Origin of the sequence: Collinsella sp. AM36-4AA (assembly GCF_003467795.1) — a bacterium.
Classification (GTDB): domain Bacteria; phylum Actinomycetota; class Coriobacteriia; order Coriobacteriales; family Coriobacteriaceae; genus Collinsella.
This window is the reverse complement of sequence record NZ_QSHS01000003.1, coordinates 1-57,671: the sequence shown is the minus strand read 5'-3', so window position 1 is coordinate 57,671 and position 57,671 is coordinate 1. Positions and strand designations below refer to the sequence as shown.

48 protein-coding genes, 6 tRNA genes and 1 pseudogene (1 of these 55 running past the window's edge) are annotated in these 57,671 nt (G+C 61.3%); 5 read left to right on the top strand and 50 right to left on the bottom strand.

The window, feature by feature from the left end:
* The 6 genes from DW850_RS02085 to serS form a co-directional block, all read right to left on the bottom strand.
* Positions 1-2,125 carry the 5' portion of a lipopolysaccharide assembly protein LapB gene (locus tag DW850_RS02085; RefSeq protein WP_117786107.1) on the bottom strand. 317 nt of this gene lie to the left of the window's left edge, so 2,125 of the gene's 2,442 nt are visible here — the first part of the coding sequence; the start codon lies at positions 2,123-2,125; its stop codon lies beyond the left edge, outside the window.
* 352 nt (positions 2,126-2,477) lie between these two features.
* A tRNA-Arg gene (locus DW850_RS02080) sits at positions 2,478-2,554 on the bottom strand.
* A gap of 159 nt (positions 2,555-2,713) precedes the next feature.
* Positions 2,714-2,790: transfer RNA gene (locus DW850_RS02075), tRNA-Arg, on the bottom strand.
* Between the two features lie 354 nt (positions 2,791-3,144).
* Positions 3,145-3,221: transfer RNA gene (locus tag DW850_RS02070), tRNA-Arg, on the bottom strand.
* Positions 3,222-3,298: 77 nt separating this feature from the next.
* Positions 3,299-3,676 (bottom strand): hypothetical protein, encoded by a 378-nt coding sequence (locus DW850_RS02065; RefSeq protein WP_117583806.1) that lies wholly within the window; start codon positions 3,674-3,676, stop codon positions 3,299-3,301.
* Between the two features lie 171 nt (positions 3,677-3,847).
* Positions 3,848-5,131: a serine--tRNA ligase gene (gene serS / locus DW850_RS02060; RefSeq protein WP_117637377.1), complete on the bottom strand. Its 1,284-nt coding sequence runs from the start codon at positions 5,129-5,131 to the stop codon at positions 3,848-3,850.
* Positions 5,132-5,242: 111 nt separating this feature from the next.
* Here serS and DW850_RS10255 point away from each other — a divergent pair, with 111 nt between their 5' ends.
* Positions 5,243-5,416 carry a DUF6724 family protein gene (locus DW850_RS10255; protein WP_006235069.1) on the top strand — a complete coding sequence of 58 codons (174 nt, stop codon included), beginning with the start codon at positions 5,243-5,245 and terminating at the stop codon, positions 5,414-5,416.
* Positions 5,417-5,573: 157 nt separating this feature from the next.
* On the opposite strand, the gene proC is transcribed toward DW850_RS10255, so the two are convergent.
* The 26 genes from proC to DW850_RS01930 form a co-directional block, all read right to left on the bottom strand.
* Positions 5,574-6,344 carry a pyrroline-5-carboxylate reductase gene (gene proC / locus DW850_RS02055; RefSeq protein ID WP_117583807.1) on the bottom strand — a complete coding sequence of 257 codons (771 nt, stop codon included), beginning with the start codon at positions 6,342-6,344 and terminating at the stop codon, positions 5,574-5,576.
* Between the two features lie 73 nt (positions 6,345-6,417).
* Complete coding sequence (gene rlmH, locus DW850_RS02050) at positions 6,418-6,888, bottom strand: 23S rRNA (pseudouridine(1915)-N(3))-methyltransferase RlmH (protein WP_117563694.1); 471 nt, start codon at positions 6,886-6,888, stop codon at positions 6,418-6,420.
* A 6-nt stretch (positions 6,889-6,894) separates the two neighbouring features.
* Positions 6,895-7,833, bottom strand: coding sequence for an SPFH domain-containing protein (locus DW850_RS02045; RefSeq protein WP_055250521.1), 939 nt, complete (start codon positions 7,831-7,833; stop codon positions 6,895-6,897).
* 288 nt (positions 7,834-8,121) lie between these two features.
* A tRNA-Leu gene (locus tag DW850_RS02040) sits at positions 8,122-8,208 on the bottom strand.
* Between the two features lie 43 nt (positions 8,209-8,251).
* Positions 8,252-9,169: a TatD family hydrolase gene (locus DW850_RS02035; RefSeq protein WP_117583809.1), complete on the bottom strand. Its 918-nt coding sequence runs from the start codon at positions 9,167-9,169 to the stop codon at positions 8,252-8,254.
* Entirely contained in the window at positions 9,159-10,019 is an 861-nt protein-coding gene (gene rsmA, locus DW850_RS02030) for a 16S rRNA (adenine(1518)-N(6)/adenine(1519)-N(6))-dimethyltransferase RsmA (protein ID WP_117583810.1), read from the bottom strand. Before rsmA ends, DW850_RS02035 begins: the two co-directional genes overlap by 11 nt.
* A gap of 107 nt (positions 10,020-10,126) precedes the next feature.
* The gene (gene metG / locus DW850_RS02025; protein ID WP_117583811.1) at positions 10,127-11,728 is read right to left on the bottom strand and encodes a methionine--tRNA ligase; all 1,602 of its coding nucleotides are present in this window, start codon (positions 11,726-11,728) and stop codon (positions 10,127-10,129) included.
* A gap of 69 nt (positions 11,729-11,797) precedes the next feature.
* Complete coding sequence (rsmI, locus tag DW850_RS02020; RefSeq protein ID WP_117786106.1) at positions 11,798-12,676, bottom strand: 16S rRNA (cytidine(1402)-2'-O)-methyltransferase; 879 nt, start codon at positions 12,674-12,676, stop codon at positions 11,798-11,800.
* Positions 12,677-12,682: 6 nt separating this feature from the next.
* Positions 12,683-13,744 carry a glycoside hydrolase family 5 protein gene (locus tag DW850_RS02015; protein ID WP_055309641.1) on the bottom strand — a complete coding sequence of 354 codons (1,062 nt, stop codon included), beginning with the start codon at positions 13,742-13,744 and terminating at the stop codon, positions 12,683-12,685.
* A 483-nt stretch (positions 13,745-14,227) separates the two neighbouring features.
* Positions 14,228-14,300: transfer RNA gene (locus DW850_RS02010), tRNA-Phe, on the bottom strand.
* Between the two features lie 123 nt (positions 14,301-14,423).
* Positions 14,424-14,708 carry a ribbon-helix-helix domain-containing protein gene (locus DW850_RS02005; RefSeq protein ID WP_035137167.1) on the bottom strand — a complete coding sequence of 95 codons (285 nt, stop codon included), beginning with the start codon at positions 14,706-14,708 and terminating at the stop codon, positions 14,424-14,426.
* The gene (locus DW850_RS10345) at positions 14,683-14,973 is read right to left on the bottom strand and encodes a hypothetical protein (RefSeq protein WP_117583813.1); all 291 of its coding nucleotides are present in this window, start codon (positions 14,971-14,973) and stop codon (positions 14,683-14,685) included. The genes DW850_RS02005 and DW850_RS10345 overlap by 26 nt, the downstream gene beginning before the upstream one ends.
* A 58-nt stretch (positions 14,974-15,031) precedes the next feature.
* Positions 15,032-15,391 carry a DUF192 domain-containing protein gene (locus DW850_RS01995; protein WP_233540588.1) on the bottom strand — a complete coding sequence of 120 codons (360 nt, stop codon included), beginning with the start codon at positions 15,389-15,391 and terminating at the stop codon, positions 15,032-15,034.
* On the bottom strand, positions 15,388-15,864 hold the full coding sequence (locus DW850_RS01990) for a hypothetical protein (RefSeq protein WP_117583814.1): 477 nt from the start codon (positions 15,862-15,864) through the stop codon (positions 15,388-15,390). Before DW850_RS01990 ends, DW850_RS01995 begins: the two co-directional genes overlap by 4 nt.
* The gene (locus tag DW850_RS01985; RefSeq protein ID WP_117786104.1) at positions 15,864-17,924 is read right to left on the bottom strand and encodes a hypothetical protein; all 2,061 of its coding nucleotides are present in this window, start codon (positions 17,922-17,924) and stop codon (positions 15,864-15,866) included. The genes DW850_RS01990 and DW850_RS01985 overlap by 1 nt, the downstream gene beginning before the upstream one ends.
* A 64-nt stretch (positions 17,925-17,988) precedes the next feature.
* The gene (locus DW850_RS01980) at positions 17,989-18,525 is read right to left on the bottom strand and encodes a TadE/TadG family type IV pilus assembly protein (RefSeq protein WP_117786103.1); all 537 of its coding nucleotides are present in this window, start codon (positions 18,523-18,525) and stop codon (positions 17,989-17,991) included.
* Positions 18,461-18,679 (bottom strand): hypothetical protein, encoded by a 219-nt coding sequence (locus DW850_RS01975; RefSeq protein ID WP_117786102.1) that lies wholly within the window; start codon positions 18,677-18,679, stop codon positions 18,461-18,463. The genes DW850_RS01980 and DW850_RS01975 overlap by 65 nt, the downstream gene beginning before the upstream one ends.
* Before the next feature lies 1 nt (position 18,680).
* The gene (locus tag DW850_RS01970) at positions 18,681-19,244 is read right to left on the bottom strand and encodes a hypothetical protein (RefSeq protein ID WP_117786101.1); all 564 of its coding nucleotides are present in this window, start codon (positions 19,242-19,244) and stop codon (positions 18,681-18,683) included.
* Positions 19,208-19,441, bottom strand: a complete 234-nt coding sequence (locus tag DW850_RS01965; RefSeq protein WP_117583818.1) for a hypothetical protein — start codon at positions 19,439-19,441, stop codon at positions 19,208-19,210. Before DW850_RS01965 ends, DW850_RS01970 begins: the two co-directional genes overlap by 37 nt.
* A 10-nt stretch (positions 19,442-19,451) precedes the next feature.
* Entirely contained in the window at positions 19,452-20,093 is a 642-nt protein-coding gene (locus DW850_RS01960) for a type II secretion system F family protein (RefSeq protein WP_117786100.1), read from the bottom strand.
* A complete protein-coding gene (locus DW850_RS01955) occupies positions 20,090-21,016 on the bottom strand; it encodes a type II secretion system F family protein (RefSeq protein ID WP_117786099.1) in 927 nt (308 codons plus the stop codon). The genes DW850_RS01960 and DW850_RS01955 overlap by 4 nt, the downstream gene beginning before the upstream one ends.
* Positions 20,989-22,317 carry a CpaF family protein gene (locus DW850_RS01950; protein ID WP_006235095.1) on the bottom strand — a complete coding sequence of 443 codons (1,329 nt, stop codon included), beginning with the start codon at positions 22,315-22,317 and terminating at the stop codon, positions 20,989-20,991. The genes DW850_RS01955 and DW850_RS01950 overlap by 28 nt, the downstream gene beginning before the upstream one ends.
* Positions 22,314-23,963: a P-loop NTPase gene (locus tag DW850_RS01945; protein ID WP_117786098.1), complete on the bottom strand. Its 1,650-nt coding sequence runs from the start codon at positions 23,961-23,963 to the stop codon at positions 22,314-22,316. The genes DW850_RS01950 and DW850_RS01945 overlap by 4 nt, the downstream gene beginning before the upstream one ends.
* Entirely contained in the window at positions 23,963-24,622 is a 660-nt protein-coding gene (gene cpaB / locus DW850_RS01940) for a Flp pilus assembly protein CpaB (RefSeq protein WP_233540586.1), read from the bottom strand. Before cpaB ends, DW850_RS01945 begins: the two co-directional genes overlap by 1 nt.
* A 252-nt stretch (positions 24,623-24,874) precedes the next feature.
* Positions 24,875-25,828, bottom strand: coding sequence for a ribosome small subunit-dependent GTPase A (gene rsgA / locus DW850_RS01935; RefSeq protein ID WP_199575496.1), 954 nt, complete (start codon positions 25,826-25,828; stop codon positions 24,875-24,877).
* Positions 25,829-26,288: 460 nt separating this feature from the next.
* Entirely contained in the window at positions 26,289-28,970 is a 2,682-nt protein-coding gene (locus DW850_RS01930) for a cation-translocating P-type ATPase (RefSeq protein ID WP_117637392.1), read from the bottom strand.
* Between the two features lie 441 nt (positions 28,971-29,411).
* Between DW850_RS01930 and pyk the strand changes: the two genes are divergently transcribed.
* Together pyk and DW850_RS01920 are read left to right on the top strand one after the other, a co-directional pair.
* A complete protein-coding gene (gene pyk, locus DW850_RS01925; protein WP_117637393.1) occupies positions 29,412-30,872 on the top strand; it encodes a pyruvate kinase in 1,461 nt (486 codons plus the stop codon).
* A gap of 421 nt (positions 30,873-31,293) precedes the next feature.
* On the top strand, positions 31,294-32,367 hold the full coding sequence (locus tag DW850_RS01920; protein WP_124785840.1) for a hypothetical protein: 1,074 nt from the start codon (positions 31,294-31,296) through the stop codon (positions 32,365-32,367).
* Here DW850_RS01920 and DW850_RS01915 read toward each other — a convergent pair.
* The 6 genes from DW850_RS01915 to pheS form a co-directional block, all read right to left on the bottom strand.
* Positions 32,364-33,212, bottom strand: a complete 849-nt coding sequence (locus DW850_RS01915) for a hypothetical protein (protein ID WP_117716612.1) — start codon at positions 33,210-33,212, stop codon at positions 32,364-32,366. The genes DW850_RS01920 and DW850_RS01915 overlap by 4 nt on opposite strands.
* Positions 33,213-33,291: 79 nt before the next feature.
* Positions 33,292-34,062: an energy-coupling factor ABC transporter ATP-binding protein gene (locus tag DW850_RS01910; RefSeq protein WP_233540585.1), complete on the bottom strand. Its 771-nt coding sequence runs from the start codon at positions 34,060-34,062 to the stop codon at positions 33,292-33,294.
* A 44-nt stretch (positions 34,063-34,106) separates the two neighbouring features.
* Complete coding sequence (locus DW850_RS01905) at positions 34,107-34,943, bottom strand: energy-coupling factor transporter transmembrane protein EcfT (protein WP_117786095.1); 837 nt, start codon at positions 34,941-34,943, stop codon at positions 34,107-34,109.
* Entirely contained in the window at positions 34,921-36,003 is a 1,083-nt protein-coding gene (gene cbiM, locus DW850_RS01900; protein WP_117786094.1) for a cobalt transporter CbiM, read from the bottom strand. Before cbiM ends, DW850_RS01905 begins: the two co-directional genes overlap by 23 nt.
* Before the next feature lie 326 nt (positions 36,004-36,329).
* Positions 36,330-38,783 (bottom strand): phenylalanine--tRNA ligase subunit beta, encoded by a 2,454-nt coding sequence (gene pheT, locus DW850_RS01895; RefSeq protein ID WP_117786093.1) that lies wholly within the window; start codon positions 38,781-38,783, stop codon positions 36,330-36,332.
* A 163-nt stretch (positions 38,784-38,946) separates the two neighbouring features.
* Complete coding sequence (gene pheS / locus DW850_RS01890) at positions 38,947-40,023, bottom strand: phenylalanine--tRNA ligase subunit alpha (RefSeq protein ID WP_117786092.1); 1,077 nt, start codon at positions 40,021-40,023, stop codon at positions 38,947-38,949.
* A 505-nt stretch (positions 40,024-40,528) separates the two neighbouring features.
* Between pheS and DW850_RS01885 the strand changes: the two genes are divergently transcribed.
* The gene (locus tag DW850_RS01885; RefSeq protein ID WP_117786091.1) at positions 40,529-42,070 is read left to right on the top strand and encodes a carboxypeptidase M32; all 1,542 of its coding nucleotides are present in this window, start codon (positions 40,529-40,531) and stop codon (positions 42,068-42,070) included.
* A gap of 213 nt (positions 42,071-42,283) precedes the next feature.
* Here DW850_RS01885 and glmM read toward each other — a convergent pair whose 3' ends face one another.
* From glmM to DW850_RS01830, 11 genes are all read right to left on the bottom strand, one after another.
* Positions 42,284-43,615 (bottom strand): phosphoglucosamine mutase, encoded by a 1,332-nt coding sequence (gene glmM / locus DW850_RS01880; protein ID WP_117786090.1) that lies wholly within the window; start codon positions 43,613-43,615, stop codon positions 42,284-42,286.
* An 83-nt stretch (positions 43,616-43,698) separates the two neighbouring features.
* Entirely contained in the window at positions 43,699-46,011 is a 2,313-nt protein-coding gene (locus DW850_RS01875) for a DUF4012 domain-containing protein (protein WP_117786089.1), read from the bottom strand.
* Between the two features lie 143 nt (positions 46,012-46,154).
* The gene (locus tag DW850_RS01870; RefSeq protein ID WP_199575473.1) at positions 46,155-47,177 is read right to left on the bottom strand and encodes a DMT family transporter; all 1,023 of its coding nucleotides are present in this window, start codon (positions 47,175-47,177) and stop codon (positions 46,155-46,157) included.
* 125 nt (positions 47,178-47,302) lie between these two features.
* Positions 47,303-48,007, bottom strand: coding sequence for a signal peptidase I (locus DW850_RS01865; protein ID WP_117786088.1), 705 nt, complete (start codon positions 48,005-48,007; stop codon positions 47,303-47,305).
* Positions 48,007-50,244 (bottom strand): DUF2357 domain-containing protein, encoded by a 2,238-nt coding sequence (locus tag DW850_RS01860; RefSeq protein ID WP_117786087.1) that lies wholly within the window; start codon positions 50,242-50,244, stop codon positions 48,007-48,009. Before DW850_RS01860 ends, DW850_RS01865 begins: the two co-directional genes overlap by 1 nt.
* Before the next feature lie 69 nt (positions 50,245-50,313).
* Positions 50,314-52,014, bottom strand: coding sequence for a hypothetical protein (locus DW850_RS01855; RefSeq protein ID WP_117786086.1), 1,701 nt, complete (start codon positions 52,012-52,014; stop codon positions 50,314-50,316).
* Positions 52,007-52,756: a signal peptidase I gene (locus tag DW850_RS01850; protein WP_117634337.1), complete on the bottom strand. Its 750-nt coding sequence runs from the start codon at positions 52,754-52,756 to the stop codon at positions 52,007-52,009. The genes DW850_RS01855 and DW850_RS01850 overlap by 8 nt, the downstream gene beginning before the upstream one ends.
* Positions 52,757-52,816: 60 nt before the next feature.
* Positions 52,817-53,623 carry a hypothetical protein gene (locus DW850_RS01845; RefSeq protein ID WP_117634339.1) on the bottom strand — a complete coding sequence of 269 codons (807 nt, stop codon included), beginning with the start codon at positions 53,621-53,623 and terminating at the stop codon, positions 52,817-52,819.
* 2 nt (positions 53,624-53,625) lie between these two features.
* Positions 53,626-54,612: a hypothetical protein gene (locus DW850_RS01840; protein WP_117634341.1), complete on the bottom strand. Its 987-nt coding sequence runs from the start codon at positions 54,610-54,612 to the stop codon at positions 53,626-53,628.
* Positions 54,613-54,626: 14 nt separating this feature from the next.
* Positions 54,627-55,463, bottom strand: a complete 837-nt coding sequence (locus DW850_RS01835) for a hypothetical protein (RefSeq protein ID WP_117634343.1) — start codon at positions 55,461-55,463, stop codon at positions 54,627-54,629.
* Between the two features lie 11 nt (positions 55,464-55,474).
* Positions 55,475-56,359 (bottom strand): hypothetical protein, encoded by an 885-nt coding sequence (locus DW850_RS01830; RefSeq protein ID WP_117629013.1) that lies wholly within the window; start codon positions 56,357-56,359, stop codon positions 55,475-55,477.
* A gap of 231 nt (positions 56,360-56,590) precedes the next feature.
* Between DW850_RS01830 and DW850_RS01825 the strand changes: the two genes are divergently transcribed.
* Positions 56,591-56,665, top strand: a tRNA-Val gene (locus DW850_RS01825).
* Between the two features lie 381 nt (positions 56,666-57,046).
* On the opposite strand, the pseudogene DW850_RS10155 reads toward DW850_RS01825, so the two are convergent.
* Positions 57,047-57,671: pseudogene (locus DW850_RS10155) on the bottom strand (hypothetical protein); the annotation flags it as partial.

The window sequence follows — 57,671 nt, the reverse complement described above, 5'->3', positions numbered from 1 at the left end:
GATCGCAATTCCAATAGGCAAACGCCAAGCGATAGAACAGGTAGCCGATTGCAGAACGATCGCTGGCAATACGTAGGCCGTGGCGCGCCACCTCGATAATCTCGTCAAAGCGCTCCAGACGCGCAAGCACGTTGATGAGCGCAAAGTGCGACTGCATGGACGAGCGTGCCAGATCGTAAAGATGGCGCACCTCGGGCAGTGCTCGTTCAAAGTCCTCTTGCTCGGCGTAAAAGCTGCAGATCTCGTGCTGGGCAAAGTACAGCGCATCGGGCGCACGAAGGATTCGCACAGGGCGGTCTTCTTCCAACACCGGTAGCACCATGCGCACCAGCTGGTTATCGCAAAACTGCGTTTGAACCGGACCTGTCGCCAAAAGCTCGGCGACGGCGCACTTAGCCTCCAACTCCTCAACAAGACGGGAAAAGCCTTCAAAAGCACCTGTACGGTCGACTTTTGCCTGCTCGCGCAATTCAACAACACGGGCCACGTATGGGTCGTCGTCCTCTTCCATGACCTCCAGCTCGTCAGCCGTATCGGCAAGCAGCAGATCGCGCAGCGCCGGCGGCAGCATGCGATGGTCATCACGCGGACGAGCATGAACCTCCGCAGGTTCAATCGTCTCCGGAGCGGTTGACTCATATGCCTCAAGCACACGCTTGCACGGCATATCGTCCATGTCCATGCTCTCAAGATCCTTGGCGACAGGCACGCAATCGGCCAGATAGGCCGCGCGCCCAAAGAAATACGTTGCGACAACGCACTCGCCCTGCTCACTGTCGGGAGCAGCAATCTGCACATAGCAGCGCGTGATGCAGGTGCCCGCGGCAAAACACGCTGCCGCAAGCGTGAGCGCCACGCGCGCATCGTGCTCCGCGGCCCAGATCGCGCGCGTGTCCTCGTCCAGCTCGCGCCAGGCGTCATCTTGAGCGTCGTATTCACGTTGTGGCATAGCATCAACGACAGACTGCCCAAACCGAACGAGCATGATCCCCTCGGCAACGTTTGCCCGATAGGTATAGTCGAGCCGCGTGACCACGTTAAGCGCCTCGACAATACGCGCGAAGCGGGTACGCACATCCCACTCACCGCCCGGTTGGCAAGCCACCGTACCCGGTTCGCCCCACGGGTTATCGCTCGAGGCCGTATCGAGCAGTCGGGGAACATCGTTGGTCGTCTTAGCGATATGCCACGCATCAAAGAGCGCGCAGCCCTCAAGGCTCGGCGACGAGGCCGCGGGGACCAATCCAGCCCCGATGCGCTCAAGGATGCCGGAGAGGCGGTTGAGACGGCACTCGATGGCGAGCAGCGTGTCAATCTCGTCCTGCTCCAGCAGACTACGATCAAAATTGAGATAGAAAAGCTTTGAGCGATCGATGCGAGCCAGGCTCATCTCGGACTTAGCGGCGATGGTGCGCAAGCGGGGCAAGTCAATTTCACTCATAAGGGCGGCGGCATAGCGCTCGATACCGCTCGGATTCTCGGCATGGTCAACGCGGTAAAGCAGCGTCTCGATAGCATCAGGGAGCGGTGCCGTGTTAAAGCCCAAAAACACCTCGACCGGCTCGGGCAACTTTACGAGCTTGATCTTGTCGATAACATTTTGCATACCCTCGTCGAGTCCGCCGGCGTCCGCCGTGCTCGCAATGGCATTTTCGGAGTCAGCGAATATCACGTAGCGCAGGAACATCGATGCCATGAACTCGCCGTAAGGAAGGGAGCGGGTCGAATTCCATGTCTCGTGGTCGGACTGCTCGCGCATGGGGCCTTCGGGAGAGCCGACGGTTCGCGCGCACGCGCGCATCGTGCCGTTTGCTCCCCTCACCATAATCTCACCAATACCGGAGTCCGACTCGTCAAGGACCAGTTCCATGTCGGGATCGTTGGGCAGCGGAGCCTCGCTAACGGGGCGGTCCACCTTGTACACCTCACCCGAAACGCTTACGTAGCCCAAAAGCGACACATGGCTTTTGCCAACGAATTCGACGACATAACAAGATTCATGCTGATCCTCGCCAAAGAGTTTCCAGACCACGCCATACGAGCGTCCCGCTGGCTGCTCGGGCATCGCCGGAAAGCGCTTCTTGGGATCGAGAAACCTGAGCTTGTATGTCGGACGCTCTGCCACGAAATATCACCCTGATCGGTCGCTTGAGAAGGAGTGGTCGCGAATAAGTCGCGACATCTACTCGGAATCTTACACGAGTCGACAGGAAATCGTCCCTTTGGACGAAAGCACTCAAGCTGGCGTAAAAGAAAAGCCCCCGTTGCCGGGAGCTTTAATCTCAAATGGTGCGGCGTATAGGATTCCGCGCATCCGCTGCGCGGATCCGCACCGGCTTCGCCCGCCTGCCGGCGTGCTCGCCCGCGGGCTAAAAACGCTCCGCGTTTTCTTTACGCCCGCGCCTCGACCGAGGTTCGAATCAATGCGGTGTTTACGTAAAAGAAAAGCCCCCGTTGCCGGGAGCTTTAATCTCAAATGGTGCGGCGTATAGGATTCGAACCTATGACGTTCTGATTCGTAGTCAGACCCTCTATCCAGCTGAGGTAACGCCGCGACTTGTTGATTATTATGCACAGAGACTGAATAATGGTCAAGCATTTTTTCAAAAAAAGTTATCGAATTTGATTTTTAATCATTTGGAGGGCTTGGCGCGATCTTCGACGCATCGCGATATAAGAAAAGCCCCCGTCGCCGGGAGCTTTAAAGTTCAGTTGGTGCGGCGTATAGGATTCGAACCTATGACGTTCTGATTCGTAGTCAGACCCTCTATCCAGCTGAGGTAACGCCGCAACGCACGGATTATTATGCACGTGACCCCTCGATGGGTCAAGCGACAATTTGGAAAAATTTTACGAAGTGATGATTAAGACGCTCGCGCCTCGACCGAGGTTCGAATCCATGCGGTGTTGCCATAAAAGAAAAGCCCCCGTTGCCGGAGGCTTTGAATTTCAATTGGTGCGGCGTATAGGATTCCGCGCATCCGTTCCGCGGATCCGCGCCGGCTTCGCCCGCCTGCCGGCGTGCTCGCCCGCTCGCTACGGACGCTCCGCGTCCGCTTCACGCTCGCGCCTCGACCGAGGTTCGAATCCCTGTCTGGTCTCCAAAAAAGAAAAGCCCCCGTTGCCGGAGGCTTCAAGTTCAATTGGTGCGGCGTATAGGATTCGAACCTATGACGTTCTGATTCGTAGTCAGACCCTCTATCCAGCTGAGGTAACGCCGCAGCGCAAGATATATAAAACCACTTTAGCTTATTGGAGTCAAGCACAATCTCAAACTTTTTTGTGAAACGCAGTTTTGTCATGCTGCTCCGCATATACCGTCGTTCCCCGTACGATCGATTGGCTTTTCGATCACGTCAAACTTAGCATCAAGTTCCCTCAGGAGCGATCTCACCCGCTGGGCACAATCATAATCGGCAAACGAGATACTCAACATGCGAGCAACCTGGTTAGATGTCCGGACCCCATAGAAATGCTCCAGGGCCACAAGCCCCTCGTGCGCCACAAACGTCTCAACCACATGCGGCGACTCCTCGTAGCACCATTGGGTCAACGGACCCTCGCTCGTCTGTCGAACCACCAGGCCACCCATGCCAGACGGCTCACACGTCACAAGCAGGTACTCCCCGCCCTCGTCGCTCTCAAACAAAACCACCCGATCATCAAACAGCTCCATCGCGTCCCCTTTCTCTCGCTCTTATTTAGCAAAAGCATAGCAGGTAGATGGCTGTATACAGAACAGTTGTTCGTGTGTTTTCTATTGAGCTGTCCGCACAGCATGGTATGGCCGCACACAAAAAGGGCACCCCAAAAAGGAGTGCCCTAGCAAATCGCTTATGCAGCCAATCTACGCGACCGGCTCGATCTTCTCGAGGCCGCCCATGTAGGGACGCAGAACCTCGGGGATCGTGATGGTGCCGTCAGCGTTCTGGTAGTTCTCCAGAATGGCTGCCATGGTACGGCCAGCCGGCAGACCGGAACCGTTGAGGGTGTGCAGATAGCGCGAACCCTTGAAGTTCTCGGGGTCGCGATACTTGATGTTGGCGCGACGGGCCTGGAAGTCACCGCAGTTGGAGCAGGAGCTGATCTCCTTGTAGGCGTTGTAGCTCGGCAGCCAGACCTCGACGTCGTAGGTCTGACGGGCAGAGAAGCCCAGGTCGCCGGTGCACAGGCTAATCACGCGATACGGAAGACCCAGCTGCTGCAGCAGGAACTCGGCCTCGGCGGTCATGCTCTCGAGCTCTTCGTCGGACTCCTCCGGCTTGGCAAACTTTACCATCTCGACCTTGTCGAACTCGTGCTGGCGAATGATGCCGCGGGTATCGCGACCAGCGGAGCCGGCCTCCTCGCGGAAGCAGGGGGTGAAGGCGGTGTAGCGGCGCGGCAGGGTATCGGCGTCGAGGACCTCACCGGCGTGCAGGTTGGTGAGCACGACCTCGGCGGTGGGGATCAGGAAGTTGTCGCCCGAGACGTGATAGGCGTCGTCCTCGAACTTGGGCAGCTGGCCCGTGCCGAACATGGTCTGACGCTTGACGACGATGGGCGGCCACCACTCCTTAAAACCACGGCTGGTGTGCGTATCGAGGAAGAAGTTGATGAGGGCGCGCTCAAGACGGGCGCCGGCGCCACCGAGAACGGTGAAGCGGCTGCCGGAGAGCTTGTTGCCGCGCTCGAAGTCAAGGATGTCGAGGTCGGTGCCCAGATCCCAGTGCGGCTTAAAGTCGAAGTCGAACTCGCGCGGGGTGCCCCAACGACGGCGCTCGATGTTCTCGTCCTCGTCCTTGCCGTACGGCGTGGCCTCGCAAGGAATGTTGGGCAGGTGAGCCATGAAGTCGTACTGCTCCTGCTCGAGGGCGGTGCGGCGCTCGGCCAGACCGTCAATCTTCTCGTTGACGGCGCGCACGGCCTCCTTGGCGGCCTCGGCCTCGTCCTTCTTGCCCTCCTTCATCAGGGCGCCGATCTTCTTGGACTCGGCATTGCGCGTGGCTTGAAGTTCCTCAACCTCGGTGATGACGGCACGACGCTCGTCGTCGAGCTCAAAGAACTTCTCGCGATCCCAAGACGTCTGGCGGTTAGCCATGGCGACATCGATGGCATCAGGGTTCTCGCGAACAAACTTGATATCAAGCATTAGATCCTCCGGCGATATACATTCCATTTAGGTTGCAACCTTGTACATGTATGGGCAAGTATATACTTATGAACGTTTACGACCCAACTCAACTACGCAAGAAGGCACCCAATGGACGCAGTTTTTTCCTTTTTGTTTGGCACCCGCACCGGTTTTGCCATCCTTTTCGCCGGCGGCATCCTGCTGTTTGCGATTCTTGCCTTTGTAATGGAGAAGCGCACCCATAAGATGTATGTCGACCGCGGCCCCAAATCCGAGGACGAAGAAGACAGCTTCTGGGACTAACCCGCCAAAAAGGGACAGGTTTATTTTGGTCGGTTTTATCCGGGCGAACGCAAGCGCCCCGCAACTGGAATTGAGCCAGTTGCGGGGCGCTTTTCGCTAAAAGGACAAAACCGCAGGAAAAACCTGCCAAAATAAACTGTCCCTTTTTTGGTCGGTTTTACTGGAGGGTTGCGTCGATTGCCTTGACCAGGGCGCTGCGCATGCCGGCGTCCTCGAGCGCAACGACGCCCTTGATGGTGGCACCACCGGGCGAGCATACGGCATCCTTCATCGCCGCAGGATGCTGGCCAGTTGCAAGCTGCAGCTTTGCCGTACCCAGCACCATCTGGCTCACAATGCGATAAGCATCCGCACGCGGGATACCGTGCTTGACCGCCGCATCGCCCAGGGCCTCGATTGCCATAGCGACAAATGCCGGAGCGCAACCACCCACCGTGCCGCCCACGAACAGCAGGCTCGTGTCGAGCTCAACCACCGTGCCAAGCTTGCCAAGTAGATCGAGCACCACAGCGCGCCGCTCGTCATTGAGCGTCGAAGCCTTCTCGCAGGCGATGACGCCCTCACCCACTGAAACCGGCGTGTTGGGCACCGTCGAGATATGCGCGACGTCCGGCAGGACCTGCTCCCACTTGGCACTGTCCCAGGTCCAGGCAACCGACAGAACGACCTTTTTGGCAAGAGCATCCTTGAGCGGGGCGAATACCTTCTCGATCATGTACGGCTTGACCGCAGCGACCACGATATCGGATGCGGCGACAACCTCGGCGGCATCGTGGCAAGCGGCCATCCCGCGCGCCTCACAGCGCTCAACCAGTGCGTCGTAGCGACCCGCGCAGGCGCACATGTCGCTCGCAGCTACACCGGCAGCGATCCAGCCATCGGCCATAGCGCTCGCCATATTGCCAAAACCGACAAATCCAATCTTCATATCGCATAGTCCTTTCAGACACATTCCTCAAAACGAAAGGTATTGTCCCACGCCATTGTTTCGTATTGCCGACCTATTTGTGATACGGCTCGCCACGACTGATCTTGCAGGCACGGTAAATCTGCTCCAGCAGCACCACACGCGCCAGGTTATGCGGCAAGGTAATGCGTCCAAAGCTGAGCATCTCGTCGGCTCGTGCGCGCACGTCATCGCTCACGCCGTCCGAACCGCCGATTACAAAGGCAATGTCGCTGCTGCCTCGCAGCATAAGATCGTCGAGCCTCGCCGAAAACTCCTCGCTCGAGCGCTCCTTGCCCTCGATAGCCAGCAGGATCACATGCGCTCGAGATGGCAAGGCGGCAAGAATCGCCGCCCCCTCCTTGTCGCGCGCGGCATCCACGCCGCCCGCCTTAGCCGGGTCGATATCGGCCACCTCGCGGATATCCACCTTGGCATAGGCACCTAGGCGCTTGGTGTACTCAGCGCACGCGTCCTTCCAAAAGCGCTCCTTGAGCTTACCGACGCAAACGACGGTGTATTTCACGCGCGTCTACTCCTTCGAATCGTTTTGAACTTTGCCGGCGGCCAGCATCTGCTCGAACATCGAAGCCGACTGCGAAAAGTCGCTCGGCAGCACGACCGTCGAGGTTTTACCCGTGCGAGCGAACTCCGTCATCATCTCGGACCACTGCGTAAACATGAACAGTTGGTTGGCCTCGTCATTGCCGACACCCGTCTCCTGGATGATCTCGAGCGAATCTTTGATACCCAGCGCGATGGCCTTGCGCTGGTTGGCGATGCCCTCGCCCGCCTTTTCCATAGCCTCGGCCTCGGCGGTCGCCTCGGTGACGCGCTTGATGCGGTCGGCCTCGGCGAGCTCCTGCGCGGCAGCGCGCTTGCGCTGGGCAGCGTTGATGTCGTTCATGGAGTTCTCAACCTCGGTCGGCAGTGCGATTTTGGTGATGAGCGTCGACACGAGGGTGAAGCCGTAGGCGGCCATCTGCTCGGAAACGGTAGCGTTGACATCCTTGGCGATGTCATCCTTCTTGGCAAAGACCTCATCGAGTGTGTAGACGGGGATGGAGGAGCGCAGGGCGTCGGTGATGAAGTCGCGCATCTGGTCGACGGGCTCCTGCAGCATATAGTAGCTCTTGTAGATGCCCGAATCTGCCGGGCCGGCGCCCATGTCATAGCTCACGTGGTACTGAGCGGAGACCTCAAGGCCAATGGTCACGTTGTCCTGGGTCTTAACGTCGATGCCAAAACCATTTTTCATGGTGCGCAGACTCACCGTGGCGGCCTTGCGGTCAATCACGGGCACCTTCACGTGGAAGCCCGCGTTGACGATACGATTGAACTTACCCAAGCGCTCGATGATCACAGCGTGCTGCTGCTCAACGACGTAGCAGGCGTTGGGGAGCAGCAACAACAGGATGATGATGGGAATCAAAAGGCTGGTAAGGGCGGCGATGATACCGGAAAATAGCATGGTCTCTCCTCTGATAGGCACACGTTGGTACTAGGATACCCGTCCAAGGAGATCGTGCATAACAAAAAAGCTCCCATTGCTGGGAGCTCTTTCAATCAATGGTGCGGGCGAAAGGACGTCCGCGTATCCGCTTCGCGGATCCGCACCGGCTTCGCCCGCCTGCCGGCGGACTCGCCAGCTCGCTAAAAACGCTCCGCGTTTTCTTGACGCTCGCTCCTTCACAGGTTCAAGTCCCTGCGATGGGCATATAACAAAAAAGCCCCCATTGCTGGGAGCTCTTTCAATCAATGGTGCGGGCGAAAGGACTTGAACCTTCATGGGGTTGCCCCCATACGGACCTGAACCGTACGCGTCTGCCAATTCCGCCACGCCCGCGTGCAGGAATTAGAATAACGGAGCGCCACCGCGAACGCAAGAACTATTTTTGAAAAAGTTTGCAGGCATTTTCCCAAGCGGCATGCGCGATTGTTTCGGCGTCCTCACCAGTGCGATCGACACGGTCGTTAACCAGCGCGTTTGCCGTAATGGAGATCATTGCTGGCTCGCATTCAAGACCGCGAATGGGCTCCGGCGCCATATACGGGCAATCCGTCTCGAACAAAATGCGGTCGAGCGGGGTCGCCGCAAATGCCTCGCGCACGTCATCGTTGCGCTTAAAGGTGGCCGCACCACCATAGGCGATATAGCAGCCCAGCTCCACAAAGCGCTCCATCGTGGCGCGGTCCTCGCCAAAGCAGTGCAGCACGCAACCGGCCTGAGGCACACCCACCTCGCGCAGCACGTTGTACGCATCCATATGCGAGGTGCGCTCCCCATCCGAGTCCTCGTGCCGCAGGTGCAGCTCCACCGGCACATTGCGGCGCACGGCAACTTCGAGCTGACGCGCCATGCAATCAATCTGCACACTGTGGGGCGCCGGCGCGATGTCGTCGTCGTAATCCGTGTGGTAGTCCAGACCGATCTCGCCGATACCGGCGCACAAAGGGTCATCGAGCGCAGCAACAACCTGCGCGTGAATGTCATCGGTATAATCCGGCGCGCCATAGGGGTGAACGCCAGCGAGATACTTGATCTGCGGAATATCCCGCATCGGCAGAATTTCGCGCACGAGCCAGTCGCTATAGTCCGTCACGCTGCGCTTGTCGGCGATGGGGTCGAGCATCGTCACCAACAGGTCGACGCCCGCGGCTTTGGCGCGCACGAGCGTCTCGGGCACTTCTTTCCCCCAAAACGAAAGCAGATGCGCATGCGTGTCAGCAAGCGGTGCCAAGGGCACGGGACAAGCAACCGTCTTCTTTTTCTTGGTAAACGTCACGCGTTCGGCATTAGGCATCATGGATGAGCTCCTGAGCCAGGCGGATAAAGTCGGCAACATCAAGCGTTTCTGCGCGCGTGGTGGGTGCGATACCGCAAGCCTCAAAGGCGGCGTCGAGCACGTCCTTGGCAAAGCCGTTGGCGCTCATGGAATTGCGGATGGTCTTGCGGCGCTGAGCAAATGCAGCATCAATCACGCGGGCCACAAACTCGCGATCGAGTCCTTCGGGCGCCACGCCGTCAACACGGTCGATACGCACGACGGCCGAGTCCACGTGCGGTGCCGGCATAAAGCAACGTGGCGGCACCTCAAAGCGACCCGTAACCTGCGCATACAGGCCGAGCTTTGCCGTGTAGCCGCCATAGGTCTTGTTACCCGGCACCGCGGCAATGCGATCGGCAACCTCCTTTTGAACCATGACCACGGCACGCTTGAGCGCGGGCATCGTCTGGAAGAACTGCAGGATGATCGTCGCCGCCACGTTATAGGGCAGGTTCGCGACAAATACCGTCGGCTCACCGCCTGCAGCCTGCTCAATCTGCCCCGTCGTCACCTTGAGCGCGTCGCCCATGATAAAGCGGAAGTTGGCATAGTCGGCGGCATGGGCATCGAGCACCGGTTCGAGTTCGGGATCGGCCTCGATCGACGTGACGCACGCCGCCTCCTGCAGCAGCGCGAGCGTGAGCGTACCAACGCCCGGGCCAACCTCGAGCACGCGCTCATCGCCCGTGAGCTCGGAAAGCTCGCAAATGCGCTCAATTACATGGTTGTCGATCAGGAAGTTCTGGCCCAGGCGATGCTTGGTCGCAAGGCCAAACTCCTCCAGCAGCTCCCTTGTTGCCGTGGGGTTTGCCAAAGGCGAAGTTGTCATAGTTGCCTCCTTAGCATGATGGCGGCGTCTTGAAACAAAAGGGCATGGACCGTTGCGGCCATGCCCTTACATCTAAACAGCAAATTGCCGATATGGCGCGCGGCGTCTTAGCCCAGACGCGGGAACAGCGGCTCACCCTTCTCGACGGGCTGACCACCGGCAAGCAGGCCCCAAGCGCAAATGCCCTTGAGGTCGTCGCTCGCGGCCTCGTCCTCGCAGGACAGGCGGCGCAGGGCTTCGGCAGAGGTCTGAGGCATGAGCGGCATCAGCAGGTGAGCGGCAATGCGGATGGCCTCGAGCAGGTTGTAGATCACAAATGCCAGCTCGTCAGCCTTAGCCTCATCCTTGGCAAGCGCCCAAGGCTCGGAGTCCTCGATGTAGTGGTTGGCGGCGTGGATGAGCTCCATAACCTCGTCCTTGGCTCCGCCGTAATCGAGCACGTCCATCTTGGCCATGTAGCGGTCGACCAGGCCATCGGCGATCTTTGCCAGCGGGTTGTCGAACGCATCGAACGATGCGGGCTTGGCGGGCGCGCAACCGTCAAAGTACTTGCCGCTCATGTTGAGCGAACGCGAGATAAGGTTGCCCCAGCTGTTGGCCAGGTCGGCGTTGTAGACCTGCTCCATGCGATCGAAGCTGATAGCGCCGTCGGTACCGGGAACGACGTCGGTCATAAAGTAGTAGCGATAGCCCTCGACGCCCAGCATGTCGATAACGTCCTGCGGAGCGATGGCGTTACCGCGGCTCTTGGACATCTTCTCGGCCTTGCCGGTCTCGGCATTGCGCACGGTCAGGAAGCCGTGGGCAAAGACGTGCTCGGGCAGGGCCTCGCCGATGGCCATGAGCATGGCGGGCCAAATGACGCAGTGGAAGCGGATGATGTCCTTACCCACGATGTGGAACTGCGCGGGCCAGCGATAGGCCAGCTCGGCACGCGCCTCGTCGGTGTCGACACCGTAGCCGACGGCCGTCATATAGTTGAGCAGCGCGTCAAACCATACATAGGTCACATGGCCCTCGTCAAACGGAACCTGGATGCCCCAGTCAAAGCTCGTGCGACTCACGGAAAGGTCGTTGAGGCCGCCCTCGACAAAGCTGCGAACCTCGTTCATGCGGAACGCAGGCTCGACAAAGTCGGGGTGCTCGTCATAGAGCTTGAGAAGCTTGTCCTGGAAGGCGGAAAGCTTAAAGAAGTAGGACTCCTCCTGGACGCGCTCAAGCGGACGGTGGCAGTCGGGGCATAGATGCTGGCCGACGCTGCCGTACTCCTCGTCGCCCTTCTGGACCTGCGTATCAGTGAAGTAGGTCTCGTCAGGCACGCAATACCAACCGTCGTAGCTGCCCTTATACAGGTAACCGGACTCCTTCATGCGCTCCCACAGGTACTGCACGGCATGATGCTGGCGCGGCTCGGTGGTGCGGATGAAGTCGTCGTTGGAAATCTCGAGCTTGCTCCAAAGCTCCTTGAAGTGCGGGGCCTGGCTATCGGTCCACTCCTGCGGCGTCATGCCATGCTTGGCTGCGGCCTCGGCGACCTTCTCGCCGTGCTCGTCCATGCCGGTCAGGAACTTGACGTTATAGCCGGCGGAACGGCGATAGCGAGCCTGAACGTCGGCGATGATGGTGGAATAAGCCGTGCCCAGGTGCGGATCGGCGTTGACGTAGTAGATGGGCGTCGTGATAAAGAACGAAGGCTTGCTTTGATCCATGGGGTTTGTCCTCCAGAAAAACGTTGCATACAGAGGATGATTCTAGCGCAAGGGCTGGATATCCTCCATCTATTGCATATCGAGCACCATGGCATAGACATCGCGCTTGCGGCGCGAATACTTCTGAGACAGGCGCTTGGCCACCGCAGACGCGGGCTTCCCCTCCTCGAGCGCGGCGCGGATATCCTCGCGCAGGGCCTCGTCGGGATCCGCTGCCGTGGCGCCGACCGGCACGATACCGGCCTCCTCATCCTCGCTCGGTGGCGCGATGACCAGCGCAATCTCGCCCTTTACCTCGCCGCGAGCACGCAGCTCCTCGGCAAGCTGGTCAGCGGGCCCGCGCAAGACCTCCTCGTGCAGCTTGGTGAGTTCGCGGCAGACGGCAACCTCACGCTGGGGAAAGACCTCCGCCACGGCCTCGAGCGTCGCCACGATGCGATGTGGAGACTCGTAGAAGATGAGTGCGCCGGGCACCACGGCAAGGCGCTGCAAACGGCGCACACGGTCGCCGTGCTTTCGGCCCAAAAAGCCCTCGAAGAAAAAATGCTCGCAGGGAATGCCGGACGAAACAAGCGCCGTGACGCAAGCAGAGGGCCCGGGAATAACTTCGACGGGCACATCGGCCTCACGCGCCGCCTCGACCAGCGCCTGGCCGGGATCGGACACGCTCGGCATGCCGGCGTCCGAGGCAAAAGCGAGGGTCTCCCCCGCCAGCAGACGGTCGACCAGGCCGGCGGCGCGGCTGGCGATCACATTCTCGTCGCAACGGACAAGCGGCTTGGAAATGCCCAGGTGCATCAGTAGCTTTGACGTCACACGCGTGTCTTCGCAGCAGATGGCATCAGCAGCGGCAAAGGCCTCACCAACGCGCGGGGACAGGTCGCCCAGGTTGCCGATGGGCGTGCCGACCACATAGAGTTTGCCCGTATGGGCGCTGTTTTGCGTCATATCAACCTATTCAATCATGCCGCGCTCGAGCGTACCGAGCGCCGCGCGGGCGTCCCATGCTGCAATGCGCTTCTCGGTCTTCCACGTTTGGAAGAACCAACCGGCAGCCGGCGCAAACGAAGCCAGCTGGTTGGCGATAAACACGCGCTCGTAGGCATTGCGGCCCTCGGGCGTAACCGACGAGTTGGCAAAGATCGCCGCGCCCGACCATTCGCCCACCAGCACGGGGAACCCAGTCGAAATCGCTTCTTTAAGCTCGCGCTTGTTACGCGAAATCGCCGTCGTCAGCCCGCGAGGGCTCGTGATGTCGAGCGCATACTCGTCGCGGTAATGGTACAGGTGAAGGTCCATGTAGACGTTCTTGTACTTGGCGCCGCGCATAAAATGCTTCCACTCGCTGGGATGCCCCGACGACGAGAAGACGACGATCTTATCCTCGGGCATATACGAACGGACGAGCTCGTAGGCATCGCGATAGAAATTGCGCAGGTAGTGAGCAGGAATGCCATCCGTCATGGTGAAGAGGCTCTTGCGAACGCTCATCTGCGGCGTGTCCAGCAGCTCAATGCCCAGCAGGCTCTCGGCCTCGCCATAGCGATCGGCCAAGCGCTCGAGCACGTCGAGTGCGACATGACGGCCGTTGGTGGACGAATGCCACTCGGCAACAGCCTCCGGCGTGGTGGGCGAATCGTTGGAATCGCCCTGGCCACCGGGCACGGTTGCCAGATCGAGCAGCACGCGGATGTCGTACTTGGCAGCCCACTCAATTGCGCGGTCGATGTAATCGACAACCGATATGTAGGAGGCATCGGACTCCTGTGAGCCAAAGGCATACCAGGGCACCGGCAGACGCACGGCATTGAGACCGATCTGCGCCATGCGGCGAAAATCGTCCTCGCTCACAAACGTCTCGTAATGGCGGCGCATGCGCTCGTTATAGGCGGCGGTACCCATGGCCTCCTGTAGCTCAGCCGCGTTGGATGCACCGGTCGCCGCGTACAGCGACGGGGTCACCCAAGGCTCGGGAATAAACCAGCCAGAGAGATTAACGCCGAGTATCCTCTCCATCACTGCCCCCTTCGGATCATGCAGGTCGAACCCGCATCGTATTGCGTAGGATAAGTATCGTTTTGAGTATACCCGCGTGTGCGGACAGGCGACCGAACGGTCTGCAAAGTGACGCGAAAGTGGGAGGAATGTCTGGGAGCAGACGGACTCGGAATGGTGCGACGAGGTGTGTACGCGCGCCGGAGGCAGGCACCGGAAAGTGTGTCCCGTTCTGAGCCCTTATTCTGGGACGCAGTTTCCGCAGAACCCTACATAAAAGAAAAGGACCCCTTTGCAGAGGTCCTAGTCAATTCAAGGTGGCGGGGAAGGGAATCGCGTCCGCGCGCTGCGCGGACGGACCGCTGCGGCGCTTACGCGCCTTGCGAGCTGCGCTGGCAAACGCTTACGCGTTTACTCAGCTCCGCGCCCTCACGGGGTTCGATTCCGTGCGAGGGCTACATAAAAGAAAAGGACCCCTTTGCAGAGGTCCTAGTCAATTCAAGGTGGCGGGGAAGGGAATCGAACCCCTGACACGAGGATTTTCAGTCCTCTGCTCTACCAACTGAGCTACCCAGCCATTTGAGGTGTGCCTTGTTTCAAGGCTTGATTAGTATAACCAAGGACGCGTTCCGGTCAACCGAGAATTTCAAAAAAGTTTTTGAGCACAGCCTCGGTTCTTTAAATCGGCACGTCAGAGGCATCAGCCGGCAGCAAGAAGTTTTTCGCTCAGAGCCGCACGGGCAAACTCACTTGGCGTCATCCCCTCGGCAGCCGCCCGTCGACGAATGGCCTCCTTCATTCCCAGAGGAATCTTGACCGACAGCGTTGCCGTCCCCTCACCTGAGAGTGGGGGCCGTCCATGCACGATCCCACCAACGGTGTGTTCGCCATCCGGAAACTCTCCGCGCTCGTACGACTCGCACCACGCGTCAATCATTTCATCCGTTACAACCTGACCATTAGCGGCCGTATACGTCTTGCCCATCATCGACCCCTTTGCCGAGCCCGTTCAATCTCCTGCCAAAATTTCTTCTGGACTGGAGACAAGGCATGAATGATAAGCCCCCACGGACAAGCTCGACCGCGACAAGCTCCACGCTTCGTCCGTCTGGGAGCCATCCAATCGCAAGCCATCTCGGCGGCTCGTCCTTCGGCTCGCGACGAATGCACTCAGTAACCGCAAGCCAAGCGCTAAGCACCTGCTTTTCCGTCAGGTGCTTTTTAGCGTTGGGATGGATCTCAACATCCATGCATCTTCTCCTCCATCTTACCCAATTTCGTATGACGAAAGTCCGCTGTCGCCAATTCTTAAGCCGGCACGCGTTGGAGAGCAGGGATCGAAACAATGATTGAAGGACGCTCTAGTACGGCCCAGGCGCCGGGGCAGGAGCACATACGCCAGGGACGTACGTTTTCGTAGCATACGAGGACATAGCCACGTGCATCGATAAAGGCGATATCGATGGGATAGGCCATAAAACACGTATGGACCGAAGAGCAGCGTGGAAATGCCATGACGAGCGGCAGACCGTTGGCGGCAACCGGACACCGTCCCAGCATGCCGCGCAGGCGCACGGCAAACGACTCCGCCACCGCAAACTCGGCCGGCGTCCAGCCCAGCCTATTGAGTGCCCGCGCGTAGGCGATGTAGGACGAGACCGCGGTCACATGACCACCCCCGGACGCCATGGATCGACCGTCACCGCGCGCTCGTGCGACAACGTTGTCGGCGCCCCCAGCGGAACGCCAGCGATGCTGAGAGAAGTCGGCCACGGCTCATAGTGCATGGTGCAGGTGTAGGTCCTAAACGTACCGGATAGGGAGAGCAGGCCACCATCCGATGCCTCCGCGCCTTGCTCGCTCGACACTTCGATCTGCAAGTCATAGCCTTCCATGGCATTCAGAATTTGAGTCCGGACCGTCGCCGAGGCATCGACAGAGCTTTCGTCGCCCTCCCCGCTCGGCGCCACGGCGTGCGCCAACACGATGTCGGGCACCACGCGGTCGAAGCGCGCGACAGCGCTGGCAAAGATCATGACGTTGTATACGATGAGTGCCAGCACCAGCAAAACGGGCGTAACCACTGCTATCTCCACCGTCGCTTGGGCGCGCTCCTCGCGCAGACGCATGCGGATACTCATTACGACCCACCGCCCAGAGCGCCAACCAGCGTGGCGACATCGACGGTGAGCGGGATGGAGCCGCCGCCGGGCAGAGGAATCTCCGCAAGCGTGAACACCGTACCGCTGATGGTGCGTTCGACTTGATATTCCAACGCCTCGCAAAGCGCCTTGGGATCGGTCACGCCCAACGGAATACTTCGCAGTTTGTCTTGCGCTTGAGAGAGACCAGCAATGTCAGACCCCGGGCTCTTAATGACGTTGGCGGAATCAGTCAGCACCGGCTTTCGCAGGCGCAAGTCGCACGGTTCCAAACCCAGCGCCGCCACGGACGCCGAAACGGTATCGCCGAGCCACGATGCAATGGAGCCCAACGCGCCGCTGCCCCCTCCTAGGCCTTTAATCATCTCGTCCATAAGTTCGTCGGCCGAACCTTGGATGTCTCCGTATCCCACAAGCAGCCGCCCCCAGACATCCATGACGCCGTCGAGCACGCCGGCAACGCCGCCCGAGCGTTCCTTCAATGTCGAGAAAAATCGCGAAAGCACGTTGTTTTGCGCCGTCGCCCCATCGGGCGCCAGCACCGCGGCAGAGATGGCACCGCGATCGCCAAGTCTGACTGCCGTGTTAAACGAAGAGTTGAGTTCATCGGAGCTCGAGATGGCACCCGAAACCGCAAAGGCAACCACGCCGTTGCGACCGGGCGGAGCGATACGCGGGCGCTCACCGGAAAGTTCTTTGATGGCGGTATCGAACGCATTGCCCGCACGGTCGGCTTCGTCCTCGGTCTGACGCTCGAGCTCGAGCTCCTTGTTGCGACAGTCGACGTAGTCCTCCAGGGCGTCTTTAAACTTGTCAAAGTGATACTCGAAGCCGTTTTCGATAGAGGTTGAAGGCGCCGCAACAGCACCAAGCGACAAAACGCCAAAATGGCATTTGCTGCATTTATCCTGTCCATCGTAATCGGCAACCGAAGCAAATCCGCTCGGCGTCCCTTTCTTATAGTTAGGGCAGGTCGTCCCGTAATGCAGATACGCCTTGTCATCGTTCACGCTCGTCGGCCACACCGCATCGGTATAGAGTTCCGTCGCCCGAACCTCATCAGAGTTGCGCGGCAGCAGCGGAATATAGGAGGAAACCCTGTCTCCGTTCTCGGTTATATATGCCCGATCGACCTCCGCGTTCGCATAGGTATAAAACGCCTTACGCGCCGCAGACTCTGCCTTCATCTCGACACTCGAGCCCTGGGGCTTCTCATTTGTCAGACGCCAATGGTAGTAGTCCTTCGCGCGATCAAGGGCAACTTGAGGCTCCCACGTAACGCTCGATGAGTAATGCGGATTTTGAACACCGGAAAGATCCGTTAGGCTTTTCGCGCGCTCCCACATGCAAGAACAGCTGCCGACCGAGCCCTTGTCAGACCCACCACAATCCGCCAGCCAAGCACGCTCTTTAGCCTTCGCCGTGTCCTCAGAAGCCTTCCGCAGCTCCTCGGCCGCACGCTCTAAATCATCTGATGTGTCTTTAATGGTATCGGTCGAGATCTCGGACCCTTTGAGCGCAGCGAAGTCCGACTCGGATGTCCTGGGCACGGCAAGCGCCGTACCGGTATAGGTCACACTATCGGTATCCTGCGCCGACACCGCCTGCGTGGCACGCGCGGCGATCAGATACGGCAGAGCCGTCTCGATTTTCTGTAAGCCTTCCGATGCGCTTTTGGCAAACTTGTTGCGCGTTTTAATGATCTCGATCCCGGTGTCGACCATATTGCCGGCAACCGGCTCGGCACCCGGGATGAGGATGGCGACCAGGCCCGTCCCGATCGTGGCAAACCCCGCCAGCCCCAGACTCAAGATACTCGCATCAACCACCGTGGCAGCCGTGTGATAGGACGACACCACGTTGGCACCCGCCAGCGCGCCGCTATCAGCCGCCACCTGGGTGTCCCCGGCACGCGACATGCTCCATATCGCCGCGGTCGACGAAAACAACAATGTGAGCACCACTAGGATGACCACGGCAGAAGAAAGCGTGGTATAGGCACCGTCTTCGATAAACAGATCGACACCGGCTCGACCCATAAAGCCACCTCGCTTGCAATGGCAACTCGGACGGCGCGTCAAAACGCGTCTAGACCAGAAACGCTTAATCCCATGTAGCAATCCACGAATCATAATCTCCCTCCAGCCATTCGGGACGCGATTGATACGAGACATCGACCTTGAGCTCAACGTAGCCGCCCTCGGCGGTACCACCCATAGCCTGCGCAAACGCACCGATCACGGGCAACGGCTTGACCTCGCCGGAAACGGACACGGACGAGACGCCACCCGCACCGGCCCGGCCAAGCTCGATATCCCACGACAGCGGCCCGCCGGCATGAAAAATCGAAACGTTGGGCACTGCGGCAAGCCGGCGGCGAGTGAACTCCTCAAGATCGTCGTCCTCCGCCGTCGTCGTGGTCATGAGCCGCGCGGTCTCGGCGGCGGCAGACTCCATGACCGCGCGCGTATAGAGCAGGCACACCGGTTGCAGTGCGAGAAGGATGAGCGTCAGAAACGTCGGCAGCAAAAAAGCGGCCTCGACCGTAGACTGCGCCCGGTCCTCGCACGCGATATCAATACAACGCGATGTCCTTAGCGCCCGCAGCGGCGTCGATAACCAACATCGAGGCAACGCCATGGGATGCCGCCCGCTCAACCAGCGCCGCCAAGCGCCCATCGGTGCCAGCACGCCAAAGTCCCGCAATCGCCAGCACGATCGATAACAGCGCCACCGTGACGATGGCGTATTCCACAGTCGCTTGGGCAACCTCCTCACGCAGAACGCCATGCATTTCACGACCCCTCCTTTGAGCTTATTGTTTGCGGGACCAGGCGCACGGCGCGCAGACGACACGAAGCATCGCCAGTATCCGCAGCAACCGTCACCATATCGACCCAGCCGCGTCCGTCACGCACGATAGCGCCCCACACGTTGCCCTTGATGTCGAGATAGCCGCTCAGAGCAAGTTGTGCCGTGGGTACCTCGCGATAGGCACGCAGCATATCCGCCGCCGCTCCGGTCATCGGTCGGTCCTCGGACCATGCAAGCCGGACCGCAATCGCGTTGCCCTCAGGCGAATCCGTCACAGTGTCAGACCGCTTGTCGAGCGTCCGCAGAAAGGTTTGCGCCGTGACAGCGACATCCGAATCGTCCGCATCTCGCATCTCATCTTCTTGAGACGCCACCGCCGAATCTGAGCCCGAATCGAAGGCGGTCCCAGGACGCTGCTGCCGCGCGGCGTTAAGCCCCCAAAGCACCGCCGCTATCGCCACGGTCAGGCAAGCAAACACCAGCAGCACCCCGACGGGGCGCTCGCCCTCTACAGGCTGTTGATGCCCTCGCTGATCGCATCCCATAGCTCTTTAACCTTGCCTTTAAATGCAACGATGGCAATAATCGCGATCACCACAAGTACGCCCACCAAAATGGCGTACTCGGTGGTACCCTGCGCGCTCTCCTCCTGCAACAGCTCCTTGGCATGCTGGCGAGTGTGAATCGCCCGGCAAAAAGCCCAGCTCCAAGCCTTGTCAGCAACTTCGACCATCGTGTTCATGTATTCCTCCCTACATCATCCCGCCTGCTCCCAGCAGCGGGCCCAATATGGACAGAAGCAACGCCGGCAAGATGAGCGTGCCGGTGGGAATCAGCAGCTTGACGGGCGCACGCTCGATCTCGCGCTCGACCGCGGCGCGATGAGCCGCACGGATCTCGCGACTTTGAGCGGCCAGCGTCTCGGCAAGTGGGGCACCCAGGGCGAGCGCCTGCCCCACCGTGATGGCAAAGGTCTCGAGCGCTCGCACGTCCAGGTCGCGCGCGGCGGCCAACAGCTCGTCCTCACGCGTGCCCACGCCCACCTGCCACACCATGCAGGCGCGCTCAAGGCGAAGAGCCAGCACTGACCGGCGGTTGGCGCAGAAAATCTCAAGCGCCGCATCAAACGAAAGACCGGCCGAAAGACCCAAGCGCACAACATCGATCATCTCGGAAACTTCGCCGAGCGACACTCGCGCCGGGCCGCCCGCTCCAACCGCGCCCTTCACTCGCGCGGTCAGAGCATCGACCACCGAGCGACCTGCGGCAGCGACCAGCACCGCCTCGCGCTTGCAGGCCCCTGCGATCTTGCGTGCATTCGCCCGATCCAAACCCGTCGCGACAAATACACTCAGGGCGCACAGGCAAGCCGCAACTGCAACCGGGGCGCTCATAGCTCCACCCGCATAATGCGCCGGATAACCACCAGGGCAACGGCGTTGAGGGCAAGACCCAGCACCACAGCGCCCGCGCCGGCGGGCGTCGCAAGACCGCGACGAAAATCTGCCGAAAGCAGCGCCAACACCGCGCACATGCCCGCCGGCATCGCCGCGACCATATGCGCAGACATGCGAGCCTGCGACGTCTTAACATCCAGGCGGCGCTTGAGCTCAATGCGCTCCCCCACCATGCTCGACGCCTCGGACAGTAAGTCGGCAAGCGGAGCGCCGGTGCGCTGAGACACCTTAAGCGCCAAGGTCACAAGCGAAAGACCGGGGGCGTCGATACGCACGAGCAAGTCATCGAGCGCGTCGGTCGCCGAGATGCCGCAATCGATCGCCGCCGCCACCCGCAAAAACTCGGTATGCACTGGCTCTTGCGCATGAGCGCCCACAAAGCGCATGCCCTGGGCCAGCGAATGTCCCGAGGCAAGCGACATGGAAAGTGCGGTAAACGCCTCGGGCATTGCCTCTTCTGCATCGTGTTGCTCGCGCCGGCTCTCAAAGCCATCCCGAGCGGCACCAACGGTAAACGGAGCAACAAGTCCCAAGGCAAATCCGAGGGGCGATAACGACACCATCGTTAGTAAAACGCAGCAGACACCGCTCGACAGCAGCAGAAACGCCAAACGTCCCGAAGCATCTTCGATCACGAGGCCAAGGCGATGCGCCGGAGCCAGCGATGCCCACGAACGGGCGATCTTTTTCAGCAGATCGTTTTCCACCAGCTCACGCGGCAGCTTCTCTGCCACCGTCTCGAGCGCCTGACGTGCCAGCTCCGCCGGCGGTACCTGCGGCACACGAGGTTCCGCCCCGCACGCCGTCGCGACAGAAAGCCCTGCCAAGCCCCCTACGACGAGGGGCACAGTGATCTCCATTCGTCCACCTCCTCTTGTGTGAGCGTCCCCGACCGCAGGCCTTCTGCGATAAACGGCGGCTCGCGGTCAAGCGTCCAGGTGCGCTCGGCGGCATCGAACGTCACATAGCGCTCGAGCTCTACGCCACCCGATGCGGCGCGTCGCACCCCCGAATACGAGGAGACGAAACGCCTGCCATCGGCGTGGCGCTCGGACATCACGATGCCGTCGAGCGCCATGGCAATCTGCTCCTCGATGAGCTCGCTCGGCAGATCGATGCCATAACGCGCAAGCAACGTCAGACGCACCACGGTCTCCTGTTCTGAACCCGCATGAAGTGTGGTGAGCGACCCGTCGTGGCCCGTGTTCATGGCCTGCAACATGTCGCAGCACTCGGCACCGCGCACCTCGCCCACCACGATGCGGTCGGGGCGCATGCGTAGGGCATTAGTTACCAGGTCGCGGATCGTCACCGCGCCCTCGCCCTCAATTGAAGCCTCGCGCGCCTCTAGGCGCACCACGTGCGGATGATGCGCAAACTTGAGCTCGGCAGAGTCCTCGATCGTCACGATGCGCTCGCCGGTGGAAATCTCACATGACAACGCGTTGAGCAGGGTGGTCTTACCAGATCCCGTGCCTCCCGCAACCGCCAGGTCCTGTCGCAGCGACACCGCACACGACAGCAGCTGCGCATACCAAAGCGGCAGCGATCCCAACCCCACGAGCTCGTCCAACGAGCAGATACGGTCCGAGAACTTTCGGATGGTGAGGATTGGCCCGTCGATCGCCACGGGTGGAATCACCGCGTTGACGCGATAACCCGTCTTGAGGCGGGCGTTGACGATGGGGCTACGCTCGTCGATACGACGGCCGAGCGGCGAGATAATGCGGTCGATAAGCACACGGATCTGCTCATCATCCTCAAACGCATGCTCGATGGGGTACAAGACGCCGCCGCGTTCAAAGAAAGCCGAGCGACAGCCGTTGATCATGATCTCGGTAACGGTGTCGTCCTCGATGAGCGGCTGCAACGGCCCCAAGCCCACCACGTCATCCAAAATCTCGTCGATGATGGTTTCGCGCTCGGGCGTCGCGAGATCGGTCGGCTCCTCAACATTGAGCGCCGCCTCCACCGCAGGACGCAATTCCGAGCGGGCAAGTGCCGGGTCGATATAGGCGCTGATACGCGCCACTTCGTCGTAACCCATGCGGTCCATCACGGCGCGCTTGGTGCGTCGTTTCACCGCGCGGCGACGCCCCGCATCTACAGGCGCTGCCGCCGCTGCAGCGCCGGCAGCCTTAATCCTCGTTTGCAGGCTCATCGCTGATCACCCTCGCGCAACCAGGGAAGGCGGATACGCGGGCGTTCGGTACGCGTTGCACGGTCGGCGACCATATCGCTCCAAGGGCCGACGGCGCACCCCAGTTCCACGAGCATCTCGCGCGTGGCCTCGCGCATGCTAGTCGCAAAAGCACTGGTCTGCCCCACCGCCTCGTCAGCGCGCCCAAACGCCATGAGCGCGGCGAGATCCTGCCCGCCATCGGCGATACGAATCTTGGAGCTCAACGCACAGGCAATCTCAAAGCGCATGGCGACGTCCTCGTCTGCCCCGCGCGCACCGAACCGGTTGAACACGGCGCTCATGCGCGTGCGCGGCACACCTACTCGACTTGCCAGTTCGATGACGCGCGACGCCGATGTCGCGGACGACACCGCCGCATCGCCAACGACCAGGCAACGGTCGCTCGCCGCCACCGCAGCCGCCACGGCGTCGCCCCAAAAGACCGAGGTATCGATAAAGACCACGTCGGATTCGCGACGCAGAACATCAAGCAGTAGCTCCACCGGACGCGCCATGAGCTCGGCTTGCTCGGGCGCCGCGACGGGACCCCAGAGCGTAACGCCCGGCGCCACGCGCATCGATGTGGCTACGATATCCGGCTCGGTGAGCGTGCCCGCCGCCGACGGCTCGATAAGTGCCGCCATATCGCGCGGAGCATCGACGCCTAACAAGTCGTAAAGGTTTCCAAACATCAGGTCCAGGTCGAGCACGGCGGCACGCAAGCCCAACAGCGACGATGTGTGTGCCATGGTGGCAACGATCGTCGACTTGCCACAACCGCCCGAACCCGAAATAGCGCAGATGACCGGAGCTCGATGCGGCGGAGCGGCAGCGTCTGCCGGCGGCATCGGAGGCGGCGGGGCGGGCGTCGGTGGCAGCGCCCCCGTCTCCCCCGCCGCAACCACACGCTGCGTCCAAGCCGGCATAGCAGCTTGTTCGGTCTGCGAGGCAGGCTCGTTCTGCGCAATCTGCTCATGCTGCATTAGCGACAACTCGCCGCACCCGGCAAAGCCCTCAACTTCGTCGAGTTCATCCGCCAGATTCACGCCGTGCACGTATCCCATATCTACAGCCGGGGAGTCGCCAGCATGCTGCGCCGGCCCTCCAGCGTCATCGTCTACAAGGGGGTTCCGGGGGCGCCGACCATGCTCGGCTTCCGCTTTTCCATAATCATCAACACGCGGGCCTCTTGTAGCGCGAGGCGCCCCGGGTTCCCTATCAACAAAAGCATCGGGCTCAATCGTCATGTGCCGATCGGAATCAACCGCTCCCTCGCCCGCGCGCCCGTTGCCGCATACACTGTGCGCAGCGATGACCTCGGTCGCCCCCGCGCGAAACAGCCCCTCGATATCCGACGGATCGAGCGCTTCTATCAACACGACCACGCGACTCACGCGGCCTTCGGCCGTCAGGCGCGCAACAGTCTTGCGCACATCTTCGGTATCAAACAGAGACGCCGCGATGATGGCAGCCCCGCGGCGCGACGGAAACGCCCGCGCCATGGAAACCAGCCCGTCCAGGTCACCCACGCGAAGCACCTGTGCACCCACATCACGGCCCTCGACTTCCCGCTGCAACAGCCCGTAATCGCCGCACGCGCAGCACGCAAGCCAGATCGCCTTCATCACTCGTCGCCTCCGCTCTTTTTGCCGCGCGCCGTGGCGGGAATCGTCAAGCTGACCGTTCCCTTGCCCGAGGCTCCCAGCAGTTCCTTGACGTCTTCGGGGTCAGCCGCCAGCGTCACCCATTCGATCTTGCCCTCGCGCGTGAAACCGGAATCCTCACTGGTATCGATCACGTACGCGCCGCACAGCCGATCGGTCACGCCGTCTTTTTGCACGTACACGTCCACGTAGCTGCCCACGCCCGCAGCACCGCCGACCGAGTGCTCGGCATCGACCGCCACCGAAACGGCGACCTTGCCCTTAGGCACCTCGAGCATGTGGCTCTCGGCCTTGGTGTAGACATTGCAGATCACGGCGTTTTTGGGAATACGCGAAGTCGTCACGTCGCCGCGCACCTGGCGTAGCTCGGTCGCCGCGTCACGCGGCAGCAGACTCGTCAGCCACTCCTGGGTTATGACATTGGTCTCATCGAGGGTCTCACCCACATCGATATCGCGCGCCGCGACGCATACCTCGACGCGATCGCCACCGTACTTGGCCAAGGTCTCAGCCTGGACCTGTTCGGCTTGCGAGCGGATCGACGAGCCGTAAACCATGCAGAGCAGAGCAGCGAGCACGCCCGCGACCAAACTGATGGCGATGCGCTTGCTCTTGTTCACGGCCGCTCCTCTCATGGCAGTGCCGGGCGAATGCCCGTACCACCATTGTCTGGGCGGCCAGAGTGCAAAGCGGCGCAATCGCAATCTTGGTTTTCGATGTCAAACCAATCGCTGACCAAAAGCTGACCAGCCCGTCAAGCTCGTGGCAAGGTTTTGGTCAGCACGTCAGCAAACTGCATGTTTCGAGGCTTTTCCGCAGCAAAAAAGCCGCCTCCCGAACAGTTGGGAGACGGCTGTCATAGGAAAAATCAATTACAGATGGACATCGGGATCGAGCATTTGAGCGCTCACGCGCATGGATGACGCCAGGTTTTGGAACGTTTCCAGACGCAGGCTGTCGATCTGCCCGGCGTCCTCGGCCTCGCGAACGGCGCAACCCGGCTCATGGACATGCGTGCAATCGCCAAACCGGCACGCACGCGATGCCTCGACAATCTCGGGAAAGGCGCGCGCCAGACCCCGCTCGTGACCCACGAGCGGTAGGCTGCGCAGGCCCGGGGCATCGGCGATCACGCCGGCGTCGCCCGGCAGCGTCACCATCACGCGCGCGACGGTAGTGTGACGGCCCTGGTCGTCGCGTTCGCGCACACCGCCGGTCGCCAACGTATCGTGGCCCAGCAGCGCATTGAGCAGCGTCGACTTGCCGGCACCCGACTCGCCCAGAATCATGGCGCAGCTCCCGGCAGGCACGCAGGCACGGACCTCGTCCAGGCCGCGGCCCTCGGCAGAGGACGTCACGATCACGCGCACGTCCGGACCCACCAGGCGGCGCACGCGGTCCAGATCGCGCTCGAGCTCCTCGGCATCGCAGCGGTCGGCCTTGGTGAGCACCACCACCGGCTCGGCATCGCAATCGAGCGCCAACACCAGTGAGCGCGCCACGCGATCGAGCAGCACCTCGCCGGCGCCGAGCGCCTGCACGATCAGCACGCTGTCAACGTTGGAGCAGAGCACTTGGCGCTCACCGCGGGCACGGCCACGCCAACGCTCAAAGCTCGTACGGCGCGGCAGCACGCACTCAATCACGCCCATATCGTGCCCGGGAGCGCGGCGCACCGCCACACGGTCGCCCACGGCAGGCAGCAGGACCTCGTCCTCGCCGCGCGACTTGGCAAACCCCACGGCATGCTCGGCACGAAACGTGTCATCGGCAGTCGCCACCAGCGGAAACCCGCGGTCCAGGCGCACCACGGCGCCCAACTGCATCTGCTCGGGTTCCTCGGCTTGCGCGCAAAAATCATCGAAGGCTGCCCGTTGGGCGGCATCAACCGGCAGATCGTCAAACGCCGGAACATCCTGCAACGCATCGAGCCCCGGTACGCTCGTCAACAACTCCTCGGCAGACGCGGGGGCTTCGGTCGCAAGCTTCCGACGACGGTCACGCTTAGCCCGCGCCCCCGTCGTCTTTTTCTTCGCTTTAGCCTTAGCCTTGCCCACAAGCGCCTCCCAGCACCATAAATCACAACTGAGCAGGTATTTTCCCACAAAAAAGAGTCGGTCGAGCAAATGCTCGACCGACTCACACACTTTCCCTCAGCTTACGGTCCCGAGAGGTTATCCGAAGGCCCGCCCGCCGGGAGGGGTTTCTTCTGAGTGATCCCGCAGCGCGAAGCGCGAGGACCAGCGAAGAAGAAACCCCGCAGGCGGGCGGGCCCGGACAGGTACGTTACTCTTTCTCCACCGCGCGCATGATCGCCTTGTAGATCTCCATCAACGGGATGATCAGGAAGGCCAGGCCCAGCGCGGCAAGAACGCCCTTGAGCTCAAGCGTCACAGGGCCAAAGAACATCTCGGCAAGCGTCGGCTGCACGGTCACGATCACCGTCAGCACCAGTGCCAGAGCGGCGGAAGCCCACAGCCACTTGTTCTGCTTCTTCATGGTGAACAGCGACGCACGACGGCTGCGCATATTGAAGCAGTGGAAAATCTCGACCATGTTGAGCGTGATGAACGCCATCATCACGCCTTCCTCGTCGGCATTGCCGGCGATCATATCGGCGATGTGGATGTAGCCCATGTCAAAGTACACGCCCACAAAGAAGCTCGCCAGCACCAGCACGGTGATGATTAGGCCCTGGACCACGCAGTCCAGACCCATATGTCCGGCAAAGACACCATCCTTGGCGTTGCGCGGCTTGCGCTTCATGATGTCGCCCTCGGCGTCCTCCATGCCCAGCGCGAGCGCAGGGAAGCAGTCGGTAACCAGGTTCACCCACAGCAGCTGCACCGGCTGGAAGATGGTAAAGCCGATGAGCGTGGCGATAAACACCGAGAAGACCTCGGCAAGGTTGGCCGAAAGCAGGAACTGGATGACCTTGCGGATGTTGTCGTAGATGCGACGGCCCTCTTCGCAGGCACCGATGATGGTGGCGAAATTGTCGTCGGCAAGCACCATGTCGGCGACGTTCTTGGTGACATCGGTACCGGTGATGCCCATGCCAACGCCGATGTCGGCGCGCTTGATGGACGGGGCGTCGTTGACGCCGTCGCCCGTCATGGCCACGATCTGGTCGCGCGACTTCCAAGCCTCGACGATGCGTGTCTTGTGCTCGGGCTGGACGCGGGCGTACACGCCGTAGTCCTCGATGTGCGCGTCGAGTTCCTCGTCGCTCATGCGATCGAGGTCGGCACCGGTGATGGCATGGCTGCGATCGGTGACGATGCCCAGCTGCTTGGCGATGGCCACGGCGGTGTCGATGTGGTCGCCCGTGATCATGACGGTGCGAATGCCAGCGTCGTGGGCCTCGCGGATGGCTTCGGCGACCTCGGGGCGGACCGGGTCGATCATGCCGGACAGGCCGCAGAAGACCAGGTCGTGCTCGAGCGCAGCGGGGCTGCAGTCGCTCGGGACCTCGGTGTAGGTGCGGCTTGCCAGCGCCAGCACGCGCAGAGCCTCGTCGGCCATGGCCTTGTTGGCGGCCACGAGCTCGGCGCGACGCTCCTCGGTCAGCGGGACGACCTTTTCGCCCTCGTAGATATGGGTGCACAGGCCGATCACCACGTCGGGCGCGCCCTTGGTGTACTGCTCGTACTCGCCATCCAAGGTCTCGACGATCACGGACATCATCTTGCGGCCCGAGTCGAACGGGGCCTCGCCCACGCGCGGATGCTCGGCAGTCAGGCCGGTGAGGCCAGCCTTGCCGGCGTCGTTGACGAGCGCGCACTCGGTCGGCTCGCCCACGGCCTCGCCCAGCTCCTCGTCCCACTGAGCATCGGAGCACAGCGCCATGCCGGCCAGGAACTTCTCCTTGGGCGCAGCGAGCTCGTGCTTGACGACGGTCATCTTGTTCTGGGTAAGGGTACCGGTCTTGTCGGAGCAGATGGTCTGTGTGCAGCCAAGGGTCTCGACAGCAGAGAGCTTGCGGATAATCGCCTGGCGCTTGGCCATCTTGGTCACGCCAAGCGAAAGGACGATGGTCACGACGGCAACAAGGCCCTCGGGGATGGCGGCGACGGCGAGCGAGACGGCAACCATAAAGGTGTCGAGCAGGGCAGTCGGATCGGTAAGGACGTTGCCCACGCCGTGGCGGAGGATGTCAACGCCAAAGATGACGACGCAGATGACGATCACCATGATGGTGAGGATGCGGCTGAGCTCGGCGAGCTTCACCTGCAGCGGCGTGAGCTCTTCCTTGGCCTCGGCCAGGGCGCCGGCGATCTTGCCCATCTCGGTGTTCATGCCGGTGCCGACCACGACGGCGCGACCACGGCCGTACACGACGGTGGAGCCCATATAGCACATGTTCTTACGGTCGCCGAGCGGCACGTCGTCGGTGCCGGCGGCGAGCTCGATCACGTTGGCATGCTTCTCGACGGGCACGGACTCGCCGGTGAGCGCGGCCTCTTCGATCTTCATCGTGGCGCTCTCGAGCACGCGGCAGTCGGCCGGAACGGAGTCGCCCGCCTCGAGCATGATCACGTCGCCGGGCACGAGCTCGGCGCTCGGCAGGTGCACGAGCTTGCCGTCGCGCAGCACCTTGGACTGCGCCGCACTCATCTCCTGCAGGGCCTCGAGGGCCTCCTCGCTCTTGGCTTCCTGGACCACGCCCAGCACCGAGTTGACGATAACGACGAACATGATGATGGCAACATCGGCAAAGTCGGGCTCGCCCTTGACCATGCCCGTGAGCGCACTGATGACGGCGGCAACGATCAGCATGATGACCATGGGGTCGGCCATCTGCTCAAAGAAACGCTTCCACAGCGGCGTCTTCTCAGCTTCCTCGAGCTTGTTAGGGCCTGTCTTGGCGAGGCGCGAAGACGCCTCGTCGTTGCTCAGGCCGAGGTTCTCATCGACACCTTGGTCGCTGAGCACCTCCGCCGCGGCGGACAGGTATTCCTTTTGCATATAGAGTCCCCTCCTGGGATTCGGGCCACTCAGCAGATTGATGCCCGATCATAATTCCCAGGAGAAGGGCAAGGGCTCATCAAGGCTGCCGTGCTGAGCGGCAGTTGATAGTGGAGCTATGGTACCCCAAAGCGACGCGTCTAGCCAAAACAATCGGTTTGGAAATATGGTCCGCACGCAACGGTGCAGACCGTGTGATGCTCAACATTGGTAAAACGTTTTTTCTTCGGCACATCGCCAAACTGACATATCGCCCAGATAGCAGCGGTTAGAGCGGTTGGTAAATTTTCTCATATACCGTTTATCCCGCAAAAAATGAACTTCTAATTCGGCATACGGTCGATTTTATGGGGTATTCGGTCAGCATTTCGTTATAATCAACACGGTTTTATTTCTTATGGTTTATCTATCAGCGCAAGACGATGTCAGATGGAGGTCTGAATGTACAAGCGCACTAAGATTGTATGCACCATGGGTCCCGCCTGCGATAGCGACGAGACCATCCGCGAGATGATCAAGGCGGGCATGAACGTCGCCCGTTTTAACTTCTCGCACGGCTCCTACGACGAGCACCACGGTCGCATCGAGCGCGTCCGTCGTATTTCCAAGGAGCTCGGTCTGCCCGTCGGCATCCTGCTCGACACCAAGGGCCCCGAGGTCCGCACCGGCCTTCTGGTCGACGGCAAGAAGGTTGCCGTCAAGACCGGCGACAAGATCGTCGTCACCGCTCAGCCCACGTCCGAGGATTTCCACGGCACCGCTGAGCACATCTCCCTCGACTACCTGGCTCTGCCCTCCGAGGTCGAGAAGGGCTCCCTCATCCTGATCGATGACGGCCTGGTTGCCCTCGAGGTCGAGTCCGTCAGTGGCCAGGACATGACCTGCGTCGTTAAGAACGACGGCCTGATCGGCGAGCGCAAGGGCGTCAACATGCCCAACGTCAACATCTCGCTGCCCGCTATCACCGAGCGCGATCGTCAGGACATCCTCTTTGGCCTGACCGAGAACATCGACTACATCGCCGCTTCCTTCATCCGTGATGGCGAGTCCGTCCGCGGCATCCGCAAGCTTTGCCGCGAGAACGGTGGCGAGCACGTGACGATCTTCCCGAAGATCGAGTGTGCCCTGGGCGTCGAGAACTTCGACGAGATCCTCGAGGCTTCCGACGGCATCATGGTCGCCCGTGGCGACCTGGGCATCGAGATCAAGCCCGAGCTTGTTCCGCACATCCAGAAGGAGATCATCGCCAAGTGCAACGCGGCCTACAAGCCCGTCATCACTGCTACGCAGATGCTCGACTCCATGCAGCAGAACCCGCGCCCGACGCGCGCCGAGGTTGCCGACGTTGCTAACGCCATCTACGACGGCACCGACGCCGTTATGCTCTCTGGCGAGTCCGCTGCCGGTAAGTACCCGGTCGAGGCCGTCAAGATGCAGGCCAGCATTGCTCTCGAGACCGAGAAGTACCTCCCGGCCCACGCTCCGCTCGAGGTTCCGGCCGATGCTCACGGCACCCGCGTCGTCAACAACGTTGTGGGTATGTCCGCTGTGAACATGGCTACCACCGTTGGCGCCAAGTGCATCACCGTGCCGACGACCACCGGTCGTACCGCTCGCCTGATCTCGCACTTCCGTCCCAACATGCCGATCTGCGCGTTCTCCCGCCACGAGTGGGCCGTCCAGCAGATGATCATGTACTGGGGCGTTATCCCGCATCAGGCCGAGATTACCCAGGGCACCGTCAACGGCACGATCGTCAAGGCGATCGAGACCGCTAAGGAGCTCGGCTACGTCGAGGCTGGCGATTTGACCGTCGCTACCGCCGGCGATCCCCGCATGAGCGTCCAGCTCGAGGACAAGGTCTCCTCGACCAACGTCGCTTACGTCGCTCAGGTCCGCTAAATCGTACTTGCAAGCAGATTTGCATTGCAAAGGGCCCGGAAGGCATTGCCTTCCGGGCCCTTTTTCTGTGTCAATGCCGGCACACGGCAAAACACGCACCCATTTCTTTACCAAAAGCGCGAAATCCACCTTTCGAGGCCCAAAAATAAAGTCCCAAGCGCTAAAAGTGTTCGCCCGATGGCGAAACCACACCTTACCCGACGCTGCTAAATCGTTTTAGCAAGAGCCAGATCGACCGCGTTTTCGGAAGTATGCGGCAAATTCTGAGACCTCCGAGCACACCCCGTTTTTTCGCAACAAAATGCCTGATAAACTGGCCTCAAAAGCCAGGTCTGCTCACAGGGTTCAGATTTTGCCGCATACTTCCGAATTGACGCTGGCATCGCACGGTCCAAAAGCACATTTCGACCAGGAGGATATCATGGACCTGACGCTATGCGGTCAATCCGCTTTTTACTATCACCGTATCCCGCCGCAGGTATTAGGGCTTTACCCCGCCATTAGCCTTGGCAATATGGATCGCAGATGTTGCGGCCTCGGAAGTCATGCAGTTGTAAAAGACCTGCTTCACGCACCGCTTCACAGGCTTGTATTCACTCGAGTACAATCCGGGTCGCGAAGCCTGTTTAAATCGCACCTCCTGACCCAAGAGCCGCCTCCCGGGTCGTTTAGGCAAACTGAACATGGATTTGATGTCACGTCGCCCGAGTTTACGTTGCTCAGCCTTGCCACGCAGGTCTCACGCAACCAGTTACTCATGGCTTGCTACGAGATGTGCGGCTCCTTTGCAGTGTTTACGCCCTGCGAGCGAACGCAACAACAACTCGATGAAGCCATTTCGCTTAAGCTCATTCCACCCAACTGCGGTTGGGAGCGTGTTGTCGACACCAAGGGCAATGACACCAATTTGTGGAAGCGCCCGCCGCTCCTCAGCGCGGCGGATATCGCCGCGTTCGCCAAGCAGGCTGCAGGCCTGCGCGGCGTTAAACAACTGCGCTGGGCGGCCGAGCACATGACGGGGCAGACCGCCTCGCCCTTCGAAGTACAGACCTCCATACTTGTCTCGCTCCCCCGCAACGAGGGCGGCATGGGTATCAACATCGCAAACAACGTGCGCATCCCACTCAGCGACGCCGCGCGCTCACTGTATGACAAAACCTGCTGCTACGCCGATATCCTCATCGAGAGCAACACCGACAGCATGGGCGTCATCCTGGAATGCCAAGGCCGCTCCGCCCACGATGGCGAAGCCGCAAGTCTCTCCGATGCCGAGCGCACCACCGCCCTCACAAGCATGGGCTATGACGTTATCCAGATAACCTATGAGCAAATCAAAGACACGAAGAGCTTTAACAACATCGCCGAACTCATCCATAAAAAGGCAGGGCTCCCCTACATCCCAAAGACCGATCAGGAACGCACCACCGAAGATGCCCTGCGGCGGGAGCTATTGGTCGATTGGGATGAGCTGTTCGCCGTCAAGCCGGCCAGCTAGCAGCTAGTGATCAGAGGGACTGCGGGGACGTCAGAAGCGGCAACGCGAGTCGCAAAGCCCACCTCGGTCAGCTCGATGACCTCGGTAAACGTTGCATCGAAAAACTCCTCAGTTAGCAGGCGGTATGGCGGATGATCGGGCTCACCGGGGTTTTCGCGCACAATCTCGTGCATAACGCCGATGGTCTTGAGCACATACTCCTTATGGATGGGATACTGCCCAAAACGCATCGCCGCAGTATACAGACGATCGGTCGCACGCGGGATGGAAACAATGCCGAGCGTCTTACCAAACCAGTCAAAGTCACCTTGCTTTTTAATGCGGAATTCCTCGCACGGCTTGCCGCCGTGCGCCTCCAGGTACTGATTCACGCGCGTATTCCATACGGTATCGGCCACCAGATGCGACCAGACGCCCAGCGTTAAATCGAGCAACGACTGCGCCACATCTTCGGACGCAAGCGAGAACTCACAGGCGCCGGGACCGACAACCGGCTCGGCATCCCTGTAGCGCTGGGGATAGTGCACGCGATTCAGTCGCTCGCGTTCCTCGATAATCGAGGTCGCCGCGGCCGGCGCACCGGTGGGCGAACTTTTAAGCAACGGTGCCACATAGGTATCCCAGAACTCATGCTCACGAGGCTTAGGGATAGGCTCGGGCTTGGCAAAGTGCGTAATGCGATACGGAATGGGATCAGCGATACCAGGGACCATATAGCCCACGAAGATATCCGGAACCACGCAGCCAAACAAAAAGGCATTGCGGTCGCGCACGCTATTGGCAAGCGCGCCGGTGCACTCCAGCAAACGCTCCGTCTGAGCGATATGAATGTTCCAGCTTGGCATAGCCACCCCCATAAAAACCTGGATAACTATACCATCACGGCAAAGCCGCGCGGGCCGCTACGCACGCTCTACGCAGCAACTATTCCGCAGCGCCGCTCTCGGTTCCATACGAAGACACCGGCGCCTCGACCACATGGTGATATCGATCGATATAGATGGCACGGGCCTCCAGGCGGCGCACCAAATCTTGATGGTGCGTACTCATCAAAACCGTCTTACCGGCAGCAACGTAGGCCAGCAAAAAGTTGACTACGATGTCGCACGAGTCCTCATCGAGCCCGTTGGTGGGCTCATCGAGCACTAGGATATCGGGGTTCATCGACACCACCGCAGCCAGCGCAACGCGCTTCTTTTGCCCGCCCGAAAGCTGATAGGGCGAGGCATCGACCAGATCGGCAACCTGGAACAGCTCCATGGCATCGCGGACGCGGCGCTCGAGCTCGTCTGTCGGCAGCCCCATCTGCGCGGGGCCAAAAGCAACTTCCTCGCCCACCGTAGCGCAGAACAGCTGGGCGTCGGCATTCTGGAACACAAAGCCCACGCGCTGATGAAAACGCTGAGCGGCTGCGGAATCCTTGAGATATGCCGCATCGATCACGTGCCCGTCAAACAGGTACGCACCCGCGTCCGCTAGTTCAAGACCGTTGATAAGGCGCATAATCGTCGTCTTACCGCAGCCGTTGGGACCGAGTAGGGCAACGAGTTCACCACGATCGACCTGCAGCGACACACCATCGACAACCGTATGCCCCGCATAGGAGAACAGCACGTCGCGAAACTCGATGAGCGGCACGCTCTTGGCGCCAGTAGCACCGCTCGCGCCCATCACGCCATTCGTATCGTTTGCCAAAACGTCGCCCTTCCCTATCCACATCGACGGCTCGGCCGCCCGCGCTACAGCACCGCGCACAACACGGCGAGCAGCACCACGACGACCGCATAGACCGCATCGCGCCAGCCAAAGCCGCTCCGCGCGGGAGTCGGATACGCACCGGCAAAGCCACGGCAAAGCATAGCCTCGTCCATCGCGCGGCTGCATTCCATCGCCTTGATAAAGGTCATGCCCATGATACCCGCGATCGAATCGGTACGCGAAAAACCCGCAGGCGCACGACCCACACTGCGCAGCATGACCGATTCGGTCAGATCGTGCGCCGTGCGTCCCAGCACCTCGATGTGCTTGAGCGCCATATCAAACGTAAAGATGACCTCGTCGGGCAGCTGTAGCGTCTTGAGCGCCGCCGACATGCGGCTCCAGGTGAGCGTCCACGAAACGCCCAGCACGAACGACACGTTAATGAACGTCTTGAGCGCGATCTTGAGCATGGCGCCCGCGGCAGAAGCGCCCAGCAGCAGGGCAGGCAGTGCCAGAACCACCGCAAGCCCCGTGGCGCCGAGCGCCGGTACAAAGGTCGCACGCAGCCCGCGTACGGGGCGCACGGCAACGAGCACCAGCGCGATGGCCGCCATCAACATGAGGTACAGCGGGCTCTGCGTCAGACACACGCACAGAACGCAAACGAACATCCCCACCAGGCGCACCGGAGCCGAAACGCAAGAAAGGGCGCGGTCGACCATCGACCCGCCCTCGTGCGCGCCTCCACCCAGGCGAACCCGCTCAAGCAGGCTCGCCAGGTGCAGGACATTCTTTTGCATCACACGATGCCGAGCCCCCGCGGGCTCGTAACGCTCCTCGGCCGCAAGCCAACTAGGCAGCTCGGCTATTGCCATGAGCACCGCTTTCCTTGACCGTCAGCGAGACCAGGCGGAATGTGATGGTGAGCACCGCCACGCCAATCACGCCCGAAAGAACATACATCGCAGCCTGGCCGGCAAAGCCAAGGCCCTGCTCCTCGGAATAGGCCTGCAGATAATCGCCCGTGGGCAGGGCGTCGGCAAAGGTCGGGGTGTCGAGGCTGACCGAAGCCTGCAGGCTGTCGTCACCAGTCTCCTGAACGGCGGTCGCGGCGCCCTCGGCGTCCCACTCACCCCAGGCGTCACCGGTGGCGAGCAAGCCGAGCGGCGTAGCCACGACAAGCACGGCGACCAGAATGAGCGTGGGAATCAGGGAAGTCTTCTTGGCGGTACCATCGGCGGCAAGCTGGCCATCGGCGGCTTCGGGGCCGACGATAATGCTCGGCGCCGTCTTCTTAATGAAGCCGTAGATGGCGGCCGTCGCCACGCCCTCGATCACGCCGGCAACCAGCATATGCGGGATCAACATGGCCGGAATAGCCACGGACAGCGGGAAGGGGCAGTACAGAGGGGCGCCCGAAGCGTTGGTGAAGAGCATCGGCTGAATACCAAACTCGATTGCCGCGCACAGGGCCGCCAGGCACAGGCCGACCCAACCGCTCACGATGGCAGAAACCGAGGTGCCCCAGCTCTTGTCGTGCAGACGGCTGTTGAGCGCACGGAACACGATAGCAGCGACAAACGGCAGCACAAAGGCCATGTTAAAGCAGTTGGCGCCAAACGACAGAACGCCGCCGTCGCCAAACAGCAGCGCCTGCAGCGCCAGAGCGACCGAGACGGCGATAGCCGAGGCCTCGGGGCCCAGCAGCAGCGCGATGAGTGCGCCGCCGACGGCGTGACCAGTGGTACCGCCGGGCAGCGGAACGTTGAACATCATGAGCAAGAAGGAGAATGCGGCGCAGATGCCCAGGAACGCCATATGCTCGCGATCGAGCGTGGCGCGCACCTTTTTGATGCAGTGAACCCATACGGGCACCATCGCCACCGCCATAACGGCATCGGTCTGCGGGGACAGATAATTATCGGGAATATGCATGAGCCCTCTCAATCAGAACGTTGTGTGTTACGTTTCCAACAATCCGTAACACCGACTCTGCATACTAACAAAAAGGCGCACCGCCCACAACGCAGCACGCCCTTGCAATACGTACGTTATTAGCCCAGGTCCACGCACCGCCCAATAAAGGGCCCATGCACTCCCAACTTTCCGGTCACCCGGAAGAAGGTGCGGTCCGCTCGCAACAAGGTGAACGCAGGAACCCGCCCCCGAGAGGGGTTTTCTAAGGCAACATCCCGCAGCCGCGAAGTGGCGAGGACGTTGCCGTGAAAACCCCGCAGGGGGCGGGTTCCGAACAGCAAAGATTACGAGCGGACTTCGCCGTTTACGCCCTTGCACACCTTGGTGACGATCTTCTGGTGCGCCTTCTCGACCTCTTCGCTAGTAAGCGTGTGGTCGTCCGAGCGATACGTGAGCGCAAAGGCCATGGACTTCTTGCCCTTGCCGATACGAACCGGATCGCGGTAGACATCGAACAGGCGCACGCCCTCGAGCAGCTTGCCGCCGGCGCTGGTAATACGGCGCTCAAGATCCTCGCAGGTCACGGCATTGTCGACCACAATGGCAAGGTCGTGCTCAACGGCCGGGTACTGCGAGAACTCGCGGTAGTTCTCCTGGTTGCGGGCGCCCTTGATCAGCTTGTCCAGGTCAAGCTCAAAGGCAACGACAACCTCGTCGATGCCGCAGGCCTCGCGCGCCTCGGGGTGGATCTCGCCGACCCAACCCAGCACGGTGCCGCCGGACAGAACCTCGGCCGCACGACCCGGCTGCAAAAAGGCATAGCCCTCGCCCTCGACGGGACGGAAGCGAACCTTCTCGATGCGCAGCTGGGCGAGCAGCTCCTCGACGATACCCTTGCCAAAGAAGAAACGCAGTTTACGGTACTTCATGTTCCAAGACTGCTCGCTCCACTGGCCCGAGAGCACACCCGCGACGGACTTGGTCTCCTTGGGCAGGCTGGCGTTCTCGCGACCGTGGAACAGGCTGCCGACCTCGTACAGGTGCACGTTGGGCGTACCGTGCGCCTCGTTGTAGGCCACGGACTGCAGCAGGCCCGGCAGCAGCGAACGACGCATCTCGGTCTGCTCGGCCACCAGCGGGTTCATGAGCACCACGGGGCAGCCGCGGCCTTCGGTGGACATGCCAATCTTCTCCAGGTCGCCCGGGGCGGCAAAGCCAAAGGTCGTGGTCTCGTTGAGGCCGCAGGCGCGCAGGATCTCGCCGACCTTGCGGGTGAGCTTCTGCTCGCGGGTCAGGCCGCCGATGTGGTTCTTGGCAGCCGGGATGGTCGCCGTCACACGGCCCATGCCCCATAGGCGCAGGACCTCCTCGATCAGGTCAATCTCGCGCGGCAGGTCGGGACGGAAGCTCGGCGGGGTAACCATAAAGTCCTCGCCGTCGCGCTCGACGGTGCAGCCCAGACGGGTAAGCGAACGCTCGATAAAATCGGGCTCGATGTCGGCACCGCAGATGGCATGCACGCGGGCCAGGCGCAGCTTGATGCTGTCGATGGTCTTGGGCGCGGGGAAAACATCGACATAGCCGGGAGCAACCTCGCCGCCGGCGATCTCCTCGATGAGCGCGCAGGTAACGTTGGCGACATCCACGCAGCCAGTCTCGTCAACCTGGCGCTCAAAGCGAATGGAGGCGTCGGAGATCAGCGACAGATCGCGGCTGGTGTGCGAGGTGCGACCGGCGTTGAAGCAAGCGCTCTCGACCATCACGTCGACGGTGTCGTCCTCGATCTCGGAATCCATGCCGCCCATAACGCCGGCCAACGCCACGGGGCGCTCACCGTCGGTGATAAGGCCCATGCCGGCGTCGAGCACGCGCTCTTCGCCATCGAGCGTCGTGAATTTCTCATCCTGCTGGGCGGCGCGAACCACCACGCGACGGTGGCCATCGCGCTCGGCAAAGGTGTCCAGGTCAAAGGCGTGCAGCGGCTGACCGGTGAGCATCATCACGTAGTTGGTGATGTCGACGATGTTGTTGTGCGGACGCACGCCCAGGGCGTTAAGGCGCTTGACCATCCAGTCGGGCGAGGGGCCGACCTTCACGTTACGTACGATGCGGGCGACGTAGCGGTCGCACAGGCCCTCGTCGGCAATCTCGACGGAAAGCTCGTCGTCGGTCGCGCGGCCGGTCTCGGCCTTGATGGCGGGCAGCTCAACGTGGAAATCGCGGTCGAAGATGGCGCCGGTCTCGCGGGCCATGCCGATCATGGACAGGCAGTCGGGGCGGTTGGGCGTGATCTCGCAGTCGAGCACAGTGTCGCTCGAACCCACGTACTCGGCAAACGGCATGCCGCAGGGCGTATCCTCGGGCAGGATCATAATGCCGGAGTGGTCGCCGCCCAGGCCGAGCTCGCGTGCGGAGCAGTTCATGCCCATGGACACGACGCCGCGGAGCTTGCTCTTCTTGATTTTGACGTCGCCGGGAAGCACGGCGCCGATCATGGCCGTGACGATGTGGTCGCCGGCCTCGAAGTTCTGCGCGCCGCAGACGATCTGCAGTGGAGCGGGATTGCCGTCGGCATCGAGGTTCTTGTCACCCACGTCGACCGAGCACACATACATGTGGTCGCTATCGGGGTGCGGGGTCTTGGTGAGCACCTTGGCGGTCACCACGTGGTCGAAGGACTCGCCCACGGTGTCGATCGCCTCGACCTCGGTGCCGGTACGGATATATTCGTCCGAAAGGGTCTTGGGATCCTCCGGAATATCGATCATGGTCTTGAGCCAGTCGTAAGAAACGCGCATGTAGCTCTCCTAGTTCTTAATCTCCGCATAGGGAGGAAATATCAAATGAAGACGTTCGCCTTAGGGTTGTCCAGGTGCCCCAGGTTGGCGTGAAAGAGGAGCGACGCGTACTAAAGGTACGCGAGCGACGGTTTGAACGCCAAGATGGGGTGCCTGGACAAGCCTAAAATTGGTTCAGGAAGCGCATATCGCCCGTCATGAGCGTTCTGAGGTCCGGCAGGTCGTAGCGCAGGGCCGCGACGCGCTCGGCGCCAATGCCAAAGGCGAAGCCGGTGTACTTCTCGGGGTCGATGCCGCAGTTGATCAGGACGTTGGGGTCGACCATGCCGCAGCCCAGGATCTCGATCCAGCCGCTGTGCTTGCAGAAGTTGCAGCCCTTGCCGCCGCACACGTGGCAGCTCACGTCCACCTCGCAGCTGGGCTCGGTGAAGGGGAAGAAGTGCGGGCGATAGCGCGTCTTGCGGTCCTCGCCAAACATGCACTTAACAAAGTAGTCGAGCGTGCCCTTAAGATCGCCAAAGGTGATGCCCTCGTCGACGACCAGGCCCTCGATCTGGTTGAACTGCGGCAGGTGGCAGGCGTCGGCCGTGTCGGGACGGTAGACGGTGCCCGGGCAGATCATGTAGATGGGCGGCTTCTGCGACTCCATGGTGTGGATCTGCACGCCCGAGGTCTGGGTGCGCAGCAGCACGTCGGACTCGCCGTGGGCGTGGGCCTCGGGGTGCGCGACGCTGCCGGGGTTATTGTCGACCACGTAAAAGGTATCGCGGGCCGAGCGGCTCGGGTGATCCATGGGGGCGTTGAGCGCGGTGAAGTTGTAGTAGGAGGTATCGACCATGGGGCCAGACTCGACGGTATAGCCAATGCCGCAGAAGATGTCCTCGGCCTCCTCGATGATCTGCTTGATCAGGTGCTGGTGACCGATCTGCGGACGGATGCCCGGCAGCGTGATGTCGACGGCGTCGTGCTCGAGCGCGTGCTTGAGGGCGGCGGCCTTCATCTCGGTGTTGCGCTCGTCGAGCATGCCCTCGATCAGCTGGCGCATCTCGTTGGCGCGCTTACCCATCACGGGACGATCCTCGGGGGCGAGCTTGCCCATCATGCGCATCAGGCCGGTGATGCGCCCCTTGCGGCCGAGCAGCTCAACGCGCGCAGCCTCGAGCTTGGCTGCGTCGTCGGCGCCTGCGACGAGCTCCTTGGCCTCTTCCTCGAGTTTGACCAGATCATCAATCAGACTCATGTCTTCCCTTTCGTCTCTCGCGCTCTCCGTTTGCCGAGGCGGCTGCCGCCGTCTGGCGTTGTGAAAACGCGGCCCGGTTCGGTAATAAAAAACCGTCCTCGGGCGTGTGCATTGCCCAAGGACGGTTGAATTCCGCGGTACCACCTTGTTTGACCCGGCGGATGTCTGGCCCGCCGTGCCCACTCTGCGCCCCTTATCGCGAGGCTCACGGCTTCCCTACTGGGGCTTCGCCGCCGCTAGCCGCGCGCCCGTTGAGGTCGCTGCTCGGGAGTGAACGCTTGGCCCTTGCCACCGCAGGAAGGCTTGCAGCCCATGACCTTCCCTCTCTTGCCGGCGACGCGGCGGGCAAAACCCTCTCCGTCAACGCATTGGGCTACAGGATACCACATTGTGTGGGCGTATCGCCGCGTTCCGTTTTGTTCGTGCTGGGTACAAGGCAGGTAGCTGTGCAAACTGGCCGCGCGCCCACCCGTGGCGCTCGACCTGCGAGATCAAGGATATAGGTATGGGAAAGAAACTCGATAAGAAGGCCAAGGCGGGCAAGAGCATCAAGAAGCTCCGCAAGCTCGAAGGCAAGCTGTGGACTCGCGAGTACCTGCTCAAGATTGCCGAGTTCGATGGAGCGACGATTGCTCCTGCCAACGGCGCAGCAGCGCGTGCCGACGCCATGGGCACGCTTGCCGGCGAGCATCACAAGCTGCTGACCAGCGAGAAGTCCGTTGAGCTCGTGCGCTCGCTGGCGCGCGAGACCGTCGCCGGCGGCAAAATCGACGACCCTCAGCTGCTCGACGAGATCCGTGTGCTCGGCCGCGATCAACGTGAGGCCAGTGCCATCCCCACCGAAGAAGCCGAGGCCTGGACCAGGCTCACCTGCGAGGCGGACGCCGTGTGGCACAAGGCCAAGGCAGCCAACGACTGGGCGAGCTTTGAGACCTATGTGGATAGAATCGTCGCCCAACTTAAGCATCAGGCCGAGCTCATGGACCCCAAGCGCGATCCATACGACGTTTGGCTCGACCAGTACGAGCGCGGCCTTTCCGCCAAGAGCTTCGATGCGTTTTGCGATGAGGTCAAGGCCACGGTCGTGCCGCTCGTGCACGCCATCGGCGAGCGCGGCCAGCAGCCGGCTGCCGACTTTTTGCACGCCCACGTGCCCGAGGCTGCCCAGCGCGCCATGAGCTTCGACCTTATGAAGCTTGTCGGCCTGGACCTGGACGACACCACGCTTGCCTTTACCGAGCATCCGTTTAGCGAGGGCTTTGCCGTGGGTGATGCGCGCATCGCGACGCACATCTACGAGGACGACTGCATCTCCAACGTCTACAGCATCATCCACGAGGCCGGGCACACCATGTACGAGCTGGGCGTCAATCCCGCCTATGCGCGCACGTGCTTGGAGGGCGGCACCTCCATGGGCATCCACGAGAGCCAGAGCCGCTTCTTTGAGAACACCGTTGGTCGCAGCCGCGCCTTTATGGGACCGCTGCTCGAGGTGCTGCGTCGTCACGCGCCCGAGGTCTACGGCGACGTCGACGAAGACACGCTCTACCGCGCCGTGAACATCGCGCAGCCGTCGTTGATCCGCACCGAGGCCGACGAGCTCACCTATCCGCTGCATATTATGGTGCGTTACCAGATTGAGCGTATGCTGTTTGCCGGCGAAGCCACGGCCAAGGACATCCCCGTGCTTTGGAATCGCTTTATGGACGAGTACCTGGGCATTCCAGTTCCCGACGACACGCACGGCTGCCTGCAGGATACGCATTGGAGCGGCGGTTCGTTTGGCTACTTCCCCACCTATGCGCTGGGCAGCGCCTACGACGCCATGTTTGTGCCGGCCATGTGCCGCGACGGTGTCGACCTCAACGGCGCCTGTGCGAGCGGCGATCTGACACCCGTCCGCGCCTGGCTGGGCGAGCACATTTGGCAGTGGGGCCGCGCCAAAGACGCGCCGGAACTCATCAAGGGCGCCTGCGGCATGGCCTTTGACGCCCGCTACTACTGCAGCTACCTGCAGGACAAGTTCACCACGCTGTATCAGCTGTAAAGCTTAGGCGACACGCCAACGCAAAGGGGGCGCCGCGGGTTGGTTCCGCGGCGCCCCTTTTTCATCTAAGCCAGAGACCCGGTACTTGGGGACGTTCCTTTCATGCCGGCACAATAGGAACGTCCCCAAGTGCCGGGTGAAATTGAATGTCAGATTGCCGCTTGGGGCCGTTTGCAGCGTCGAGCAGTTACGCGGTTTGGTAAAACAGCGTAACTAAAGAGCTTCCAAAGCACTTGCGATGCGCTTCATGGCGGCATCGGCGGATGCTTGGTCGGGCGCCTCGGCCAGCACGCGGATAACCGACTCGGTTCCGCTCTTGCGCACGAGCACGCGGCCCTCGCCTGCCAGCGCAGTCTCGGCCTCGGCGATGGCGTTCTGCACGCCCATGTTCTCGAGCGCGGCGTCCTTATCCGCTACGCGCACGGCAACCTGCGCCTGCGGCAGCAGCTTGCACGGAGCCGTGAGCTGCGAGAGCGTCTCGCGCTCGGCACGAATCACTTCCATCACGCGCAGCGAGGTCATAATGCCGTCGCCCGTGCGCTCGATATCGCCAAAGATCGTATGGCCCGTCTGCTCGCCGCCCAGGCTGTAGCCGCCCTCGCGCATCTTGGCATACACGTGACGGTCGCCCACGCCGCTGGTCACGGCGCTCAGTCCGGCAAGCTCCAGCGACTTGACCAGACCAAAGTTGCTGGCGATCGTCGGCACCACGGTACCGCCCGAAAGGCGACCGTGCTTGTTCAGATACACGCCACACACGTACAGGATCTGGTCGCCGTCTACCACGCGACCGCGCTCGTCAACGGCCAAGCAGCGATCGGCATCGCCGTCATAGGCAAAGCCCACGTCCAGGCCCTGCTCCACCACGTGGCGCCGCAGGCGCTCCATATGCGTGGAGCCGCAGTCGACGTTGATGTTAAAGCCATCGGGCGCGGCGTTGATCGCGCGCACGTCGGCACCGAGCGCGTCAAACACCGGCTTGGCCACCGAGGAAGCCGAGCCGTTGGCGCAGTCGATACCGATCTTGACGCCCTGCAACGAAAAGTTCGCGCTGGCGATGAGCGAAGCGATGTAGCGGTTGCGGCCCTGCATATAGTCCACCGTGGCGCCGATGTGGTTGCCCGTGGCCAGCGGCACCTCGCTCTTGCCATCGACGTACTCCTCGATGAGCTCCAGTACGTCCTCGTCCATCTTAAAACCGTCGCTATTGACGAGCTTAATGCCGTTATCGCAAAACGGGTTGTGGCTCGCGCTGATCATGATGCCGCAATCGAAGCAGCCTTCCACGGTCTGATGCGCTACGCCCGGCGTGGGGATCACGTGCAGCATATAGGCGTCCGCACCGCTCGCGACCAGGCCACTCACCAGCGCCGCCTCGAACATATAACTCGAGCGACGCGTGTCCTTACCCACGATGACACGCGCCTTGCGCTCGCGGTTGGCGCCGTAATACCAGCCCACAAAACGGCCAATCTTATAAGCGTGCTCTACCGTCAGCCCAACGTTAGCCTCACCGCGAAAGCCGTCGGTGCCAAAGTACTTCATGCGCTCTCCTTACAAAATAGGGGCGAACAGATTGCCTGTCCGCCCCAAAATGGTACTCGATTATCTGCGCTACCAGAAAAACCCTACGCCGACGCGCTGTCGCGAGCCGCCTGGCATGTAGGAGTCTGACGCAGCGTAAGCGGCTTGTCCCCCGCCTCGGCTGACGTGGTCAGCGTATATGTGATCGTCGTCGTCTCGCCAGCATGCAGGTCAACGGTGCCCGAATAGAAGGGGATTCCATGCCACGTAGCGGCGCCAAGACCAAACTGGGTGCCCTCGACGGTCAGATCAGTAATGTTGCCGCCCGTCGGGGCAAACAACGAGACATTCAGACGCTCGTCGTCGCGCGCGGCATCGGGCGCGCTCGCCGCGACGTAGTCGGGCAGTTTGCCTGCCTCCTCCTGCGTCATGATGTTCGTCAGGGTAACGGTGATGCGATACGAGCGCGTGCCGTCGCCGTTCTTGACGCCCTGGCCAATCTGCGTATCGGCGTTCAGGTACCAGTCGAGCTTGGAGAAGCTCAGGTTGTTAAAGTAAACGCCGGCAACGGGCTCGGCACTCGGATCATCCGGATCGGGCAGAGAAGCGTCAATGCCCGTCTCTTTGATGGCATTCTGCTCATCATCGTTTCTCATCCAAGCAATCAGACGGCCCTCTTCGGCACCGCGCTCGAATGCACCGACAAGCTTTGTAACGTCGACGTCACCGATGCCACCGAGAATCTTGTCGAAGGCGGCGCTGGCAACAGCCGCAAAGATGCCATCCGATTCCTCGACCGGATAGTTCCAGTACACATCGTGCATGAGGACCTTTGCGGCGTTGGTGCCGTCGACAACCGTTCCGTCGGGCAGCGACACGTTACCGACCAGGCCCAGCAGATACTGCAGGAACACCGGGTCGATGCCGACGACGCCATCAACGTCCTGCCCATATTGGGACTTCCACAGCGCGGCGACACGCTGCGAGTTGCGGGGCCAATCAGGCGAATAGGTATTGCCCGAGTTGTACAGGTTACTGTGGTTGCCGAACAGCGCCTCATCCTCTTCGTCGACACTCTCGACTGCCTCATCCTCACTGAGCCCAATGCGGGGAACAAACTCGCCAATCGACATCTGGCCGTCGGTGACCGAAATCAAACCTTGCGAACCGCCAAAGCCGCCGCAGGCACGAATTTCGACGTTGTTCATGGCGTACACAAGGTAGTTACGCGTCTGGCCGTTGGCGCCGAGCATCTGGGGAAGGACGGGGGCGACCTTCTCCGCCGCGTCAACCGCGCCGTTGAGGGTGGCAAAGCCGTCCTTGGCCTTATCGACCAGCTCGGTCACCTGGGAAATATGAGTATCGCCAATGCCCTGGATCTTCTCGTTGGCGCTCTTGAACACCTTCGAGCTGCTGGAAAGCGAATCGGCGACCGCCTGCAGCGCGGACACGTTAATCATGCCGTCCTGAAACAGCTTGCCGGGCGTGGCCTGCGAAAGGTTATCGGCCATGGGAACCAGCGCATTGCTCGAGACATCGGACAGGGCGTCGATCATGGTGCGGGCCGCATTGATGTCGCTGCCATACACCGGGATAAACGAAGCCGCCGTCCACAGCGGGCTCGAGGTCTCCGCCTTCATGCTGTCGCAGAGCTCATCGATCTTCTTCGCGTCGTCAGGCAGCGTCGAAAAATCGCCCGACGTGACCTTGTCCTTAAGGCCACCGACGATCTCGACAGCCTCCTTCGCTTCGCTCTTTACGGTCTTTGCCGAGTTAAGCAGCATAAAGCCGCTTGCGCCAAGCACAACGAGAAGCACCGCGACTACAGCGGCAATAATGGCGCCAGTGTGACGCTTTTTGCGCTCGCCCTTGCGATGGCGATGACGGACCAGACCGTCAGAGGTCGAACTCGACGAAGCGTCGCTACCGTAGTTCAAGCCAAAATCGTAATAATCTTCCTTGGAACCCGAGCCCGCAAACTGGGCACCGCTATCATCCAGGCGGGCGAACGTGCCGGTCTCGGAGGCGCCGGTGTAAATCGTGCCAAGGTTACCCGTAAGCCCCGCGCCACCGGCAGAGGGGGTATTGTTGGCTGCCTTGCCGGCATTAACGTTGCCGGCGGCATTCGCGGCGTTGGCGGCACTTGCGTTGTTCGCAGGTACCGAAGGAGCCCCGCTCGGCTGCGACGTGGAGGTCGCACCGCCCGCAAAGACATTCCCTCTTGCACGGCCGGTCTTTTTTGCCTTTTGAGACTGCTCGTACAGAGCGGTAAACATCGCCGTCTCGCCCGGGGACACGCGCTTACCGGAACCGCCCTGCCCAGCGCCGCCCGGCGTGCCGGCCTTACCAGCCCCGTTCGGACGCGGCGGAACTGCAGGACGGCCGCTATCGCTGCCCTTAAAGTGATTACCAGCCATAAAGAAATCCTCGCAATTGAGTCGCAATGAAAAAGTCCATAACGTTACTAGTTTATGGCATTTTGAGCATCGACAGCTAAACTCCAGACACGGACATCAATTGGCGAAAATGTGGCACAGCACCTTTTCCGTCTTGGCGCCAGCTACACCGTGAGGAACACCATCGCGATAATCATGGCAAAGCCCGCCAGGTCGGTGGGCAAAAACACCGTTCCCAGCATAAGGGCGCTGGTGATGGTGGCCGAAACCGGCTCCATGGTTCCAAGGAGGCTCGCGCGCACCGAGCCAATCTCCTTAACGCCCTGCATGTAGAACATATAGGCGAAGAACGACCCCACCACAATAAATATCGCGAGTGCACCGACACCCGAGGGCCCGAGCGCCGGCATATGCGCCCACGGCTGGGTAAAGATACTCATCACGATTCCCGCCGAAAGCATGGCCGAGCCCGTGACGACCGGGCTTCCGTATTTGTTGAGGATTCCGGCAGGGATGATTGCTATGCAGGCACCGCCCACGGCGCACAAAAGGCCCGCAAGCAGACCCATCGGCGAGATGCTGAGCGTACTGGGGTCGCCGCCCGTGGCGATCAAAAACGTTCCGCCCAAAGCGAGCAAAATGCCAAGCGCCTCGCGCGTGCGCGGCAGTCGATGCGCGGTGACGCAGGCATACCCCATGACGACCACCAGCTGCAGGCACTGGAAGACGGTCGCGGTGCCCGCGTTGGTCAGGCGCACGGCTGACAGATAGCAAAGCTGGTTGAACAGCAGACCAAAAATCGTAAACAGAATGAGCTGCTTGCGATCGGCGGGGGTAGTCCACAGCTCGATCAAGCGGTCGCGGTCTTTTCTGAGCACAACGAACATAAAGAGCAGGCCAGCGATAACTTGGCGCACGCTCATCAGCCAAAACGTCTCGATATGGCACACGTCAAAGAGGTAGCTGGCGCTGGTGCCGGAAAAACCCCAAAACGTACCGCCGACAAACGCGGCGAGCGTACCCAGGGCCATCTTGCGCGCCTGGGCGTCGTTGAGGCGGTCGCGCCATGCGCGGCGGGTGCTGCGGCTCAGCTCGTCAGTTCCCTCGGGCACGACAAAATCGGCCGCCGCCGTCATCGGTACCGAAGCCTTTTCGCGTGCGTGCTGCGCCGTGCGCTCCTGCTCCATTCCACTCCCCCGAAATCAATTGGCAACAAAGCGCTCAAACTGTAGCACGAATATTGATATGGAAATGCGGACGATTCAGAACATATACGAGCGTCCAAACTGTAGGGACGAAAGGCGCGGATAAGCTATGCCGAGTGGTTGGAATCGTCTAGGGCGCCGGAGGCGGCTTCCGCACTTCCCTCAGCATGCTCGCCATCGTCCCGGTCCTTGTCGCTGTCCCGGCCCTCCTGCTCGCGACGGCGCTTTTCGCGAATCTGCTCAACGGCGGCTCGCAAGGCGGCCTCGTCCTCGGCGCGTGCCACCTCTTGCGTTGTCTTGACCATATGGCGAATCTCGAGCACCAGCAGCACGATCAGCGGCACCACGATAAGCGGAAAGAACAGCAGCGGATTGGTGAGCAACGAGACCACCACGCCCAGCCCCGCCGAGACAAAGACCACGCGCCCCACCACGTCGGCGGCGGGCACGGGCGCAGCATCCTCGACCGGATTGGCATCGCCCTTGGTGCGGTAAACCGGCGTGCCGTCGGCCGCATCCTCCACGGCAACGATGCGATGCGTGTTGAGCGAACCCTCCAGCGCGTCATCGGACGAATGGAAGGTGATGATGTCGCCGACCTGGTAGGCCTGGCTGTTGTCGGTATCGACGACGATAAACGAATGCACGGGAATCGCCGGCTCCATCGAGCCGGTCAGCGTGCGCATAAAGCCGTAGCCCATGATGGTGGGAATCTCGCCGGCGGGCGTGAACACCGTGCGCAGCAGCACCACAAAAGCGACCAGGATCACCACGGTCGCCAACACGTTGATCACGCGGAGCACGTGCTTCATCACTTGTCGGCGTCCTTTGCGGAAGGCTCGACGTCAGTGGCGTCAGATGCCGAAACGTCGGTCTCATCTCCCTCAACGGTCGTGGCGACATCGCCCTCGGCGGCCTCTCCGCGCAAGCGAGCCAGCAGATAGCGCGACAGGCTGTTGCCCTCGGCACGGCGCTCGGCGCGGGCGCGATCGCGCTCGGACTGCTCCAGCTCGTGTGCCAACGAGTCCAAGCGTTGCTGCATCTCCGCGCGAGCGGCCTCGAGCTCGCGCTCGTGCGCGGCCTTGGCGGCGGCGAGTTCCTGCTCAATACGCTCCCCTGCCTCGAGCTCGGCTGCGGCGGCACGCGCGTCGGCGTCGGCATGAGCCTCCTCGGCGGCACGCGCGGCGGCATCGCGCTCGGCAGCGGCAGCGGCGACCTTCTCGCTGGCATCCACCGCGGCCCGCTCCACCGCAGAATCGGCGGCCGCGCGGGCGGCATCGATTGCGGCATCGGCCGCCTGCTGAGCGGCGGAAACCTTCTCCTCGGCAGCGGCAACGGTGTCGGCAAGCGCCTGCTCCGCCTCGGCCGCGGCGACGTCGGCAGCCTCCTGCGCGGCACGGGCATCGCGCTCGGCCGCCAGCCGCACTTCCTCGATCTGCAGCTTGGCGGCGTCCAGCTTGGCATGCAGTGCAGCCGCTTCCTTGGCAGAGGCCTCACGCACGGCGGCGAGCTCGGCCGCAGCAGCGTCCTTGGCGGCCTGCAGCTCGGCAGCGTCGGCAGCCGTCTTGGCAGCCAGGGCCGCAGCGGCATCGCTTTTGACCTGCGCGATCTGCTCGGAGGCCGCCTGCTCGGCGGCCGCAACCTTTGCATCGGCATCAGCGTGAGCAGCCGTGACCTCGTCATCGGCCTCGACGCGCATCTGCTCAAGCTGTGCCGCCGCAGTCGAGCGCACCTCGGCAGCAGCCTCCTCGGCAGCTTTCTTGCCCGCCTCGACATCCTCCAGCGAACCTTGCAGCTCCTCAACATCAGCCTCGGCCATCTGAGCGCGCTGCGTCAACGCCAGCTCGCGCGTCTTGGCCTCGTCCAGCTCGTCGACCAGGTCGTCGCGCTCGTCGGTCAACGCGTGCGCCTGCACCTTCCAGGATTTCACCTGGCCCTGCAGCTCCTCGATCTGCTCGCGGGCCTCGGCCAGCGCCTGCTCGGCATCGAGCTGGGCCTGCGTGACCTCCTCCACAAACACGCGACGGACCTCGACATCGGGCAGGTCGGGGCTATCGACCTGCACCTCCTTAATCTCCTTAATAAACTTGGGCGCCACCGGCGCGTGTTGCACGCTTTCGAGCTCCTGCAGGTTGCGCTCGTCGTCGGTCAGGCTCTTAAAGACGGCGTAGTTGTTAATGAGGTTGGTGTACATCTGCACCATGTACTCGTCATCGAACGCCAGTGACTGCTGCTGCACGTCGATGTTGTAGCCCACCTTGTCGTAGCGCTCCATAAACTGCCACAGCTGGTAGCACTTGCGGTAGTTGGGGTCCTTCATGATGAGGTTGGTGCGCTGGATGGGGCTGCGGACCGCGCTGCACCCGTTCATGATCTGGCAAAACGACGCGCCGCGCAGCGCCATGACCAGACGGCGCACACGGTCGATGCGCATAAAGACGTCCATGTTGTCGGCGTCGTTCTCGGCAAAGCTCTGGCGGTTTTTGACCGTCATCTCGACGTTATACTCGATCTCTTCGTACGCGTCGTCGATCTTGCTGTGCATCTTAAAGCGGTTGCGGATCTCATTGCCCGTCGACCAAAAGATCACGTCGGTGCGCTTGTCCACAAACGTCAGCAGGCGCTGAATCAGGTGGTAGATGAAGCGGTTCTCGTACAGATCGTAGGTCTCGACGGTATTGACGTTGAGGATGCGCGTGGGATGGACGCCGCCATCGTCGCTCGGCGCCAAAAACTGCGTGTTCTGGCTCAGATGACGGACGCTGTCGGCGCTGATCTTTTTGGCGAGCGAGACCGGCACCACCTCTTCCTCGGTGGTGATAAAGCGCCGCGGCTTTTCGATAATGGTGTTGATGGCGTCGAGCGAGTCCTCGATCATGCTGATCCATTCCTCGTCCACCACCTTGACGAGCTCCTCGCGCTGCTGCTCGATCGTGGTGCCCGAGGCCTGCGCCATCTCAAACAGATAGCGGAAGTAGCGGTTGTCCTCCTGGATGGGCTCCATCTGCTCGGAGAAGCTGGTATAGAGGTCCTGAATGGTCTCGGACATGGGTTACTCCATAGATTGGATCGATCGGAAAGGGGCGGGGCGACATCACGCCGCCCCGCACTTACGCCATTAGTAGAAGTTCTGGATCCGCTGCAGGTACATGACGGAATCGGGCAGGCCGCCCTCGCCAAAGGTCTTCTCGATGTACTCGATCAGGCCCTTCATCTCGTCGCGCACAAAGCTCACGTTCATGGACTCAAACTTCTTGAGCACCTTGCGGGCGATGATGTAGTCCATGCCGCCCAGCTCGGTGCCGCCGCACGCCACGTACACGGGGATAAAGTCGTACATCTGCTTGATGATACGGTTACCAAAGGCCAGCTTAAAGCGGGTCTGCAGGTACTGGTCCAGCTTGTGCATCTTCTGGAGCAGCTCGTCGTCGATTACGTACTCGACCTTAGCCTTTTGGAACAGATACTGCAGGTGGTCGGCCGTCACGTGCACGCGCTCGTGCGGCTCGCATTCAAACGCGTCGGCACGCTCGTTGAGCTCGATGGGGATTGCACGGTCGTACACCTTGTCCGTGATGGTAAAGGTGGAGTCGTCGTTGTTGGCCGTGCCGATGAACCACAGGCTGTCGGGGATGGTGAGCTTGCCGTCGTGCAGAGCCTTGGGATCGGCGGCCCACTGGGTGGGGACCAGATCGAGTACCCACTCGTCGTGGCTGGGCATCTCGAGCACCGACAGGATCTCGGCAAAGTAGTACTCCACGCGGGCGAGGTTCATCTCGTCAAGCACGATCATGGACGGGTCCTGGCGAAGGCCCGCCTCGTACACGGCGCGGAGGAACTCGGTCTCGTTAAAGCGCTTGGAGAACTCGTTAAAGTAGCCCAGTACCTCGGTGCGATCGCGAAAACTCGGCTGCACCGACACGATGGTCGCGGGGTTATCCAGATAGCGGCTAAAGCTGTAGGGCAGCGAGGTCTTACCAGTACCCGAGATGCCCTCCAGGATCAGCAGCTTGGAGGCGGCCATGCCGGCCACAAAGCGGCGGATGACCTCAGGCGTGTAGTAGAGCTTCATCTGGCTGCAGGCGAACGCGCGGAAGCTGTCGACAAAGTCCTCCAGCGAGATGGCATCGTCGTAGGCCGGCGATTCCCAGTCGCGGTACTTAAGGTCCACAAGGGACAGCTTGGGGAAGCGGTTGGCCTGGGCGATCTCTTTTTCCTCGGCAAGGGTCTTGGCCTCGACGGTGGCCTTGGCCATGGCGGCCGCGGCATCCTTGACGCCCTCGCCATCGAGCGCGAGCGACGCGTTGCCCGACATGACGGCCGTCGCCGCAGCGCCCTCGCCAGCAGCCGTACCGGCGCCCGCAGCGGCGCCCACCACGTTGCCCACCGTGGGCAGGTGGTCGTCGGCCAGGGCCGAGGCACCCACGTACGGAATCTGCTTGGTGCCGCCCATGGCATTGACCTTGAGCGCCAGCAGCTTGTTCTTCTCGTCCATAAGGTCGAGCACCTGCTTGTTCAGGCGGCCGATCTCGCGATAGAGCGCCTTGTTGGACGTGTCGTCGCGATGCAGGCGGCGGTTGATGCGGTAGCGGTGGACCAGAATGGCCACGATCAGCACGGGAACCGCGATGAGCATGGCAAACAGAATGACCGCACCGATCTTGCCCACCAGGTCAAACGTGGTGAAGTAGGTCATAAAGATGTTGAAGTACTCAACCCAGCCAAACACCAGCAGGTTAAGGATAGAGCTCACGACGGCAACGACGTTATAGACGACCTTTGCCAGCAGCTCCCAGGCAAATCCCAGAAACTCACTCACCGTCGGTATCCTCCTGCTTGGTCGCGTTCATCGCCGCCTCGGCCTCGGCCTTTAAACGACGGGCTTCCTCGAGCTTGGCCTCGGCCTGGGCGAGCTGCTCGGCGGCGTTATCGGCGGCAACGGTGGCGGTGTCACCCTTGCCCTCGGCGTCCACGATGGCAGCCGCGGCGGCCAGGCGGTCCTCCTCGGCCATAGCGCGCTTAAGGTTCATGCCCACCACGATAAGGTGATACACCTGGTAGATAAAGAACAGCAGCATGGGCAGGACAATCACGATGAGGAAGCCCATGGAGCTGGACAGGAAGTCCATGACCTTGCCCATCTGCGGCAACGCGAACAGGTACTTACCAACGATGTCTCCGTCGCTGATGATGTGCGTATCGGCCACGTCGTTGTTGTCGCCCTTGGTGGTAAAGCTGCGCATGCCGTTGACCTCGTCGATCGCGGCGATGCGGTGCGTGTTGAGCGCGTACTCGTTGTCGATGATGGTGTGGAACGTCACGATGTCGCCCACCTCGAGCTTGGAGGTGTCGCACTTTTGGATGACGATGAGGTCGCCCTTGTTAAACGTGGGCGCCATGGAGTCGGACTGCACGGCGAGCGGGGTGAAGCCGGCGATGTCCGAGACGCTGCCGTCCTCGCGCGTGGCGAGCGTGGTGAACGCGTACAGGGCCGCTACCAGGATGATGATCCACATGACGACGCTCAGTGCGATGGGTGCGGCTTTTTTAACAGATTGCATGATGTCCCTTACTACCGTGTCTGACTAGGTCGTGCGCGGCCCGGTGGCCGCCGTGCATATCTACTGTTCTTCGATGCCCTCAAAGCGCATCGAAACCGAATAGTTAGCTCCCTTTAGCATATTAGTGCAATTTGGGTCCGTTCCCTCGAGCCATATGCGAACGGTTACCGGCTTGTCCGTATCTTTTATTAGGTCGAACATGTCGCTGGCAGCGTTCGCTGCTCCCGAGTCGAGCCCAAAGACGGTGGCCGCACCAGACGAGCCCCCGCCTCCGTTGGGGTTGTAGACCCAGGTGTGGCCATCGGCGGTAAAGCTCATGCGCATGGCGCTGGCCATGCCCTGCGTGTCGGAGCTAAACCGCGTGCCGGACACGCCGCCGTCGCCGTCCTGCCCGGTCAGGCGAACGCGCAAGTCCGTGCTGCTCATAAAGTGCAGCGTGAACTCCAGGTAGGCGCCGGTGGCGGGGTCGGCGGTAGAGCCGTCTTCGAAGGTGAAGGTCTGGTAGTCGCTCGTGGTGACGGGCTTGAGCTTGGACGCGTCGATGTCCACGCCCTTTTCGCTGGCGATGCGCGCCGAGATCTGGTCGAAGCCCAGGCTGTGGACGTATTCGTCGAACGTGGCATGCTCGTCCAGGTCAAAGCGCAGCGAACCGTCGGCGTTGGCGTCGATCATGAGCATGCGGGTTTTGGCGCTATCGGCGATGGAAAACCAGGCAAAGGTTGCCATGGCTATTGCCACCAGGGCAAACAGCACCAGCACCACAGTGGTGGTGAGCTTGCGGCGCAGGTCGGTTTCGGCGGGCGCGGCGGCGCCGGCGGGCTTGCCGGTGGCGGGCGTGCAGCTGGCGGCGGGTTGCTTACGCGTCATGGCTACTCACCGTCCAGGGTCGCAAAGAGCGCCAGGTGCAGGGTGCCCGGGTCTTGATGCAGGTAGTCGGCGCTATCGGGGTCGGTTCCCTCGATGTAGTAATAGATGTCCAGGCGATAGATCTGGCCCAGCGCCAGCGTGGCGAGCGAGTTTTGCGGGCGCTCGGCCGTCTCGCTCGTGTCCAGCGTATAAGCGGCCGGGTCCTGCGTCACGTTGGCACCGCAAGCGAGCTGGCCGTTTTGCCAGCCCAGGAGCATGCCATCGGCGTAGCCGGCAAGGCCAGCCGGGGCGGTCGTGGGATGCTCGCCGCGATGGCCGCTGTCGGAACTGTCGAGCTCAAAGATGTTGGTGGCGAGCACCTGGTTGCCGCTGGAGATCTTAATGCCCACGCGGGCCGCGCGCAGCAGCTCGGCGTTGGCGCCCTGCGGGACCAGCGATTCGGCCAGATACAAGTTGACCCTGCCCTTTACTTTGCTGGCACCCGTTCCGGTAATGGTGGGACGCAGATCGATCCAACCATGGTAGAACGCGGAGCCGTTGTCTTTTGCCTGTTCAAACACCGTGGCATCGCCGGCTGAGTTGTTTTGTGCGCAGGCGGCAAAGCCGTTGAGGTCAAAGGTCGAGACCGGGTAGAGTGTCACGGCACCGCTCGCGTTAGAAGTCAAGGAAACGTCGCCCTGCTGCGACCAGCTACCACGATCGGCATCGCCCTGCTCCAGCACCAGCTTGGACGTGTCGCTGTGCACGCTCACCGAGTTGGTGTTGACCTTCATGTTGTTGGTAAACCAGGCGTAGGTCGCGGCGCCCAAGGTGGCGGCGAGCGCCACCATGACGAGCGCGATGTAGGCACGCGCGCGGCGGGCGTGACGGCGGGCGGCGGCGGGCTCGAGGCGTTCGCGCTCGGCGGCTGCGTTGGAGGGGACCGCGGGGGTCGCGCTCTCGGCGTTGGCCTTGCAGCTATCTGCTGGCATGTGCTTCTTGTCTTCCATGTCGCTTCGCCCCCTTACGCCTTGGCCGCAGCAAAGGCAAGCTGCAGCACCACATCGCGGGCCTGAGCCTCGTCGATGCAGTTGGCGTCGCAGCCTTCCATGTACACAACGTAGCGAACGCTTGCCACTTCGTTGGCGGCCAGCGTGCAGATGGGCGTGGCGCCTGCGCGCGCCGCGGGCGTGTCGCCGGTGCCATCCATGCTGTAAGCGCTTATGGCACGCGCGGGGTCGGCGGTGTAGGTCCAGCCCGAGACACCGGGCGCCACGACCACGCCGTCTTGCGCGGTGGTACGCCTACTGGTGGCGCCCGAGGTGTTGCCCAGATCGTCGCAGGTAAAGATATGCGTTTGCGTGCCCGACTGAGTTGTAATGACCAGGCCCAGACGCAGCGCGGCCAGCAGCTGCGGGTCGTTCGTCACGCTCATCTGGCCCTGATACAGGTACACGTTGAGCGCGCTATCGCTGCCCTTAAGGTACAGCGTGCCCGAAAGGGCGTAGTCGTCCAGCCGCGCGGTGCAGTCGGCGTAGTCGGTCGTGATGCCGGCGGCGTTTTGGAACGTGCCGCGCCAAAAGCGGGAAAGGTCTGCCGTCGAGATGGGATAGAGCGTCTTGTCGGCGGCGGCAAGCGTTGCCGTTGTGTCCCAGGGCCCGTTGGCCGAAAGACCAATCTGCAGGTCGGCGCCCTCGTCGCTTACCGTGTGCGCCACGGGCGTCACGTTGGTGTAGCGCGAGTTGCTAAACCAGGCGTAGGTGGCCGCGCTCAAGGCGGCTACCAGCACCAACATCCATGCGGCCGCAGCAACCATGCGACGGCGCGAGCTTAGGATATCTTTGATGTTCGATACACTCATACCCAGCCCCCTTACGAACGCTTACCGGCAAAGCGCAACGCCAGCGATTGCAAGCTGGTGGCGGCCAGGTTGTTGGTGCAGTCGGGGTCGCAGCCTTCCAGCCACACGTACACATCCACGCGCACGGGCGTGCTGCGGTTGGTGCCCTTGGCAGCGGCGGGCAGGCTGCAGATCTTGGTCGTAGCCTCCTTGAGGCTCACGATGCCAGTGTCTTCGTTGTAGTCACAGAAGTTTGCACTGGTCAGCTGGTCAAAATGAACCGTTGTTCCATCGGAGCGGGTGCTGTCGAGCACCAGGTGATTCTGCTCGTTCTCGCCGGCATCCTTGCCGTCGAGCGTGTTGTAGCGCGCCTGGGGATTGCGCTCGCCCGAGACCTCAAAGATGTACTGGCCCGTAACGGTATCGCCCTGCCCCGGCGCATAGGTAACCAGGCCCACCCGCAGAGCGGTAGAGATGGGGTTTGCCGGGTCCTGCTCGGTAAAGTCGATGCCCGACAGGTACACGTCGGTCGCGGCAGAGTTGGTGGCCAGGTACAGGGAGGTCTTGTAGTAGTCGGAATGCTCTGCGGCACCAAACATGCTGGCAAACAGCGAGTCCTGGGTGGTTCCGCCGGTAAAGCCCGTTACCTTTTGAAAGCCGTTGAGCACGTTGTCGGTCGAGACGGGATCGAGCAGACCCGTAAAGCTCAGGCCGGCGTTGGTTTTGTATTCGCCGTCGTACTCGTTGGAGATAAGGAAGGTCACGCCCGTGCCCGCGGCCATCTTGACGTCGGTGATGTGGCGGTTGGCGTTGTAGATGTACCAAGCATACGTTACGGCTCCGGCAGCAGCAAGCGCCACCAGCAACGTGGCGAGCATGCGATTGAACTGTTTTCGCAGCGAGCGCGCGTCCGACATGTCCCTCCCCCAGATGCCGCATCGTAAACTACCTGGACACCATTTGCCCATAATGGGAACATTTTACGCGAACGTGCAGTTCATCGGGGGTACAAACGCGACTTTTCACGTGCTGCTCGTGCCGGATCGGGGGCCGATAGGGTCGCAAGTTGCCACTTTTTAAAAAATAGTTCTTGCCACCGGATGGGAGCTCCGTTATATTATTCCCTGCGCACTCGCGCACCCTTGATCGGGCGTTTAGCTCAGGGGGAGAGCGCTTCCCTGACACGGAAGAGGTCAGAAGTTCAAATCTTCTAACGCCCACCAAATGTTCGCAGCTCAGAGGCTTCGCCTCTGAGCTGTTTTATTTTACGGCGACCAAGCCCAGAGGATGCCACGGCACCCAAAGCGCCCAAACAGCCCCGGTGATTGCCCCGATCAGGCGCGGTTGGGTCTCGCAGCCATATATAAATAACCCCCTATAAAGTGAGGTTTAATACTTTTCCCGAGAAGTGAACGAGCTTATTTGGACCCCCAGAGCATCCACACTTTTTGACGTTAAAACCGCAGGACCCCAGCAGCAAAACCGCAGGAAACGGGCCCCTAAAAGTGTCGATGTTTCGGGGGTCCATTCTGGCTCGTTCACTTCTCGGGAAAAGTATTAGATCTGGATATATGGCCGCTAATTCTAACCCCCTGTTACCGCCCCTACCAATACTGATGCGCATCGATAACGGCTTGCCAGAGCCAAAATCGCTTCGTTTCGGCACGCGCATGGGCAAAATATCGCTGCTCTGCACTCATCGCCTTGTTAAAGATGGGGCGCTTATTCCGATGCAGCTTCCGTCGGATGCGTTCGCACAGCCGAACGAGCTTGTCGTAGTCATTTGCTTGGTCGGTTGTCACCGTAAAATACGCTACTCCCTCAAGCAGTTCCAACTCGTTGCGGCGCTCGGCATCCTTGTGGATCTTCTCGCGGCCGTCATGAATGGCATCGCTGTCGTAGTCGACCATCGCGGTCAGCACCTCTGGCAGCAGCCCGGCCTTTACTTTATCCCTGCCCACCTCGACTTTAGCCGTAAGCGTAATGTCGGGCGTGCGCTCCAACACGCGCAGTTTGCGCTCGCGCCCATCGTTGAGTCCATCGCGAATGAAAGCCTTCTTGTTGAGCTCGGCCTTGCCCAATGCATACCCGCCGTAGCGCGCAGGCAGCGACATAAACATGCACAGCCCCGACTCCCTCGGAGAGCGCGATCCCTCGATCACATACGCAAGCAGCGCCTTTGCCTTCGCGAGACCCCTTACCTGAACTGCCTCCCATTTCTTGGACACG

Excerpts from the sequence above, each read along its gene's own strand:
- DW850_RS10255 (WP_006235069.1), top strand. The coding sequence starts at position 5,243 with ATGGACGCAGTTTTTTCCTTTTTGTTTGGCACCCGCACCGGTTTTGCC.
- DW850_RS01965 (WP_117583818.1), bottom strand. The coding sequence starts at position 19,441 with ATGAACACGATGGTCGAAGTTGCTGACAAGGCTTGGAGCTGGGCTTTT.
- DW850_RS01975 (WP_117786102.1), bottom strand. The coding sequence starts at position 18,679 with ATGCATGGCGTTCTGCGTGAGGAGGTTGCCCAAGCGACTGTGGAATAC.
- rsgA (WP_199575496.1), bottom strand. The coding sequence starts at position 25,828 with ATGCAGTTGGGCGCCGTGGTGCGCCTGGACCGCGGGTTTCCGCTGGTG.
- DW850_RS01985 (WP_117786104.1), bottom strand. The coding sequence starts at position 17,924 with ATGGGTCGAGCCGGTGTCGATCTGTTTATCGAAGACGGTGCCTATACC.
- DW850_RS01830 (WP_117629013.1), bottom strand. The coding sequence starts at position 56,359 with ATGTCGGACGCGCGCTCGCTGCGAAAACAGTTCAATCGCATGCTCGCC.
- pheS (WP_117786092.1), bottom strand. The coding sequence starts at position 40,023 with ATGAGTCTGATTGATGATCTGGTCAAACTCGAGGAAGAGGCCAAGGAG.
- DW850_RS10345 (WP_117583813.1), bottom strand. The coding sequence starts at position 14,973 with ATGGATGTTGAGATCCATCCCAACGCTAAAAAGCACCTGACGGAAAAG.
- DW850_RS01950 (WP_006235095.1), bottom strand. The coding sequence starts at position 22,317 with ATGAGCCTGCAAACGAGGATTAAGGCTGCCGGCGCTGCAGCGGCGGCA.
- DW850_RS02005 (WP_035137167.1), bottom strand. The coding sequence starts at position 14,708 with ATGGGCAAGACGTATACGGCCGCTAATGGTCAGGTTGTAACGGATGAA.
- DW850_RS01865 (WP_117786088.1), bottom strand. The coding sequence starts at position 48,007 with ATGAAGCACGTGCTCCGCGTGATCAACGTGTTGGCGACCGTGGTGATC.
- DW850_RS01905 (WP_117786095.1), bottom strand. The coding sequence starts at position 34,943 with ATGGCAATAGCCGAGCTGCCTAGTTGGCTTGCGGCCGAGGAGCGTTAC.
- DW850_RS01945 (WP_117786098.1), bottom strand. The coding sequence starts at position 23,963 with ATGAAGGCGATCTGGCTTGCGTGCTGCGCGTGCGGCGATTACGGGCTG.
- DW850_RS01980 (WP_117786103.1), bottom strand. The coding sequence starts at position 18,525 with ATGGCGTTGCCTCGATGTTGGTTATCGACGCCGCTGCGGGCGCTAAGG.
- DW850_RS01850 (WP_117634337.1), bottom strand. The coding sequence starts at position 52,756 with ATGCAATCTGTTAAAAAAGCCGCACCCATCGCACTGAGCGTCGTCATG.
- pyk (WP_117637393.1), top strand. The coding sequence starts at position 29,412 with ATGTACAAGCGCACTAAGATTGTATGCACCATGGGTCCCGCCTGCGAT.
- metG (WP_117583811.1), bottom strand. The coding sequence starts at position 11,728 with ATGGATCAAAGCAAGCCTTCGTTCTTTATCACGACGCCCATCTACTAC.
- DW850_RS02065 (WP_117583806.1), bottom strand. The coding sequence starts at position 3,676 with ATGGAGCTGTTTGATGATCGGGTGGTTTTGTTTGAGAGCGACGAGGGC.
- DW850_RS01875 (WP_117786089.1), bottom strand. The coding sequence starts at position 46,011 with ATGGCTGGTAATCACTTTAAGGGCAGCGATAGCGGCCGTCCTGCAGTT.
- DW850_RS01860 (WP_117786087.1), bottom strand. The coding sequence starts at position 50,244 with ATGTCCGAGACCATTCAGGACCTCTATACCAGCTTCTCCGAGCAGATG.
- pheT (WP_117786093.1), bottom strand. The coding sequence starts at position 38,783 with ATGCGCGTTTCTTACGACTGGCTCAAGACCATGATCGATATTCCGGAG.
- glmM (WP_117786090.1), bottom strand. The coding sequence starts at position 43,615 with ATGAAGTACTTTGGCACCGACGGCTTTCGCGGTGAGGCTAACGTTGGG.
- DW850_RS01885 (WP_117786091.1), top strand. The coding sequence starts at position 40,529 with ATGGGAAAGAAACTCGATAAGAAGGCCAAGGCGGGCAAGAGCATCAAG.
- cbiM (WP_117786094.1), bottom strand. The coding sequence starts at position 36,003 with ATGCATATTCCCGATAATTATCTGTCCCCGCAGACCGATGCCGTTATG.
- DW850_RS01835 (WP_117634343.1), bottom strand. The coding sequence starts at position 55,463 with ATGAGTGTATCGAACATCAAAGATATCCTAAGCTCGCGCCGTCGCATG.
- DW850_RS01920 (WP_124785840.1), top strand. The coding sequence starts at position 31,294 with ATGGACCTGACGCTATGCGGTCAATCCGCTTTTTACTATCACCGTATC.
- DW850_RS02035 (WP_117583809.1), bottom strand. The coding sequence starts at position 9,169 with ATGATGCCTAATGCCGAACGCGTGACGTTTACCAAGAAAAAGAAGACG.
- DW850_RS01870 (WP_199575473.1), bottom strand. The coding sequence starts at position 47,177 with ATGGAGCAGGAGCGCACGGCGCAGCACGCACGCGAAAAGGCTTCGGTA.
- serS (WP_117637377.1), bottom strand. The coding sequence starts at position 5,131 with ATGCTTGATATCAAGTTTGTTCGCGAGAACCCTGATGCCATCGATGTC.
- rsmI (WP_117786106.1), bottom strand. The coding sequence starts at position 12,676 with ATGACGCAAAACAGCGCCCATACGGGCAAACTCTATGTGGTCGGCACG.
- DW850_RS01915 (WP_117716612.1), bottom strand. The coding sequence starts at position 33,212 with ATGCCAAGCTGGAACATTCATATCGCTCAGACGGAGCGTTTGCTGGAG.
- DW850_RS01930 (WP_117637392.1), bottom strand. The coding sequence starts at position 28,970 with ATGCAAAAGGAATACCTGTCCGCCGCGGCGGAGGTGCTCAGCGACCAA.
- DW850_RS01840 (WP_117634341.1), bottom strand. The coding sequence starts at position 54,612 with ATGGAAGACAAGAAGCACATGCCAGCAGATAGCTGCAAGGCCAACGCC.
- rsmA (WP_117583810.1), bottom strand. The coding sequence starts at position 10,019 with ATGACAACTTCGCCTTTGGCAAACCCCACGGCAACAAGGGAGCTGCTG.
- DW850_RS01845 (WP_117634339.1), bottom strand. The coding sequence starts at position 53,623 with ATGACGCGTAAGCAACCCGCCGCCAGCTGCACGCCCGCCACCGGCAAG.
- DW850_RS01990 (WP_117583814.1), bottom strand. The coding sequence starts at position 15,864 with ATGAGTATCCGCATGCGTCTGCGCGAGGAGCGCGCCCAAGCGACGGTG.
- DW850_RS01960 (WP_117786100.1), bottom strand. The coding sequence starts at position 20,093 with ATGAGCGCCCCGGTTGCAGTTGCGGCTTGCCTGTGCGCCCTGAGTGTA.
- DW850_RS02015 (WP_055309641.1), bottom strand. The coding sequence starts at position 13,744 with ATGGAGAGGATACTCGGCGTTAATCTCTCTGGCTGGTTTATTCCCGAG.
- proC (WP_117583807.1), bottom strand. The coding sequence starts at position 6,344 with ATGAAGATTGGATTTGTCGGTTTTGGCAATATGGCGAGCGCTATGGCC.
- DW850_RS01970 (WP_117786101.1), bottom strand. The coding sequence starts at position 19,244 with ATGGGATGCGATCAGCGAGGGCATCAACAGCCTGTAGAGGGCGAGCGC.
- DW850_RS01955 (WP_117786099.1), bottom strand. The coding sequence starts at position 21,016 with ATGGAGATCACTGTGCCCCTCGTCGTAGGGGGCTTGGCAGGGCTTTCT.
- DW850_RS02045 (WP_055250521.1), bottom strand. The coding sequence starts at position 7,833 with ATGCTATTTTCCGGTATCATCGCCGCCCTTACCAGCCTTTTGATTCCC.